Source organism: Comamonas sp. JUb58, from assembly GCF_004364775.1.
Lineage (GTDB): Bacteria > Pseudomonadota > Gammaproteobacteria > Burkholderiales > Burkholderiaceae_C > Comamonas.
The window spans coordinates 114,263-170,099 of record NZ_SOAL01000008.1 but is presented as its reverse complement, the minus strand read 5'-3'; the positions used below and the strand labels follow the sequence as shown (position 1 = coordinate 170,099).

General features: G+C 64.5%; 54 protein-coding genes (2 of these 54 cut by a window edge). 30 read left to right on the top strand and 24 right to left on the bottom strand.

Translation table 11 applies throughout. The annotated features are described in order from the left end of the window. Positions 1-582, top strand: the 3' portion of a protein-coding gene (locus EDF71_RS10705) for a LysR family transcriptional regulator (RefSeq protein WP_133856570.1). It extends 312 nt beyond the left edge of the window; 582 of the gene's 894 nt are visible here — the last part of the coding sequence; its start codon lies off the left edge, out of view; it ends in the stop codon at positions 580-582. Positions 583-756: 174 nt separating this feature from the next. Beyond that, positions 757-912, top strand: coding sequence for a hypothetical protein (locus EDF71_RS25005; protein ID WP_166656511.1), 156 nt, complete (start codon positions 757-759; stop codon positions 910-912). Between the two features lie 89 nt (positions 913-1,001). On the opposite strand, the gene EDF71_RS25000 is transcribed toward EDF71_RS25005, so the two are convergent. The 4 genes from EDF71_RS25000 to EDF71_RS10690 form a co-directional block, all read right to left on the bottom strand. After that, positions 1,002-1,172 carry a hypothetical protein gene (locus EDF71_RS25000; RefSeq protein ID WP_166656510.1) on the bottom strand — a complete coding sequence of 57 codons (171 nt, stop codon included), beginning with the start codon at positions 1,170-1,172 and terminating at the stop codon, positions 1,002-1,004. Between the two features lie 133 nt (positions 1,173-1,305). Next, positions 1,306-1,500, bottom strand: a complete 195-nt coding sequence (locus tag EDF71_RS10700; protein WP_133856569.1) for a hypothetical protein — start codon at positions 1,498-1,500, stop codon at positions 1,306-1,308. A 199-nt stretch (positions 1,501-1,699) separates the two neighbouring features. Continuing rightward, positions 1,700-4,195, bottom strand: coding sequence for a DNA ligase D (gene ligD / locus EDF71_RS10695; protein ID WP_133856568.1), 2,496 nt, complete (start codon positions 4,193-4,195; stop codon positions 1,700-1,702). A gap of 24 nt (positions 4,196-4,219) precedes the next feature. Next, positions 4,220-5,224 carry a Ku protein gene (locus EDF71_RS10690; protein ID WP_133856567.1) on the bottom strand — a complete coding sequence of 335 codons (1,005 nt, stop codon included), beginning with the start codon at positions 5,222-5,224 and terminating at the stop codon, positions 4,220-4,222. Between the two features lie 251 nt (positions 5,225-5,475). Here EDF71_RS10690 and EDF71_RS10685 point away from each other — a divergent pair, with 251 nt between their 5' ends. From EDF71_RS10685 to EDF71_RS10625, 14 genes are all read left to right on the top strand, one after another. Continuing rightward, the gene (locus EDF71_RS10685) at positions 5,476-5,721 is read left to right on the top strand and encodes a hypothetical protein (RefSeq protein ID WP_133856566.1); all 246 of its coding nucleotides are present in this window, start codon (positions 5,476-5,478) and stop codon (positions 5,719-5,721) included. Continuing rightward, positions 5,721-6,500 (top strand): trehalose-phosphatase, encoded by a 780-nt coding sequence (gene otsB / locus EDF71_RS10680; RefSeq protein ID WP_133856565.1) that lies wholly within the window; start codon positions 5,721-5,723, stop codon positions 6,498-6,500. The genes EDF71_RS10685 and otsB overlap by 1 nt, the downstream gene beginning before the upstream one ends. Continuing rightward, a complete protein-coding gene (locus EDF71_RS10675; RefSeq protein WP_133856564.1) occupies positions 6,497-8,041 on the top strand; it encodes a trehalose-6-phosphate synthase in 1,545 nt (514 codons plus the stop codon). The genes otsB and EDF71_RS10675 overlap by 4 nt, the downstream gene beginning before the upstream one ends. Then, a complete protein-coding gene (locus EDF71_RS10670; RefSeq protein ID WP_133856563.1) occupies positions 8,042-9,070 on the top strand; it encodes an acyl-CoA/acyl-ACP dehydrogenase in 1,029 nt (342 codons plus the stop codon). Continuing rightward, entirely contained in the window at positions 9,058-9,816 is a 759-nt protein-coding gene (locus tag EDF71_RS10665; RefSeq protein ID WP_133856562.1) for a PIG-L family deacetylase, read from the top strand. Before EDF71_RS10670 ends, EDF71_RS10665 begins: the two co-directional genes overlap by 13 nt. After that, positions 9,813-10,391 carry a class I SAM-dependent methyltransferase gene (locus EDF71_RS10660; RefSeq protein ID WP_133856561.1) on the top strand — a complete coding sequence of 193 codons (579 nt, stop codon included), beginning with the start codon at positions 9,813-9,815 and terminating at the stop codon, positions 10,389-10,391. The genes EDF71_RS10665 and EDF71_RS10660 overlap by 4 nt, the downstream gene beginning before the upstream one ends. Before the next feature lie 7 nt (positions 10,392-10,398). Continuing rightward, positions 10,399-11,070, top strand: a complete 672-nt coding sequence (locus EDF71_RS10655; protein WP_133856560.1) for a glycosyltransferase family 2 protein — start codon at positions 10,399-10,401, stop codon at positions 11,068-11,070. 713 nt (positions 11,071-11,783) lie between these two features. Next, complete coding sequence (locus EDF71_RS24995; RefSeq protein WP_158400602.1) at positions 11,784-11,957, top strand: hypothetical protein; 174 nt, start codon at positions 11,784-11,786, stop codon at positions 11,955-11,957. Positions 11,958-12,360: 403 nt separating this feature from the next. Further along, positions 12,361-13,197 (top strand): STAS domain-containing protein, encoded by an 837-nt coding sequence (locus EDF71_RS10650; protein WP_133856559.1) that lies wholly within the window; start codon positions 12,361-12,363, stop codon positions 13,195-13,197. Positions 13,198-13,208: 11 nt separating this feature from the next. After that, positions 13,209-13,586: an STAS domain-containing protein gene (locus tag EDF71_RS10645; RefSeq protein ID WP_133856558.1), complete on the top strand. Its 378-nt coding sequence runs from the start codon at positions 13,209-13,211 to the stop codon at positions 13,584-13,586. Beyond that, complete coding sequence (locus EDF71_RS10640) at positions 13,576-13,980, top strand: anti-sigma regulatory factor (protein ID WP_208301029.1); 405 nt, start codon at positions 13,576-13,578, stop codon at positions 13,978-13,980. The genes EDF71_RS10645 and EDF71_RS10640 overlap by 11 nt, the downstream gene beginning before the upstream one ends. Next, positions 13,971-14,984, top strand: coding sequence for an ATP-binding protein (locus tag EDF71_RS10635; RefSeq protein WP_133856556.1), 1,014 nt, complete (start codon positions 13,971-13,973; stop codon positions 14,982-14,984). Before EDF71_RS10640 ends, EDF71_RS10635 begins: the two co-directional genes overlap by 10 nt. Positions 14,985-15,002: 18 nt before the next feature. After that, on the top strand, positions 15,003-15,914 hold the full coding sequence (locus EDF71_RS10630; RefSeq protein WP_133856555.1) for an ATP-binding protein: 912 nt from the start codon (positions 15,003-15,005) through the stop codon (positions 15,912-15,914). A gap of 5 nt (positions 15,915-15,919) precedes the next feature. Next, positions 15,920-17,902, top strand: a complete 1,983-nt coding sequence (locus EDF71_RS10625) for a response regulator (RefSeq protein WP_133856554.1) — start codon at positions 15,920-15,922, stop codon at positions 17,900-17,902. A gap of 3 nt (positions 17,903-17,905) precedes the next feature. Here EDF71_RS10625 and EDF71_RS10620 read toward each other — a convergent pair whose 3' ends face one another. The 6 genes from EDF71_RS10620 to EDF71_RS10595 form a co-directional block, all read right to left on the bottom strand. Continuing rightward, positions 17,906-18,277: a response regulator gene (locus EDF71_RS10620; protein ID WP_133856553.1), complete on the bottom strand. Its 372-nt coding sequence runs from the start codon at positions 18,275-18,277 to the stop codon at positions 17,906-17,908. A 326-nt stretch (positions 18,278-18,603) separates the two neighbouring features. After that, positions 18,604-19,521, bottom strand: coding sequence for an aromatic amino acid DMT transporter YddG (yddG, locus tag EDF71_RS10615; RefSeq protein WP_133856552.1), 918 nt, complete (start codon positions 19,519-19,521; stop codon positions 18,604-18,606). 72 nt (positions 19,522-19,593) lie between these two features. Beyond that, positions 19,594-21,090: an aldehyde dehydrogenase gene (locus EDF71_RS10610; RefSeq protein WP_133856551.1), complete on the bottom strand. Its 1,497-nt coding sequence runs from the start codon at positions 21,088-21,090 to the stop codon at positions 19,594-19,596. Continuing rightward, a complete protein-coding gene (locus EDF71_RS10605; protein ID WP_133856550.1) occupies positions 21,090-21,998 on the bottom strand; it encodes a dihydrodipicolinate synthase family protein in 909 nt (302 codons plus the stop codon). The genes EDF71_RS10610 and EDF71_RS10605 overlap by 1 nt, the downstream gene beginning before the upstream one ends. A 72-nt stretch (positions 21,999-22,070) precedes the next feature. Next, entirely contained in the window at positions 22,071-23,402 is a 1,332-nt protein-coding gene (locus EDF71_RS10600; protein WP_133856549.1) for an MFS transporter, read from the bottom strand. Positions 23,403-23,526: 124 nt separating this feature from the next. Continuing rightward, positions 23,527-24,846: an FAD-binding oxidoreductase gene (locus EDF71_RS10595; RefSeq protein WP_133856548.1), complete on the bottom strand. Its 1,320-nt coding sequence runs from the start codon at positions 24,844-24,846 to the stop codon at positions 23,527-23,529. A 279-nt stretch (positions 24,847-25,125) separates the two neighbouring features. Here EDF71_RS10595 and EDF71_RS10590 point away from each other — a divergent pair, with 279 nt between their 5' ends. Beyond that, entirely contained in the window at positions 25,126-26,100 is a 975-nt protein-coding gene (locus tag EDF71_RS10590) for a LysR substrate-binding domain-containing protein (protein ID WP_133856547.1), read from the top strand. Here the strand turns inward: EDF71_RS10590 and EDF71_RS10585 are convergent. Then, positions 26,054-26,467, bottom strand: coding sequence for a helix-turn-helix domain-containing protein (locus EDF71_RS10585; protein WP_133856546.1), 414 nt, complete (start codon positions 26,465-26,467; stop codon positions 26,054-26,056). The genes EDF71_RS10590 and EDF71_RS10585 overlap by 47 nt on opposite strands. A 243-nt stretch (positions 26,468-26,710) precedes the next feature. Here EDF71_RS10585 and EDF71_RS10580 point away from each other — a divergent pair, with 243 nt between their 5' ends. Beyond that, on the top strand, positions 26,711-27,340 hold the full coding sequence (locus EDF71_RS10580) for a glutathione S-transferase N-terminal domain-containing protein (RefSeq protein ID WP_133856545.1): 630 nt from the start codon (positions 26,711-26,713) through the stop codon (positions 27,338-27,340). Positions 27,341-27,419: 79 nt separating this feature from the next. On the opposite strand, the gene EDF71_RS10575 is transcribed toward EDF71_RS10580, so the two are convergent. Beyond that, complete coding sequence (locus tag EDF71_RS10575; RefSeq protein WP_133856544.1) at positions 27,420-28,367, bottom strand: hypothetical protein; 948 nt, start codon at positions 28,365-28,367, stop codon at positions 27,420-27,422. A gap of 189 nt (positions 28,368-28,556) precedes the next feature. On the opposite strand from EDF71_RS10575, the gene tsaA reads away from it, so the two are divergent. Next, positions 28,557-29,039: a tRNA (N6-threonylcarbamoyladenosine(37)-N6)-methyltransferase TrmO gene (gene tsaA, locus EDF71_RS10570; RefSeq protein ID WP_133856543.1), complete on the top strand. Its 483-nt coding sequence runs from the start codon at positions 28,557-28,559 to the stop codon at positions 29,037-29,039. Positions 29,040-29,062: 23 nt separating this feature from the next. On the opposite strand, the gene EDF71_RS10565 is transcribed toward tsaA, so the two are convergent. From EDF71_RS10565 to EDF71_RS10555, 3 genes are all read right to left on the bottom strand, one after another. Beyond that, positions 29,063-29,809: a sulfite exporter TauE/SafE family protein gene (locus tag EDF71_RS10565; RefSeq protein WP_133856542.1), complete on the bottom strand. Its 747-nt coding sequence runs from the start codon at positions 29,807-29,809 to the stop codon at positions 29,063-29,065. A 123-nt stretch (positions 29,810-29,932) separates the two neighbouring features. After that, complete coding sequence (locus EDF71_RS10560) at positions 29,933-30,319, bottom strand: hypothetical protein (protein ID WP_133856541.1); 387 nt, start codon at positions 30,317-30,319, stop codon at positions 29,933-29,935. Between the two features lie 871 nt (positions 30,320-31,190). Then, on the bottom strand, positions 31,191-31,772 hold the full coding sequence (locus tag EDF71_RS10555) for a TetR/AcrR family transcriptional regulator (RefSeq protein WP_133856540.1): 582 nt from the start codon (positions 31,770-31,772) through the stop codon (positions 31,191-31,193). An 88-nt stretch (positions 31,773-31,860) separates the two neighbouring features. Here EDF71_RS10555 and EDF71_RS10550 point away from each other — a divergent pair, with 88 nt between their 5' ends. Both EDF71_RS10550 and EDF71_RS10545 read left to right on the top strand, forming a co-directional pair. Then, entirely contained in the window at positions 31,861-32,328 is a 468-nt protein-coding gene (locus EDF71_RS10550) for a nuclear transport factor 2 family protein (protein ID WP_133856539.1), read from the top strand. Positions 32,329-32,645: 317 nt separating this feature from the next. Continuing rightward, positions 32,646-33,728 (top strand): FAD-binding oxidoreductase, encoded by a 1,083-nt coding sequence (locus EDF71_RS10545; RefSeq protein WP_133856538.1) that lies wholly within the window; start codon positions 32,646-32,648, stop codon positions 33,726-33,728. 54 nt (positions 33,729-33,782) lie between these two features. On the opposite strand, the gene EDF71_RS10540 is transcribed toward EDF71_RS10545, so the two are convergent. Beyond that, entirely contained in the window at positions 33,783-33,995 is a 213-nt protein-coding gene (locus EDF71_RS10540) for a molybdopterin-binding protein (protein WP_133856537.1), read from the bottom strand. A 468-nt stretch (positions 33,996-34,463) separates the two neighbouring features. Between EDF71_RS10540 and EDF71_RS10535 the strand changes: the two genes are divergently transcribed. The 7 genes from EDF71_RS10535 (at position 34,464) to EDF71_RS10505 (ending at position 43,278) form a co-directional block, all read left to right on the top strand. Continuing rightward, positions 34,464-35,054 (top strand): midcut-by-XrtH protein, encoded by a 591-nt coding sequence (locus EDF71_RS10535; protein ID WP_133856536.1) that lies wholly within the window; start codon positions 34,464-34,466, stop codon positions 35,052-35,054. Between the two features lie 376 nt (positions 35,055-35,430). Beyond that, on the top strand, positions 35,431-35,994 hold the full coding sequence (locus EDF71_RS10530) for a sigma-70 family RNA polymerase sigma factor (RefSeq protein ID WP_133856535.1): 564 nt from the start codon (positions 35,431-35,433) through the stop codon (positions 35,992-35,994). Next, positions 35,994-37,001, top strand: a complete 1,008-nt coding sequence (locus tag EDF71_RS10525; RefSeq protein ID WP_208301028.1) for a FecR domain-containing protein — start codon at positions 35,994-35,996, stop codon at positions 36,999-37,001. The genes EDF71_RS10530 and EDF71_RS10525 overlap by 1 nt, the downstream gene beginning before the upstream one ends. Positions 37,002-37,161: 160 nt before the next feature. Beyond that, positions 37,162-39,612: a TonB-dependent siderophore receptor gene (locus EDF71_RS10520; protein WP_133856534.1), complete on the top strand. Its 2,451-nt coding sequence runs from the start codon at positions 37,162-37,164 to the stop codon at positions 39,610-39,612. 16 nt (positions 39,613-39,628) lie between these two features. Beyond that, the gene (locus EDF71_RS10515; RefSeq protein ID WP_133856533.1) at positions 39,629-41,509 is read left to right on the top strand and encodes a PepSY-associated TM helix domain-containing protein; all 1,881 of its coding nucleotides are present in this window, start codon (positions 39,629-39,631) and stop codon (positions 41,507-41,509) included. A gap of 298 nt (positions 41,510-41,807) precedes the next feature. After that, positions 41,808-41,993, top strand: a complete 186-nt coding sequence (locus EDF71_RS10510) for a hypothetical protein (protein ID WP_133856532.1) — start codon at positions 41,808-41,810, stop codon at positions 41,991-41,993. 61 nt (positions 41,994-42,054) lie between these two features. After that, the gene (locus EDF71_RS10505; protein WP_133856531.1) at positions 42,055-43,278 is read left to right on the top strand and encodes a multidrug effflux MFS transporter; all 1,224 of its coding nucleotides are present in this window, start codon (positions 42,055-42,057) and stop codon (positions 43,276-43,278) included. A 6-nt stretch (positions 43,279-43,284) separates the two neighbouring features. Here the strand turns inward: EDF71_RS10505 and EDF71_RS10500 are convergent, their stop codons facing one another. From EDF71_RS10500 to EDF71_RS10465, 8 genes are all read right to left on the bottom strand, one after another. Continuing rightward, positions 43,285-44,934, bottom strand: coding sequence for an ABC transporter ATP-binding protein (locus tag EDF71_RS10500; protein ID WP_133856530.1), 1,650 nt, complete (start codon positions 44,932-44,934; stop codon positions 43,285-43,287). Then, positions 44,931-46,709, bottom strand: coding sequence for an ABC transporter ATP-binding protein (locus EDF71_RS10495; RefSeq protein WP_133856529.1), 1,779 nt, complete (start codon positions 46,707-46,709; stop codon positions 44,931-44,933). The genes EDF71_RS10500 and EDF71_RS10495 overlap by 4 nt, the downstream gene beginning before the upstream one ends. Beyond that, on the bottom strand, positions 46,709-47,491 hold the full coding sequence (locus EDF71_RS25565) for an ABC transporter ATP-binding protein (RefSeq protein ID WP_133856528.1): 783 nt from the start codon (positions 47,489-47,491) through the stop codon (positions 46,709-46,711). Before EDF71_RS25565 ends, EDF71_RS10495 begins: the two co-directional genes overlap by 1 nt. Then, positions 47,488-48,537, bottom strand: coding sequence for an iron ABC transporter permease (locus EDF71_RS10485; RefSeq protein ID WP_208301032.1), 1,050 nt, complete (start codon positions 48,535-48,537; stop codon positions 47,488-47,490). Before EDF71_RS10485 ends, EDF71_RS25565 begins: the two co-directional genes overlap by 4 nt. Further along, on the bottom strand, positions 48,537-49,610 hold the full coding sequence (locus EDF71_RS10480; RefSeq protein ID WP_208301027.1) for an ABC transporter substrate-binding protein: 1,074 nt from the start codon (positions 49,608-49,610) through the stop codon (positions 48,537-48,539). The genes EDF71_RS10485 and EDF71_RS10480 overlap by 1 nt, the downstream gene beginning before the upstream one ends. A gap of 119 nt (positions 49,611-49,729) precedes the next feature. Next, a complete protein-coding gene (locus tag EDF71_RS10475) occupies positions 49,730-50,608 on the bottom strand; it encodes a PepSY-associated TM helix domain-containing protein (protein WP_208301026.1) in 879 nt (292 codons plus the stop codon). Then, positions 50,595-52,778, bottom strand: coding sequence for a TonB-dependent siderophore receptor (locus EDF71_RS10470; protein ID WP_133856526.1), 2,184 nt, complete (start codon positions 52,776-52,778; stop codon positions 50,595-50,597). Before EDF71_RS10470 ends, EDF71_RS10475 begins: the two co-directional genes overlap by 14 nt. Before the next feature lie 116 nt (positions 52,779-52,894). After that, entirely contained in the window at positions 52,895-53,752 is an 858-nt protein-coding gene (locus EDF71_RS10465; protein ID WP_133856525.1) for an AraC family transcriptional regulator, read from the bottom strand. Between the two features lie 161 nt (positions 53,753-53,913). Here EDF71_RS10465 and EDF71_RS10460 point away from each other — a divergent pair, with 161 nt between their 5' ends. Both EDF71_RS10460 and EDF71_RS10455 read left to right on the top strand, forming a co-directional pair. Further along, positions 53,914-54,606: a response regulator transcription factor gene (locus tag EDF71_RS10460; RefSeq protein ID WP_133856524.1), complete on the top strand. Its 693-nt coding sequence runs from the start codon at positions 53,914-53,916 to the stop codon at positions 54,604-54,606. Further along, on the top strand, positions 54,504-55,837 hold the 5' portion of the coding sequence (locus EDF71_RS10455; RefSeq protein WP_133856523.1) for an ATP-binding protein. It continues 613 nt past the right edge of the window; 1,334 of the gene's 1,947 nt are visible here — the first part of the coding sequence; the start codon lies at positions 54,504-54,506; its stop codon lies off the right edge, out of view. Before EDF71_RS10460 ends, EDF71_RS10455 begins: the two co-directional genes overlap by 103 nt.

Here is a 55,837-nt window from a genome sequence, read left to right as displayed (position 1 = left end):
ATCGCGTTGATCCTGCGCCCGATGCTGGCCCCCTTCCTGCGCGACTACCCCGACATCAGCTTGGAGTTCTATGTCGACTACGGATTCACCAATGTGATCGAGCAGCGCTTTGATGCCGGCATACGCATGGGTGAGTCCATCAGCAAGGACATGATTGCGGTACGCATCGGGCCAGATTGGCGGCTGGCGGTTGTCGGCTCGCCCGCCTACTTTGCCCAGCATGTCCCACCAGCCTCGCCGCATGCGCTGACACAGCACACCTGCATCAATATCCGCCACCGATCCAACGGCCCCATCTACGCCTGGGAGTTTGAGAAGGATAGCCAAGCTTTTACCGTCAAGGCCGAAGGGCAGCTGGTGTTCAACAGCATCATGCATGTGCTCAATGCCGCCGTTGATGGCATCGGCCTGGCCTACGTGCCTGAGCCCTTGCTGGCACCCTATCTGGCGGACGGAAGACTGCAGGAGGTTCTGGCCGACTGGTGCCCCACATTTGAGGGCTACCACCTGTACTACCCCAATCGCCGCCAGGCGTCCCCAGCCTTCACGGCGTTTGTCGACGCGATCAAATACCCGGGATGAGCCATTCGCACCAGCTGCGCCAACACTTCAGCATGCTGCGCCGTTGGGTGACGTGCGGGCACAGCCGCCCACTACGGCCAGGCAAGCGGCAAGACTACAGCCAGCGCCCCACTGCAGCCTTAACCTGACAAGGCAGCAAATCTGATGCTGTCCACCAACCCTCAGGAGACATCCATGAACAACCAACAGCAACCCAACCAGAACCCCAACGGCCAACAGCCTTCCGACAAGCAGCAAGACCAAAGCAGCCAGCAGCGCCCTGGCCAGCAACAACAACAAGGCCGTGAACAAAGCAACCAGCGCCAGCAAGAGCAGTCGCAGCAGCAGTAACAGCAATGCTTGCCGGCGGGTCCCGCCACCCGCCTGGCAAGCACCCGCCCAAGAAAAAACCCGCCTATGCGGGTTTTGTGTTGTATCGCTTAGGGGCGAAAATGCGGTTGGTAATGTATCAGTGCCAATTCCACATCCTGCAGGCGATCATATTGCGGGGAACCCAGCCAGGGCTCCAGATCCCGTAAACCAATCACTTCCAGTTCCAGACGCTCGTATTGCGCTTGCGTCACCACAAGCAGGTCTTCAGCTTGTCGCATGAGACCTCCTTTCCACCTGAGCATAAACCGAAAAGATTGGCTTATAAATCCAGGTTGTTCCACTTTACGACTTTTGGCTGGTTTTGCAAAGTTCTTTTACAAGAACCAACGTTTGGTACAACCCTCGCGCGGCTCAGTATTCGGGCGTCTTCCAGCTGTCCGCCGTGATGGGTCGCGTCAGCTGTTCGATCTTGGCGTCAATCAGCGACAGGCGTGCGTGTTCGATGGTTCCTTCGGCCGGATGGTCGGCCAGCAATTCGGCGCCCTGGGCCTTCAAGGCATCCAAGTAAACATCTTTCTCCTTGTCATTTCCGGTCTGCGTAGACATTCTGGCCTCCAGTGCTTTGGTGGTTAAACTGTAACAAAACTACTCGAAAACGCCAGCAAGCGATCTCAAAATTACGAAATAAGCAGAAAACGTCCTACAGGCACCCTGCTGAGCGCCTCCAGCTTGTTATTTGCTTTCCGTAAGACTAACCCAGCTTATATGCACTGGGTTTATATGGCGGCTTTCAGCCTGACACATATTAATCGGCAGATGCTTGGCCAGCATCGCCCAGCCGCATCATCGCTGCGGTGATCGACACCGCCGCTTTGGCGCAACCCTCCCAGGGCGCATTGCCCTTGCGAAAGCGCGCCTCGATGGACTGGATGCCCCAGTGCGCACCGCTGCTGACCTGGCCCAGCTCCGACCAGCTGATGGGCACCGACACCCCCATGCCCGGCCGCGCCCGAGCCGACCATGCGCTGACCGTGGTGGCGCCCCAGCCGTTGCGCAGGTAGTCGACAAAGATCTTGCCCTTGCGGTTTTGCGGGCCGCTCTTGGCCACAAAGCGCTGGGGCACGGTGGCAGCCAGGTGCTGCACGATGGCCTTGGAAAAGCCTTTGACCGTGTCCCAGTCATGGCGGCGCTGGATCGGTACCACCAGGTGCAGGCCCTTGCCGCCGCTGGTTTTGAGAAAGGGCTCCAAGCCCAGCTCCTGCAGCAGCACCCGCACCAGCTCGGCGGCCTCCTGCACCGCCGGCCAGGCCACGCCCTCACCCGGGTCCAGGTCAAAAGTCATGCGGTCGGGCCGCAGGATCCTGTCGCGCCTGGCGTTCCAGGTGTGGAACTCAACCACATTGAACTGCGCCGCCTGGGCCAGGCCCTCCGCACCGGCAATGGCCAGCAGCGGCGGGTGTTCCGGGTCCAGCGACTGGGGCAGTTGCACAATGCCGGCCATCGCGCGGGCCTGCAGATGCTTCTGGAAGAAATGCTCGCCCGCCACGCCATCGGGGGTGCGTACCAATGAGGTGGGCCGGTCTTGCAGGTGCTCCATCATCAGCGGCGCCACCTGCTGGTAGTAGCGCACCAGGTCCAGCTTGGTCACGCCGGTGCTGGCGTCCATGATGCGGTCAGCGTGGCTGACTTCGATGCCAGCGGCAGCGGTTGGGGTTTTCTTGCGGGTAGGCATGGTGGCGGTTCTCTCCCGGGTGATCTGACTGGCGGGCTTGTCCTCGCGCAGGCCTTGGAAAACCGCGTGCCGCACCCTCCCCTGGCCCGTCCACCCGGCAAAGGCTACTTCGGCGACCAGCTGCGGCTTGACCCACAGCGCCTGGTAGTCGATGCGCTCGGGGTCGGCAAAGGGGCATGCCTTGGTCTGGATTTTTTGCAACTGCGCCGTCAGCGCGCGCAGGCTGGCCTCATTAAAGCCTGTCCCCACATTGCCGGCATAGACCAGCTGGCCATCACTGCCATGCACCCCCAGCAGCAAGGAGCCCAGCCCCGTGCGCGTGCCCTTGGGCCGCGTGTAGCCACCAATGACAAACTCCTGCCGCTGGCCGCATTTGAGCTTGATCCAGTCCGCCGTGCGGCCTGCGTGGTAGGCAGCATCCTTGCGCTTGCCCACCAGGCCTTCCATACCCAGCGCGCAGGCAGAAACCAGCAACTGCGCCGGATCGCCGGCAAAGGCCTCGCTCAGACGCACACTGTCGCCCAAGCCCGGGCTGGCATCCAACGCCGCCTGCAGCGCCTCGCGCCGCGCCTGCCAAGTCTGGGCGCGCAAATCCTGGCCATCGGCAAAAGGCAGGTCAAACAGGTAGTAGACAAGGTCGGTGGTGGCTTCGCCATCAAAGGCGTTCTGCAGCCGCTGAAAATCGGGCAGGCCCTGGTCATTCAGCGCCACCACCTCGCCATCGAGCCAGGCATTGTCCAGCTGCAGATGCTGCAATGCCGCTGCCAACGCCGGCATCTTGGCCGTCCAGTCCTTGCCATTACGGGTCCACAACTGCAGCTGGCGGCCTTTTTTGCGAGCTGCCATGCGGTAGCCATCCAACTTCAGCTCCCAGGCCCAGTCTTCGGCGTTTTGCGGTGGCGCATCAGCCAGCACAGCCAGCTGGGGCGCCATTGTGGTGGGCAAGGCGGTGGTTTTGGCTTTGCGGGTCTTACTGGGTTTGGCAGCCGGTGCGGTGCGCGTCTTGGAGGCGGCCGCACGCTGCTCACTGGCCACGCTGTCAGGCCGGGCGGTCACAATGTCCAGCTCTTCTTGCTTGCGCGCAAAGTCGTCGGCCTCCTTGATCAGCAGCCAGGGCGGTTGGCGCTCACCCTCCTTGCCCTTCATGCGCAGCAAGGTCCAGCGGCCGCCCAATTTGTGGCCTTGCAGCGCAAAGTGCAGCTTGCCCTTGCGGTAGCCCTCTTCCGGGTCGGCGAGGGGCAGCCACAGGCCCTTGTCCCAGACGATGACCTTGCCCGCGCCATAGTGTCCAGCGGGAATCTGGCCTTCAAAGCTGTTGTAAGAGATTGGGTGGTCTTCCACCTGCACGGCCATGCGCTTGTGGCAGGGGTCCAGGCTCGGCCCCTTGGGCACCGCCCAACTCTTCATCACCCCATCCAGCTCCAGCCGCAGGTCATAGTGCAAATGGCTGGCCCAGTGTTTTTGGATGACAAACTGCAGCTGGCCCGCCACCGATTCGCCACCGTCGGCCGGCTCAGGGGTCTTGGCAAAATTGCGCTTGGCTTGGTATTTGTCTAATGCACTGGGCATGCAGGGCCTCCGGGTGCCAGGCCACTAAGCGGCACGCCGCTTGGCGGGCGCCGTCTTGCGGGCGCTGGCGGATTTGGCGGCTGGCTTGGGCTTGGCCTTGGGTTTTGCCGTTGCGGCTGCCGCTTTGGCGGGGGCGCTGGCCTTGGTCTTGGCCGGCGCGGCCTTGGGCTTTCGCGCAGCGGGCTTGGCATCGGCCGCCTTGGCGCCGCCCGCCAGGCTGCGTTTGAGCAAGGCGGTCAAATCCAGGATCTCCGCGCCACCCGACACCGGCGATTCCTTGGGCGCCTGCACCACCTCTTCCACCTCGCCTGATTTGACCTTGGCATCGATCAGCTTGTGGATCTCTTCGGAGAAGGAGTTCCTGAAGTCATCGGCATTCCAGGCCTGGGCCTTGTCTTCGATCAAGGCGACGGCCATGTCCATCTCGGCACTGCTGATGCCAGCGGCCTTGGCCGATTGGGGCGGCAGGTTGAGCTGCTCGAACGAGCGGATATCGCCGCCCCAGCGCAGCAGGTTCAGCACCAGGGCCCGGCCGCAGGGCACCAGCACGGCTAGGTGCTGCTTGGTCTGGATGACGACCTTGGCCACGCCAACCTTGTTGGTCTTGCGCAGCGCCTCACGCAGCAAGGCATAGACTTTTTCTCCGCGCTTGAGCGGCGCCGTGTAGTAGGGCCGCTCCAGGTAGATCAGCGGAATGTCATCGGCGTCGACAAAGGCCTCAATCTCGATGGTCTGCGTGGTTTTGGGGAAGGCGGCGCTGATCTCCTCCTGGCTCAGGATCACATAGCGGCCCTCTTCGTATTCCACGCCTTTGACGATGTCGCTGCTGGCGATCTCCTTGCCGGTGCGCTTGTTGATACGCTTGTAGCCCACTGGCTCCATCGAGCGCTTGTCGAGCCAGTCAAAGTCGATGCCCGAATCGCGCGTGGCCGTGTACAGCCCTATGGGCACATGCACCAGCCCAAAGCTGATCGCGCCTTTCCAGATGGTGCGTGTCGATGTCGGGGCATTGCCTTGCTGCTCTGTCATGCCGGCCTCCTAGGTATGCGGACAGTGTGCGCGTCGGGCAGCCGACCGGCTGAGAGGAAAAGGCAATCCTCGATGGGAAGTTCTTACCACCTGCTTGCCAGAGCGGTCTGACAAGAAGCCTCGCAAACCAGCACGTGCGCAAGCGCTGAATGCCAACTCGCTTGGATGACTCCACACGCGGGCGCAGAAATCCTACAGACCCCGGGCGCCGCTGCGGCCAACCTAGAAGGCATACGACCGAGGAGCACCCCATGACTACCAGCAAGCCAGATACCCAGCCCGAAACTCCCACAGATTCCCGGCCTGCGACCCAGCCCAACTATCCCGAAGACGAAAGCATGGACCCGGTCGGCGAACCCTATCCCGAGCAGGAGCCTTTGACCCCCGAGCCCGGCGATGACCCGCCCCACCCCCCGTTCTCCCCCAGCACCGAGCCCGACATCCCGCAAGACCCGGAGTCTGAGCGCGTGGTCAGCCCCGAACCGCTGGAACCCTGATGTTGACCGCCGCGCCCCTGCCGCCGCATCTGCCCGCCGATGCGGCGCTTTTCCTGGACTTTGATGGCAGCCTAGTGCCGATGGCGCCTACCCCGGACAGCATCGTCGTGCCTGCCCAGTTGGTACCGCTGCTGCGCGAGCTGCAGGCCTTGCTGGGCGGCGCAGTCGCCATCATCTCCGGCCGAGAGATTGCCGTGCTGGACCATTACCTGCAGCCTTTGCAAATCCCGTGCGCCGGCGCCCATGGCGCGCAGCGCCGTGATGCCAGGGGCCAGCAATGCGGCGATGCACCGGGGGATATCTCGGCGGTGGTCGAGGCCTGTGAGCAGCTCGCCCAGGCCCACCCCGCCCTGTATGTGGAGCCCAAGCAAAGCGGCGTCGCGCTGCACTACCGCCGCGATCCATCGCTGGAAGCGCTGTGCCTGCGCAGCCTGCAAGCCATGTTGGCCCACCGCCCGCAGTGGACCTTGCTGCGCGGCAAGCGGGTGCTGGAGATGCTGCCGGTGGGCGCCAGCAAGGGCCGCGCGATCCAGGCCTTTCTGCAGGAGGCACCTTTTGCCGGGCGCACGCCCTTCTTCCTGGGCGATGACATCAGCGACGAAAGCGGCTTTGCCGCCGTGCTGGCCCAGCGCGGCGTCGCCATCAAGGTAGGCCCGGGCGCCAGCGCAGCCAGCCACCGGCTCGCAGGTGTCGATGCCGTCTACCACTGGCTGCAGGCGGCCTGCACGCAGCTGCGCACGCTCCACAACCTGCGCCAGCCGGCGGAGGTGCAGCCATGAGCCGCCTGGTTGTTGTCTCCAACCGGGTGGCCGATCCGCAGGATGCCGCGCCCGGCGGTTTGGCCATTGCGCTGGAAGAGGCGTTGCAGCGCCATGGTGGCCTCTGGTTTGGCTGGGGCGGCAAAATGACAGATCAATCTCCGACGCAGCCCTCCGTGCGCGAATGGGGTGCTGTGACCGTCGCAACGACGGACTTGGAGCGCCGCGACCACGACAGCTACTACAACGGCTTTTGCAATAACCTGCTCTGGCCGGTGTTTCACAACCGCCTGGACCTGGCTGCCTTCGATCCCAGCTTTTACGACGGCTACCAACGCGTGAACCGCCAGTTTGCGCAGCAGTTGCTGCCCTTGCTGCAAGAGGATGACGTCATCTGGGTGCATGACTACCATCTGATGGCGCTGGCGGCCGAGCTGCGGGCGCTGGGCTGCCAGCAGCGCATTGGCTTTTTTCTGCACATCCCCTTTCCCCCTTCGGTCGCCCTCAGCGCCGTGCCGCAGCACAAGGCGCTGATGCAGGCCTTGATGGCTTTTGACCTGGTGGGCCTGCAAAGCCGGCAAGACCTGCAGCATTTTGAAAGCTATGTGCTGGCACAGCCCGATGGCCGCATCAGCCACCGCCACCACTACCGCGCCCATGGCCAGCAAGCGCGCTGCGAGGTTTTTCCGATTGGCATTGACGCGCATGCCTTTGCCGCGGTGACGGACACGCCCCCCGCCCAGCAGGTGCAAGCCACGATGGCGCAGGAGCATGGCCAACGCCGGCTGGTGGTGGGCATTGACCGGCTCGACTACTCCAAGGGCCTGCCCGAGCGCATCCACGCCTTTCGTGATCTGCTGGAGCGCCACCCTGAGCACCGGCGCAGTGCCACCCTGGTACAGATTGGCTCGCCCACCCGCGAGCACCTGCAGGCCTATGCCGATATCCGCAGCGAGTTTGAATCGCTGTGCGGCGCCATCAATGGCGATTTTGGGGAGCTGGACTGGATGCCGGTGCGCTACATCCACCAGGTGCTGACGCGTGCGCATCTGGCGGGCTTGTGCCGTGCAGCTGCTGTGGGCCTGGTCACGCCGCTGCGCGATGGCATGAACCTGGTGGCCAAGGAATTCATTGCCGCCCAGGACCCGGCCGACCCCGGGGTGCTGGTGCTGTCGCGCTTTGCTGGCGCGGCCGAGCAGCTGCAAGAGGCGCTCTTGGTGAACCCGTATGACGCGCACAGCACCGCCGACAGCATTGACCAGGCGCTGCAGATGCCGCTGGCCGAGCGCATCCAGCGCCACCAAAAGCTGCTGGCCCGCATCCAGACCGAGGACGTGCACTGGTGGTGCCAGCGCTTTTTGCATGCGCTGGACCAGTGCCAACCGGCAGTGCAGCGCAAGCCGCGCTTCTCCGTGCCGGCGCTCAGCCGCGTCCCTGCCGCTGGTGCCGACCTGCCGATGACCCGCCCGACGCGGGATGGCAGCTTTCCCTATCTGCATGTGGTGACGGGTGGCGGCGCTGCGCCGCGCCCCGCCGCTACAGCCCAACGCATGGGCCGATGAATGATGAACGCCACTATGGAACTGGAAGCCTTTCTGAGCGACTCCGCGCTGCAGCAGCCCGGCGAGACCTTGCGGGCCCTCGTGGCGCAGGGCCTGGACCAACTGCCCCTGCCTGGCCAGGGCCAGACCCTGGCGCGCTGGCGGGCACTGGCAGCGGTGGCTGCCAGCAACCTGAGCCTCGTCAAGCTGTTTGAGGGCCATACCGATGCGCTGGCGATTTTGGCCGAGCTGGACACCCCGGCGCCGGCAGCCGCCAGAACCTGGGCCGTTTGGGGTGCTGAGCCGCCGGGCAACCGGGTGCAGGCCAGACCCACCAGCGCCAGCGATGGTCTGGCCCCCGGCAGCAAAGTGACGTTGAGCGGCACCAAGGCCTGGTGCTCGGGCGCGCACAGTGTGGACCATGCGCTGGTGACGGCCTGGTTGTCCGATACCGAGCGCTGCCTGGTGGCAGTCAACCTGCTGCAACCGGCGGTGCAGGTCAGCGATGAGGGCTGGCAGGCCGTGGGCATGGCTGACAGTGGCAGTGTGGATGTAGACCTGAACAACGCCAGCGCCACCCTGGTGGGCCGCCCGGGCGCTTACCTGAGCCGGCCCGGTTTTCAGCATGGCGGCGCAGGCATTGCGGCCTGCTGGTATGGCGCCAGTGCCCGCATTGCCGGCCAGCTGCTGCGCGCCTGCCGCCAGCATGCCGAACCCCATGCCTTGGCACACCTGGGCGCGGTGGATGTGGCGCTGTCCGCCACGGCAGCGCTGCTGCGCGCAACGGCCGCCCATATTGATGCCCAGCCCGAGCAGCCCTGGACCCGAGAGGTGAACCGTACCCGCCTGGCCGCCGAGGCGGCGGCCCAGCAAGTGCTGCAGCATGTGCCGCGCGCGCTCGGCCCTGGGCCTTTTTGCAAAGACCGGTCGCTGGCCCTGCTGCTGGCCGACCTGCCTATTTTTATTCGTCAAAGCCACGCAGAACGCGATCTGGCCGCCCTGGGGCAGGCCATCGCCGAACAGGAGAACAACGCACCATGGAAGCTCTGAAATCCCGCCATATCGAAGGCGAGGGCACGCCCGAATTGCAGTGGCAATCCTGGCTGGCCCAAGCGCCCTTGGGCAGCACGCCGGCTGAGGAGCTGCTGCAAGGCTGCGAGCGGGTCGTGATCGTCTCGCCCCATCCCGATGACGAGATCCTGGCCACTGCGGCGATCATGCAGCACTGCGAGGCGAACGCCCTGCCCTGCACAGTGATTGCCGTCACCTCGGGCGAGGCCAGCCACCCCGGCTCGCGCCTGTGGACGCCCGACCAACTGGCCCAGGCCCGCGAGCGCGAAAGCGCCCAGGCGCTGGCCCTGCTCTGCCCCGGTAGCCAGATCATCCACCTGCGCATCCCCGACGGCCAGGTGCAGGATCATCAGCCCCAGCTCGAATCGCGCCTGCAGCAACTGCTGCGCCCGACGGATGCCGTCTTCTGCCCCTGGCGCTATGACGGCCACCCCGACCACGAGGCCACCGGCGAGGCCTGCGCCGCCGCCACGACCGATGTGGGCAGCCGCTTGTTTGAAGTGCCGATCTGGACCTGGCACTGGGCCAGCCCCGGCGACCAGCGCGTGCCATGGCAGCAGGCCGTGCGCATGCCGCTGAGCGCCGACCAGCTGGACCGCAAATGCCTGGCGCTGTCCTGCTTTCGCAGCCAGCTGCTGCCCGACCCCTCGACCGGCAGACCGGCGATCCTGCCCCGCTGGGCCACGGCGCGCCTGCTGCGCAACTTCGAGGTGATATTGCGATGAACCAACGCCAACACTTTGAACAGCTCTACCAAAATTCCCCCGACCCCTGGGCCGTCAAGACCGCCTGGTACGAGCGGCGCAAGCGCCAGGTGCTGCTGGCCTCGTTGCCGCGCGAGCATTACCGCTACGGCTTTGAGCCCGGCTGCGGCAATGGCGAAACCACCTTGGCACTGCTGGAGCGCTGCGACCAGCTGATCGCCGCCGACTTTGCCGAATCGGCCGTGCTGCTGTGCAATGCTCGCATCCAGCGCGAGGACCGACGCCAGTTGCACCTGCAAAAGCTGCAACTGCCGCAGGAATGGCCCGAGGTGCCCGCCGGCGGCTTTGACCTGCTGGTCGTCTCCGAGCTGGCCTATTACCTGGGCGATGCTGACCTGGCGCTGTTCAGCGAGCGCTGCCTGTCCTCCCTCGCTCCCGGCGGCCATTGGCTGATGTGCCACTGGCGCCACCAGGCGCCCGACCTGCAGCAAACCGCCGACACCATCCATGCGCAGATTGGCGCCAGCGCGGCGCTCAAAACCGTGGTGGAGCACCGCGAGACCGATTTCTTGCTGGAAGTTTGGGAAAGACTGTGAGCCCACGATGATTGGCATCTGCATACCCGCACACAACGAAGAAGACCTGATCGACGCCTGCCTGGAAAGCGTTGCCATGGCCACACTGCACCCCGATTTGGCGACCGAAGAAATCAAGGTCGTCGTGGTGCTGGACAGCTGCAGCGATGGCAGCGCCGCCATCGCCCGGCAATGGCCTTTTGTGACCCTGGCCGTCAATGCCCGCAATGTAGGCAGAGCCCGCGCCGCCGGTGCCCGCCATTTGCTGCAGCACCAGGCCCGCTGGCTGGCCTTTACCGATGCGGACACCCGCGTGGCACCCGATTGGCTGGCGGTGCAGCTGTCGCTGGGCGCCGATGTGGTCTGCGGCACGGTCGGTGTCGACAGCTGGGAGGCCCACGGCGCCGATGCCCAAGCAGCGCGCCTGCGTTTTGAATCCAGCTACCAGGACCGCGATGGCCACCGCCATGTGCATGGCGCCAACCTGGGACTCTCAGCCCTCTGCTACCAACAGGCGGGCGGCTTTGATGCCATAGAATGCGGCGAAGACCAGGCACTGGTCGATCGCCTGGCTGCCCTGGGCGCACAGATTGCCTGGAGCGCCTTGCCCCGGGTACTGACCAGTGGCCGGCCCTACTCCCGTGTGGAGCATGGCTTTGCCGGGGCCATTCGGCAGCCGTCCCAGCCAGGTATTTGCTGACAGGCTGTCCGCCGCTCAGCCGTGTGCCGCTGGCTCGCAGCGCAGCATTATCAGGGCCGCAATAGCCTCCTGCTCCACAGTCCCATCGCACCTCCATTGCGCAGCCAGAGCTATTCCCCAGCTCTCCCGCTGCCGTCTGTTTGCGGCCGGCCCAAGCTGCGCTAATATCTCTCCCGCACTAGTCACAGGACACATCACCCTCTAGCCAACGATCCCAATGAGCTTGTACGAAATGATTGAATCCGCATTCCTCCAAGTCCTTCAATCCGGCCAGACACCGTCATGCTTGCACCTGACGGAAGATGGACTGCAAGAATTACGCAATGACCCGACCTTGGGGACCTCCTGGTCGCCCGGCCTGCCCGATTGGCAGCAAAAAGTCCTGGGCTTGCCGCTGCAGCGATCGCTAGCGCACAACGCCATAGAGGTTGAGGGCCGCCTGGTCCTCCTCGGGCGCTAAGCCAATAGCGCTGTCATCTCTCACCCGTTCACTAGTGCCATCCGCCTTGCCTGGGCTGTATTCAGGCAGGGCCCTGCTTGCCTCCTTGCGGGCAACGCATCTTCCAAACACCTTCTTCACTGACTCCGCGGCCTGCTGTGAGCAAAAGCACTACAGCCAGTCAGCTGAAATCTGTTGACATTCCTCAGACGACGCCTACACCAGATCCCCAGGGGCAGCATGATCATGGAGCCATCGAAGAAAGGAGTTCGTCATGCAACACCAGCCGTCATTTCCGATGCTGACCATGCCAACCCGACCCTTAGTCGCGCAGCGTGGTGAAAAGCAAAACCGCTATGTTCCCGCCGTGTCCACGGACATCAGCAAGACCTTCGAAAAGTACCGCCGCCTGGCCGCGCTTCAAAACGCTAAGCAGTTGGCGACCTGATTCAGTTTCTCGCCGAGTTCATGCTTTTCCCCCTCCATCCGGTTCAAGCTTGCATGAACAGCTCCTTGTGAGCATCGGCCTTCTTCTACCTTTTCAAGGCGGCGCCCACTAGCCCTCTTATATCGCCCCGGCACGTTGGACACCTGTCCTGCGTTTCGGGGCGTTTGCATTAGAAGCGGACGCGCCATGAGCCGCATGACTACTCCGAGACCGCGCACGTTTGGGCGCTTTGCAGCGCGCTTAACAACGCCGAACGATCGATTTTTTGAATAAGCACAGCCATTCTTGTAGGCGGACGCGCCGAGATGCATGCTTCTGAAGTGCGACTGCTTGGGCCGCCAGTGCGGTACACCATAATTCTTACAGGTGTAAATATATAAGTCGTAGTCGCAAAGGGGATGCCGTGAGCACAAATCAGCAGTTTTTGGTGGAAGTGTTGGAGCGCGAAAAATCCTCGCTGGTGGATAACTGGGTGCTGGCTGCCAGCGGGCCCCAAGCGACGGCCAAAGTGCGTAGCGAGGCAGCGGAGATCTTCGCTGCGTTCTTGCCCGCCATCCAATCGACGGATGCGCAGAACTCCGGCTCGGCCGCCTGGCAGCCGGTCAAATCGGCGCTGGAGCGTCTGTCTGCATCGCGTGCGGCCCAGGGCAGCACGGCGGGCAGCACCAGTGCCTTTGTTCTGGCGCTCAAGCAACCCATCTTTGAAGCCTTGCAACGCGAACTGGCCAGCGACAGCCAGGCACTGGTCGACTCTATTGCCAGCATCTCGCTCTATATCGATGCGCTGGCCCAATGGACGGTGGACGCCTACCAGCGCACCCGCGAGCAGCTGATCACCCGCCAGCAGGCTGAACTGCTGGAACTGTCGACACCGGTGATCAAGCTCTGGGATGGCGTGCTGGCCGTGCCGATGATCGGCACCCTGGATTCCAGCCGCACCCAGATGGTGATGGAAACCTTGCTGCAGCGCATTGTGGAGACCGAGTCTTCGCTGACCATCATCGACATCACTGGCGTGCCCACGGTCGATACCCTGGTGGCGCAGCACCTGCTCAAGACAGTGACCGCCATCCGCCTGATGGGTGCGGACTGCATCATCTGCGGCATTCGCCCGCAAATTGCGCAGACCATCGTGCACCTGGGCATTGATCTGAACTCGGTCACCACCAAGGCGACCTTGGCCGATGCACTGGCGCTGGCGATGAAGCGCAACGGCTACGTCTTCACCAAGACCAAATAAGCGGGCCTCGTATGTATCGCATTCCAATTTTGCGCATGGGGCGGTCCTTGCTGGTCACCATCCAGGTCGATATGGAAGACCAGACCGCCATGGCGCTGCAGGATGACCTGGCCGAGCAGATCGCCAAGACGGGCGCCAATGGCGTGCTGATCGATATTTCTGCGCTGGAGATCGTTGACTCTTTCGTGGGGCGCATGCTGGCCGCCATCTCGGGCATTGGCCGCATTCTGGATGCCACGACCGTCGTCGTCGGCATGCAGCCTGCGGTGGCCATCACCCTGGTGGAATTGGGCCTGTCGCTGGACGGCGTGAAGACCGCCTTGAACGTGAGCCGTGGCATGGCGCTGCTGGAAGCAGCCGCCGCCGATGGAGACGACCTTGTCGAATGAAACCCAAGGCTCCGTGCCACTGCGCAGCGAGGCCGACATTGTGGCCTGCCGCCAGGTGGTGCGCAAGCTGGCTGTGCAGCTGAAGTTCTCGCTGGTGGACCAGACCAAGATGATCACGGCCGCCAGTGAGCTGTCGCGCAACACGGTGGTGTATGGCGGCGGCGGTGATATGGAATGGGCGCTGCTGGTCGATGGCATCAAGCAAGGGCTGCGCCTGCGGTTTATAGACCAAGGGCCAGGGATACCGGATTTGGGCCTGGCGCTCAAGGATGGCTGGACCTCGGGCAATGGGATGGGCCTGGGCCTGTCAGGCAGCAAACGCCTGGTGCATGAGTTTGAGCTGGAATCGACAGTAGGGGTTGGCACCTGCGTCAGCGTGACCCGATGGAAATAATTCAAGGCACTTGCCACAGCGCGTTTCCAGTAGACGAGCCCAGCCGCGTGGGCGAAGCCCGGCGCCATGTGGCCGCGCTGTGCCGCGACCTGGGCTTTGATGAAGTGCTGGCGGGCCAGGCCGCGATCGTGGTCAACGAGCTGGGCAACAACCTGTGCAAGCATGCGCAGCGGGGCCAGCTCTGGATTGCCAGCCGCAGCGGCGATGTGCCCGAGCTGGAGATCCTGTCGGTGGACGAAGGCCCGGGCATTGGCGACCTGCCTCTAGCCATGCGCGACGGCTATTCGACCGGCGGCACACCGGGCACGGGCCTGGGCGCCGTACAAAGGCTGGCGACGGATTTCGACATCCATTCCGAACCCGGCAAGGGAACGGTGGTGTTGGCGCGCTTCAGGCCGGCATCGACGGCAAGTGAAACGCGCGCCTTTCGCGTCTCGGTGCTGGCCCTGCCGGCGCCGGGCGAATCGGTCTGCGGCGATGCCTGGGCGCTGGCCCTGGATGGGCAGCGCGCATCGCTGTTGGTGGCCGATGGCCTGGGCCATGGCGTGCATGCAGCCGAGGCGTCGCAAGCGGCGGTGGATGTGTTTGTCAAACAACCCTTTGCCGAGTTGCAAACCCAGTTGGAAGACGCCCACGCCGCCCTGCGATCCACGCGGGGCGCGGCCGTGACCTGCGTGCAGCTCGACACTGAGGCCAGCGCGCTGCTGGCGGCAGGCGCCGGCAATGTCGCGATCCGGCTGGTGAGCGGGGTCTACAACCGCTCCATCCTGGTGCAGAACGGCACCGTGGGCGTACAGATGCGCCATGTGCAGCCCACCCGCATGGACTGGCCCGAGCATGCGATGGTGGTCTGCCACAGCGATGGCCTGCAATCGCGCTGGCCACCGGAGGCCGTGACCGCCCTGCTGGGGCGCGACCCAGGCCTGGCGGTGGCCGTGCTGGTGCGCGACTATGGCCGTGGGCGGGATGATGTGACCGTGCTGATCGTGCGCCGGGCCGACTGAAAGACGCCGATGAATGACATGACCGAACAAGACCTTGCTGCCGCTGGCACTGCCCCGCAAACGCAGGAGCTGGCCCAGGCTCTGGCCGCCAGCCAGGCCGAGGTGGAGGCCTTGCGTGCCGAGCTGGATGAGACCAACCGGGGCGTACTGGCACTGTATGCCGAGCTCGATGCCCAGGCCGACAACCTGCGCCAGGCGACCGAGCTGAAAAGCCGCTTTCTGGCCTATATGAGCCACGAGTTCCGCACGCCCATCGGTGCCATCCAGAGCATTGCGCGCATTCTGCAAGACCGCATTGATGGGCCCCTGACCGAAGAGCAGGAAAAGCAGGTGCGCTTTATCCAGACCACCTCGGCTGAGTTTGCCGACATGGTCAACGACCTGCTGGACCTGGCCAAGGTCGAAGCCGGCCGCATCGAGGTATCGCCGGCCTGGTTCGAGATGGTCGATGTGTTCTCTGCGCTGCGCGGCATGTTCAAGCCGGTCATCACCAATCCCGATGTGGTGCTGATCTTTGAAGAGCCGCAGAACGTGCCCAAGCTGGTCTCGGACGACCGCAAGCTAGCGCAGATTCTGCGCAACTTCATCAGCAATGCCCTCAAATTTACCCAGCACGGCGAGATCCGGGTCAGTGCCAAGCGCATCTCGGAGACCTCGGTGCAGTTTGCCGTGGCGGACACCGGCATCGGCATTGCGCCCGAGTTCCACCATGCCATCTTCCGCGATTACTCCCAGATCGATTCGCCCATCCAGAAGCGCTTGCGCGGCACGGGCCTGGGCCTGTCGCTGAGCAAACGCCTGGCAGAGCTGCTGGGCGGTGATGTGGCGCTGGAGAGCGAGGCGCAAAAAGGCTCCACCTTCTACGTCACCATCCCGATCAGCGTGACCGCTGCCACGCCCCCAGTTGCTACCGAGAGCCCATCATCCTAAACACCATGTCCTCTGTCACTGCCAGACTCAATGTCAGCATCGACCGATCCCAGCACACGGTTCTGGTGGTCGATGACAACCCTGCCACCTGCTATGCCACGGCGCGCGCGCTGCGGGCGGCCGGCTTTAAAACGCTGGAGGCGGGCACCGGGCAGGACGCGCTGGACATGTCGCTGGGCGACATCTCGGCCGTGGTGCTGGATGTGCATTTGCCCGATATCGGCGGCTTCGAAGTCTGCCGCATGATCCGCGAGCGCCAGCAGACCACCTCGCTGCCCATCGTGCATCTGTCGGCTGCCTTTGTGGCCGATACCGACAAGGTGGCCGGCCTGGATGCCGGCGCCGACGCCTACCTGACCCACCCGGCCGAGCCGGCCATGCTGGTGGCCACCATCCAGGCGCTGGTACGCGCCCGCCTGGCTGAACTGCGGGTGCACCAGAGCGAAGCCAAGTTCCGCTCGATCTACGAGCAAGCCCAAAGCGGCATCGCGCTGATTGACGATGAAGGCCGCTTTGTGGACGCCAACCCCGCCATGCTGGAAATGCTGGGCCGCCCCGCTGCCGAGGTGCTGGGCCAGACGGTATCGAGTTTTGCCGCTGCCTACCATGCGGAGCGCATTCAGTCGCTGTGCTCACCCCAGAGCAAGGATGCGGTCTGGCGCGAAGAAGTGGCCTTGCTGGACGCCCAGGGCCAGCTGCTGCATGTGGAATGGAGCATGGCGCCCAGCGTCAAGGGCGAGCTGCGCGTGGCGGCCGTTGCCAATGTCTCCAACCGCATCCAGCTGGAGCTGGAGCGCAAGCAGCTGCTGGAGCGCGAGCAGGCCGCGCGTGCCACGGCCGAGCGCTACAGCCGCTCCAAGGACGACTTTGTTGCCGTGCTCTCGCACGAGCTGCGCAACCCGCTGAGCGCCATCATGATGAATGTGCACCAGGTGCTGCGCAAATCGCCACCGCCCGAGTTCGCCAGGAACCTGGACGCGATCAAGCGCAACGCCAGCACCCAGGCCCGCATCATCAGCGACATCCTCGATGTCTCGCGCATCAACTCCGGCAAGCTGACCCTGGAGCGCGAATGGGTGGACCCGGCCGCGCTGATCACCTCGTCGCTCGACTCGCTGAAGACCGCCATCGATGCCAAGAAGCTGGTGCTGGATGTGGCGCTGGACACCCAGGGCCACAAAGCCTGGCTGGACCCGGCACGCTTCCAGCAGATCTTCTGGAACATCCTGAGCAATGCGGTGAAGTTCTCGCAGGAAGCAGGCCTGCTGGAAGTGAAGCTGGCCGTGGACGACGCGCAACTGCTGCTGCAGGTGCGCGACCACGGCAAGGGCATTGAGGCGGGTTTTCTGGAGCGTATTTTCGAAAAATTCACCCAGGCAGCCAGCCCGGGCAGCCGCTCGGCCGGCGGTCTGGGTTTGGGCATGTCGATTGTCAAACACCTGGTGGACCTGCATGCCGGCAGCGTCGATGTGGCCAGCGAGGGCTTGGGCCGGGGTACCTTGGTCAGTATCCGCCTGCCGCTGGGCAGCGGCGCGCCAGACGAGCAGCCCAAGGCCGATGCAGCAGCCGCCAGCCAGGATGGCAGCCATGAGGAATTGCAGGGCAGCCGCATCCTGGTGGTGGAAGACGATGAAGAAGTGGCCAGCCTGCTGGTGCTGATTCTGCAAGAGCGCGGTGCCACCGTAGCCCGGGCGGCAGATGCGGACAGCGCGATGGCCTTGCTGCAAGCGCAGGGCTGCGATCTGCTGGTCAGTGACATTGGCCTGCCCGGCAAGGATGGCTATGCGCTGATGCGCGAGGTGCGCGCGGCGCAGGCCAGCTTCTCGCAAGTGCCCGCCATCGCCCTTACCGCCTTTGGCCGCGAGGCCGACCGCCAGGCCGCCATCGCTGCGGGCTTTGACATCCACCTGGCCAAACCGCTGCAGCCGCAAAAATTGCTGGGCCTGATCAAAACCCTGATCGCCAGCCCGCGTGGCAAAGAGGCCTGAGCCTTACTGGGGGCTCGCTGGCAGCAATGCTTCGATGCGCTCCAGCATGGCCTCCAGCTCCTCGGGCTCCGCGCTTTTGAGCAGCGCCCGGACATTGGGCCCAATGCTGCCCAGGCCCTGCTTGAACTCATAGCCCGATATCAGCAGCACATGTCGCTCGCTGTCCGCCGCCAACCACTGCCGGGCCAGATCGGTGCCGGACATGCCCGGCAGGCTCACATCGGTCACCAGCACATCAAAGCGGCCAGGATCACCCACGGCCAAAGCGGCTTCGGCGCTCTCCACGCCCACAATCTCGCGATGCGGGGCCTCCATCACGGCCATAAAGCCTTCGCGGATGTCCTCGTCATCCTCCACGTACAGATAAGTAATCATTTTTTCGCCAGTGACAACACGGTTCGCCCACTCATCCAAGCAAGCCCATGCTTGGATATTGTTGCGAAGCCTCGCCTGGCAGGGTGCGGGATGCGTCTGTTTGCTATGTGGGACGGGGGCGATAGCGCCAGCTAGCGCATTAGAGTCGCTAACACAACCCTTGATACGTCGTTACCTGGCCGGCCGCACCAAGCCTTGTCGTACGTCTGTACTGCCTGCGGCTTGGCGCCTAGTCGGGGACGCCTAGTCTCAACCGCAAACCTTCGGTTTGCTGGGCCGTGTTAGCGACTCTTAGCGAGTGCGAGCGTACGAAGCGCGCCACCCCATCAGCCCTGCTTGGCCTTGGCCGCGCCCGGTGCCCGCGTGGCCAGCCAGCACAGAATGGCGCCCCCGCACACCATCGCCGCGCCTTGCCAAAACGCCAGCGACAGCGGCGCGCGCAGCAGCACGGTGGACAGCGCCGCCGACAGCACGGGGATGAAGTAGGATGCGCCCGCCAGCACGGTGACATGGCCGTGCAGGATGCCGTAGTTCCAGGCGCCGTAGCCAAAGCCCATGGCGGCAGCGGCCAGCACCAGGTAGATGATGGCCTCACCGCTGAAGTGCATGGCGCCGCCGCCACCCAGCAGGTACTTGGCCCAGAGGGTGATGGACACGAGGATAAAGAACAGGGTCACGCCATTCTTGCCATGGGCAATGCGGGCCGTGACCGTGCAATAGGCCGCCCAGATCAGCGCGCCGGCAAAGGCCAGGCCATAGCTCAGCGGGTTGTCGCGCACGTTGTGCAGCATGCCGCCAATGTCAAAGCCCTGCTCTCCGCCCAGCACCCAGCAGATGCCGACGATGGACAGCAGAAAACCCGGCACGATCAGAAAATTGCTGCGCTGGCGGTTGAACAGAATGGCCGCGACGATGGTGAAGGTCGGCCAGAGGTAGTTGACCATACCCACCTCAATGGCCTGCTGCGCCGTGTTGGCGTAGCCGATGGACAGCGACAGGCAGAGCTCATAGACCACAAACAGCAGGCTGCCCCAGACCAGGTACTGGCGGGGAAAGCTGCGCAGCTGGCGTGGCCGCGCACCGCCGACCGTCAGCAGCAGGAAGACCGACGCCAGGCTGTACATCAGCGCCGCGCCGCCAGTGGCACCAAAATGCTCGCTCACACTGCGGATCAGGCCGACGATGGCGCTCCATAAAAGCACGGCCACGAGGCCGATCAGGGTGGCCTTGTTCTTGTTTTGCATGGTTGTTCAGAAGTTGAAGGCACGGCGCCCAGCCATGCTTGGCCGGGCACCGTGCCTATTGTCGCTGGCGCATCAGTCCTGTGCGTCGATCCAGATGGTTTTCATCTCGGTGTACTGGTCATGCGCCCACTGGGATTTGTCGCGGCCGCCAAAGCCCGATTCCTTGTAGCCGCCAAACGGCGTGGTGATATCGCCCTCGCCAAAGCAGTTGACGGTGACCACGCCGGCATGGATGGCACGCGAGACCTTGATGGCCTGGCGCAGATCATCGGTGTAGACCGAGGCAGCGAGGCCATAGACGGAATCGTTGGCTAGCGCAATCGCCTCGTCCACGGTGCGGAAGCTCGTCACCGCCAGGATGGGACCAAAGATCTCTTCCTGGAACAGGCGGCTGTCCGGGCCCACGCCATCGACCACGGTGGGCTGCACATAGACGCCCTGCTCCGTCTCGCCACCAAAAGCCACGGGCAGCTTTTCGGCCTGGGCCTGCGCAAAGTAAGAGCTGACTTTGTCGAAATGCGCTTTGCTCACCATCGCACCCAGGCGGTTGTCCGGGTCCAGCGGGTCGCCCATCTTCCAGGCGCGCATCTGCTCGCCGATGTGGGCCAGCAGGTCGACCTTGATGTCCTCGTGCACGATCAGGCGCGACGAGGCCGAGCAGTTCTCGCCCATGTTCCAGAAGGCGCCGGCCACAATGTGCTGGGCGGCAGCGGCCAGGTCCTGCACATCGCGCAGCACCACGGCCGGGTTCTTGCCGCCGCACTCCAGCACCACGCGCTTGAGATTGGACTCGGCCGCGTACTGTAGGAACAGGCGGCCAGTGTCGGTCGATCCGGTAAAGCTCACCATGGTCACATCGCGGTGGCGGCCCAGCGGCGCGCCCACATCGCGGCCGCCACCGGGCAGCACATTGAACACGCCTGCAGGCACCCCCGCCTGGTGGGCCAGCTCGGCCACGCGCAAGGCGGTCAAGGTGGTTTCCTTGGCGGGCTTGACGACGATGGAGCAGCCCGCTGCCAGCGAGGGGCCAATCTTCCAAGCCAGCATCAGCAGCGGAAAGTTCCAGGGCAACACCAGGCCGACCACGCCAATCGGCTCGCGCACCACCAGGGCCAGCGCATTGGCACCCACCGGCGCCGTGTGGTCGTAGATCTTGTCGATCAGCTCGGCATGCCAGCGGATGGTGTGGATGGCCTCAGGCACATCGGTGTTCTGGCATTCGCGGATGGGTTTGCCGCTGTCCAGCGTTTCCATCACGGCCAGTTCATGGGCGTGCTGCTCCAGCAGGTCGGCAAAGCGCAGCAAGATGTGCTTGCGCTCGTTGGGCGACAGGCGGCTCCAGCGGCCATCCTCAAAGGCGGCCTTGGCCGCAGCCACTGCCAGGTCCACATCGTCGGCATTGCAGGCGGCGATCTGGGCCAGCAGCTGGCCGGTGGCCGGGTTGGTGGTCTCAAAGGTCTGGCCCGACAAGGCGGGGCGGAATGCGCCATCCACAAAGGCCTGGGTGGGCAGCGTGATGCTGTGGGCCAGTTCGGCGTACTGGTCGGCGGTCAGCAAAGGGGCGGCCATTATTGCTGGCCTCCGGTGATGGCGGCAACATCGCGCTGGAGCTTGCTGAGCACGGCTTGCAGGCCCTGCTTTTCTTCGTCGTTCAAGCCTTGCAGCGGCGCGCGCACGCCACCGGCATGCAGGCCGATCAGCTCGCAGCCATGCTTGATGGCCTGCACAAACTTGCCGCCTTCGAGGAAATCCATCAACGGCATCAGCGCGGTCATGATGCGGCGGCCCTTGTCAAAATCCTTCTCGACCACGCAGGCCTGGTACAGCGCAATGTGCTCGCGCGGGATGAAGTTGGAGCCGGCGCAGACCCAGCTGCGCGCGCCCCAGGCAAAGAACTCCAGCGCCTGGTCGTCCCAGCCGCAGGACAGGCCGATCTGCGGAAACTCGCAGGCCAGCATGTGGAGTTGGCCGGTCTGGCCCGAGCTTTCCTTGATCGCGACAAAGTTCTTCGAGGCCTGGGTCACGATCCGGAAGAACTCGCGGCCCATGGACATGCCCATGCGGCCGGGGTAGTTGTAGAGCATCACCGGCAGGCCAGCGGCGGCATCGATGGCCAGCGCATGGGCGGCGTTCTCTGCCTCGGTCGGCAGCGCATACGGGGGCGTGCCCACCAGGATGGCATCGGCCTTGATCGCCTTGGCCAGCTTGGCGTATTCCACCGATTCCTCGGTGCGCACAGCACCGGTGCCGATGATGAGCTGGGTGCGGCTGCCAATCACCTCTTTGGCGTAGGTGGCCAGGTCCAGGCGCTCCTGCGTGCTGTGGGCGTAGTACTCACCGGTGGAGCCGGCAATGATGATGCCGTGCACGCCAGCGTCGATCAGGTGCTCCAGCACCTGGCTGAATGCGGCTTTGTCGATGGCGCCATCGGCGCACAGGGGCGTGATCGCGGGGGTGTAGATGCCTTCGAAGGTCATGGTGGTCTCGGTTGGGTGAATAAAAGGTGGAAGGGATCCGGGCCGCCGCAGTACCCGCAGCGGCCCAGCAGGTCAGCGTTTGAGGGATGCCGCCTCTTCGAGGCTCATGGCACGGGTTTCCGGCGCCAGCAGCACCGATGCCACCAGGCCGATGAAGGACACAGCAGCCGCCGCATACATGGTGTGGCCGATGCCAAAGCTGGCCAGCGAGGCGGGCACCAGCCAGGTGCCAATGGCCGAACCCACCCGTGTCATCGACGAGCCCACACCCACGGCAAAGGCGCGGATCTCGGTGGGAAACAGCTCATTGGGGTAGACCAGCTCCAGCACCTGGGCGCCGCCGATAAACAGCGCGTAGGCGCCAAACAGCAGCAGCACTACCACCTCCGACCCGCTGGAGAACGCGCCCAGCCCCAGCAGCGCCAGGCTGGACCAGAGAAAGCTGTGGATGATCAGCGGGCGGCGGCCCATGGTGTCGATCAGGCGCGTGGCGATGACGCAGCCCACGACAAACAGCAAGGTGATCAGCACCGAGCCATAGGAGGCCCAGTTGCCCTTGAGGTTGAGTGCCTGCAGCACCACTGGTGCAAAGGAGTAGACGGCAAACATGGGGACCACGGCAGCCGTCCAGAACACGATGACAAACAGCATGCGCTTGCCATAGCCCGAGTGCAGCAGGTTGCCCAGCGACACCTTCTGCTCCGAGGCCTGGGCCGGCATATTGGCCAAAGAGAAGCCCGGGCCGTAGACCTTTTTGATGACCTGGTCGGCCTCGTCAAAGCGGCCCTTGTTCATCAGCCAGCGGGGCGATTCCGGCGTGCCCAGGCGCACCAGCATCAGCAAGGCGCCCAGCACGGCCGAGCTGGCCAGCACCATGCGCCAGCCGTCAGGCCCGCTGTGCGCCAGGATGAAGTTGCCAACGATATAGGACAGCGCAGCGCCCACAAACCAGAGGATGGTCAGGCCCGCCAGGCGTGGGCCCCGGTTCTTTTGTGGCAAGAATTCGGCCAACAGCGAGCCGGCGACCGGGTATTCCAGCCCCACGCCCATGCCCACCAAGAACCGCAGGATGAACAGCGCCGTGCCCGACTCGACCCAGAACGAGCCCACCGAGCCGATGATGAACAGCAGCGGCCCGACAAAGAACAGGCGCTGGCGGCCGATCTTGTCGGTGAGCCAGCCGCCCAGAAAGCCGCTGAAAAAGGTGCCCAGCATGGCCGATGCCGCCACCATGCCCTGCCAGAAGGAATCGAGGTGCAGATAATCGGAAAACTGCACAATGGCCACACCGATAATACTCAGAATATAGCCATCCAAAATCCAGCCTCCGCCACAACGCAAGGTCATTAACTGGTGAAATCCATTCAAGGGCACGTCCTCGATGGACATATTCTCCTTTTGCATGATATATCGTCTCCTTTTTTAGTAATACATCAACCCATGAATATGGCTATCCATGCCGGATATTTTTGAATCCGGTTAAAAAATCATTGGCATCCCTGATTCCAGGCCCCAAGGCGCAGTGGCCTCAGCTCTCCAGCCCCGCCTTGCGCTGGCCCCACCACAAGGTGGCGTTGACGCCGATCGACAAAAAGGGCTCGGGTGGCAGTTGGCTGGGACCTGAGGTGGCCAGCAAGAAGTCAATCAGTTCATGGCGTTTGCCGGCGATCATGTCGGCCAGCAGGCTGCCGGTGACGGTGCCGCGCGTGACGCCCAGCCCATTGCAGAACAGGGCGCCGTAAACGTTGGGCGCCAGTTGCCCAAAAAAGCCGTTGTGGTTGCGGGTCAGCGCCAGTGATCCGCTCCAGGTGTAGTCAAAGCTGACGTCTGGCAGCATCGGAAACCGCCGCGCAAAGGACTGCTGGTGCTGCTGGGCAAAGCGCGCCAGGCAGGCCGGCTTGGACTGCTGCCCCGGATTGAAGCTGAAGCTGTTGCGCATGAGGATGCGGTTGTCATGCGTGCGGCGCACCGTGCTGCCATAGGGGTCGGCAGGGATCACGCCCCAGAAGGCCTCGCCCCCCAGCTGCTGCTGCTCGGCCTCGGTCAGCGGCCGGCTCAGGCTGGCATACAGGTACATCGGCAGCACCGTGCGCTGCAAAAACCCAAAGCGCGCGCCAAAGGCATTGTTGGCCAGCACCAGCTTGTCGGCCTGGATGCAGCCCTGCGCATGGCGCAGCACCACGGGGTTGCCGTAGTCCACCTCGGTGATGGCGGTGTTTTCGTACAGGGTCACATTGGGCGGCAGGCTGTCGGCCAGGCCTTTGACCAGGGCCGAGGGCTGCAGCAGCATGGTGCCGGGGGTGAACAGCGCCTGGCGGTAGAAATGGGTGCCGATGCGCGCTGGCAGGTCCTTGCCGGCAATCACCTCATAAGGCTCGCCCAGTTTGTCCAGGCCGCGCCGGTAGGCCTCCAGCACCGCAATGCCCCGGTCCTCCACCGCTGCCTGGTACTTGCCGCTGGGGCGCATATGGCAGTCAATCTGGTGCTGCTGCACCAGCGCATGGAGCTGGCCCTGGCCCATGCGGTTGAGCTTGAGGGTGTTTTTGGCGATCGCAATGTCGCCGATATAGTCGTCAGCGCCAATGTCATGGGGCAGGTCGATCGCAAAGCCGGCATTGCGGCCCGAGGTGCCAAAGCCCACCTCTTGCGCATCGATCAGCACGACCTCGTCTTGCGGAAAATTCAGCGCCAGCTGGCGTGCAGCGGCCAGGCCGGTAAACCCGGCGCCCACCACCGCCCAGCGGGTGTGGGTGTCGCCGCTGTGGGCAGCTTGCGCCTGGCGTGCAGGGGCCGTGTGGTACCAGCCGCAGGCGGCATCGTCCTGCGGGGTGACAGTTATCTTTGGCATGTTGTCTCCGGCTTCCAAGCCCGAATCACTGCAGATATTCAAGCACTGCAATAAATCAAAGCCTTTTTATCCAAGGAAGCGATTATTTTTATGCCGGCACGCCATCCATAAAAACCAGCAGATTGTTTTAGCAGTACCCTGCCCGACAAAGGTGGATAAGGGCCATCAAACAGATCGGCTGGTTTAAGGAGATAATGCGTTACCGAGCGATTGAAGTTTAGGCATTGGCCACCCCGGGCACAATCGACTTTTCGTCCGGGCAATTGATAACATGGCGTTATGAATCAGCACCCCAGCACCGACCAGACCTTGCTCAAGATGCCTTCGCTGCGAGCGGTGAAGTGCTTTGTGGCCGCCGCCCGCCACGAGAGCTTTACGCGTGCCGCCGAGACCCTGTGCGTGACCCAGGCCGCCATCAGCCGCCAGATCCGCGAGCTCGAAGAGCACCTGGGCACGCCGCTGTTCGAACGGGTCGGGCGCTCGGTCAGGCTGACCACGGCCGGGGCCATTTTTTTTGATGCGGCGCAGTTGTCCTTCATCAACATCGCGCAGGCGGCATCGCGCATCCGCAAGGACTATGGCAACAACGCCCGGCGCAGCCTGACCGTGTGCTGCTCGCCGGCCTTCTCGGCCTTGTGGATGGCGCACCGGCTGCCCAGCTTTTTCAGCGCCCACCCCGATATCGACCTGGACCTGGTGACCAGCCAGAACTTTCTGTCGCTGGAGCCGGGCATCCACCCCGATATCTTCATCACCAAGATGTCGCGGCTGCGCGATGGCTATGTCAGCATGCCGCTGTTCCATGACCGCATCTACCCGGTCTGCACCCCCGGCTACCTGCAGGCGCACCCGGAGATCCAGACCCTGGAAGGCCTGCGCCACGGCGTACTGCTGAACCTGAGCCCCTATGGCCGCTCACAGGTGGCCGAGCATGTGGACTGGAGCGTGTGGCTGGCCATCTACCGCCTGGACCTAGACGACCGCCAGAAAAATGGCGCCCACTTCTTCAATGCCAATGACTACAACCTGCTCATCCAGATGGTGCTGAACGGCCAGGGCGTGGCACTGGGTTTCAACCAGCTGGTCTCGCACCTGGTCGAGCAGAACCTGCTGGTGCGCCCCGTGCCCGAAGAGCTGGTGCTGGAAGAATCACGCCACTACCTGGCCTACCGCGAGGACAAGGCCAGCGACAGCGCGCTGAGCCGTTTCAAGAGTTGGTTTTTTGCGCAGTGCGGGCTGCCCGGCGCGGCTTGACGGCTGCCTTGGACGCTGGCACTACCGCCACTTCCTCACCCGCTTCACCCGCATCCCGTGCCTTCAGCCACAGGCCAAAGGTTTTCATCACCTCCACCACCGGCAGCAATCGCAAACCGTCTTCGCTCAAGCTGTATTCCACTTTGACGGGCGAGGTCGGGTAGACGGTGCGCTTGACCAGGCCGGCCTCTTCAAGCGCACGCAGGTCCAGCGTCAGCATGCGCTGCGAAATCCCGGGTACATCGCGCCGCAGATCGTTGAAACGCTTGGGGCCTTCCATCAGGTAGGACACCAGCAAGAGCCGCCAACGGCCGCCCAGCAAGCGCATGGCCTCCTCCACGGAGCAGCCGCTCATGTTCTCTTTCATGCCATCTCCCGTCTTTGGCCCGCTGATGCAATGCCCCTCAAGCGGCTGCAACGCAGTCCCGGCTGAGGTGCGCCCCCTTGCATTCGCCAGGGGCTGTACTGCGCATTATCAGCCAATAGGTATAAAAAATGTACCTATATGACATTATTCTGCCTTCTATCTTTTTTAGTGCTAGTGATGAAAAATAGCATGTGTCCCCTTTCACAGGGTGAGGCAACCATTCACGCTATTTGAAAACTGCACATGAAGCTCTACTACATTCCGGCCGCCTGCTCGCTGGCACCCCACATCATCGCCAACGAACTGGGGCTGGACATCAGGCTGGTCAAGGTGGACCACAAGACCCATCGGACCGAAGACGGTCGCGATTTTCTGGCGCTCAGCCCCTTTGGCTATGTTCCGCTGTTGGAGCTGGAAGACGGCACCCTGCTGCGCGAAGGCCCAGCCATCCTGCAGTACCTGGCTGATCTGCAACCCCTAGCGGGCCTGGCGCCTGCCGCTGGCAGCATCGACCGTTACCGCCTGCAGGAGTGGCTGAGCTTTCTGACTTCAGAAATCCACAAGGGCTTTATCCCCCTGCTCTACGCCCGTCTGGCCGGCCCCTATGGCCTGGAGACCGCCAAACCCAAGCTGGAAAAGCGCTATGCCTGGATTGATGCACAACTGGCTGGCCGCGACTACCTGATGGGCCACTACGCGGTGGCCGATGCCTACCTGTATGCCTTGACCCAATGGGGACAGGCGGACTGGCTGGCCCCCACCTACCAGGCCAATATCCGCTTCGATGGGCTGGAGAACCTCAAGGCCTGGTACCTGCGCATGCGTGCCCGGCCGGCAGTGCGCAGGGCGCTGGATACCGAAGGGCTGCAATAAACACGGGAGTCATCCTCAGCGGCCCATAAAAAAAGGCCAGGCCTCCCCAGCCTGGCCTTCCCTTCTCCTCCTACATTTCTTAGTCGATAGGCACGATGCGCACGCTCGACTGGCTGGCTGCATCGGCCGCCACCACGCCCACAAACAGGCGACGGTTCTTCTCGTCATAGGCAACGCCACGGATCTTGGGCCAGCCGCTGGCCAGCACGCTGATATCGCCCTTGGGGCTGACGCGGAACAGCTTGCCGCCCGAGCCGCCAAAGAACAGGCTGCCGTCCGTGGCAGCGGTCATCAGGTCAATGCCATCCGCGCTGCTGAACGTGGCGATCAGCTTGCCATCGGCCACGGTCGCAGGCGCAGCACGCAGCTTGGCCAGCGAGAAGGACAGCACCTGACCGCTGTTCTGGTCGCTCACATACACCGCATCGCCCACCACGGCCAGGCCCACGGGCTTGCCAAAGCCGGTGATCAGCTCGGTCTCGGTGGCAGCGGTGCCGCTGATCTTGAGCTCGCTCACGGCACCGGCGCCGCCCTTGATGAACCAGCCGTCCAGCAGCGAGCCATCGGGCGTCGGCGTGATGCCGATACGGCGGCGCAGGCTGTCGGTACCAGTCAGGTTGTAGGCCGTGCCGCTCTTGGGCACGGCGGCCACCGCGCCATCCGTGCCAAAGCCAAAGCGCGTCACATAGACGGTGCCATCCTTGCCGCGTGTGACCTGGCCCAGGGTCGAGCCGCTGGCCGGTGCCGTGGGCAAGGCCGCGTACTGCGCAAACTGGGTGCCACCTTCCCATACCCGGATGGTGTTGGCTTTCTCATCGCTCACAAACAGGCGGCTCTCGCTCTTGTCCCAATACAGGCCATTCAAATCCGCCGATACCGACAAGGTGGTCGGCCCCCGATCGGCATCGCTACCACCGCCTCCGCAGGCCGACAAGGTGACCGCAGCGCCTGCCAGTCCCAGCAGCAGCATGCGGCGCATACCAAAGCTCCAGGATGGGCGGCGCAAGAAGGTGGTGGTCGCTGGCATGGGTCTCTCCTCGTTTTATGTGTATAAACCGCTATTATATTTTGGAATAGCGCTATGCCAATTTAGGGTTAGCGTCGGAGTCGGCAGCCGCAGGACCTATCAATCATTCTGGTTTAGCGACCGGTACTTGGTTCATGCATGGGCAGCGCAGCGATATCCCACCCTCCACTTGCCTACAAGGCCCCCTTGATGCCAAACACCATCTGCCTGCAGCCCATCGGCCGCATCCACAGCCCCTTCACATCCACCACCGGCATGCCCATCCAGACGGTGGCCGCCGCCGACGTGACCGGCCATGTGGAAGTGTTCGAGGCCTTTGCGCCCGGGCTGCGCGATATCGAACATTTCGACTACCTGATCTTGCTGACCCAGCTGCACCAGGCCAGCGAAAAGCTGGAAGTCGTGCCCTTTATGGACACCCAAAGCCATGGCGTCTTCGCCACCCGCTCCCCCGCTCGGCCCAACCGACTGGGGCTGTCGATTGTGCGGCTGCTGCGGGTGGAGGGATGCGCGCTGCACTTCAGCGGCAACGACATGCTCGATGGCACGCCAGTGCTGGACATCAAGCCCTATGTACCTGCGCTGGATGTGCGGCAGACCGAGCGGATTGGCTGGTTCCAGCAAGGCTTGCAGCGGCTGCCGGAGGCGGTGTCGGATGACCGGATGAAATAAGGTCTGGCCCGTGTCACTGCGTTTTACAGGAACGGCCGCGAAGCCAGCTCCACACCCAGCACCACCAGGAAGACCAGGAAGCACTGCCGAAAACGCTTGGGGCTGATACGCGCTCTGATCAAGGAGCCGAGCCACATGCCAAGCAAGGCAGGTAGCACGCTCAGCGACGACAGGCCCAACTGGTTCAAGCGAAACGCATCATTCGCCAGCAAACCCAGGGCAAGCGCGATAGTCGAAACGGTAAAAGACAGCCCCAATGCCTGAACCAGCTCATCCTTCTCCAGCCCCAAGGCGCCAAGATAAGGAACGGCTGGCATCACAAAAACACCGGTCGCCCCGGTCACCACGCCGGTGATGAGGCCGACCACCGGTGACAGCCATTTTTCGAGAGAGCGCGGAATGGACAGCGCGGGCGCAAACAGGGCATAGAGGGCGTAGACGATCAACGCGGAGCCCAGTGCAAAGCCGGACCAGGTCGGGTCAATGCGCACCAAGAGTGCCGACCCTCCCACCGTCCCCAGCACAATGGCGACCAGCATGGGCCAAAGGCGGCGCACCAACCCGCCAATGGCGCCGCCAGAAAAGAGCTGCCAGACATTGGTCACAAACGATGGCACCAGCAAAATCGATGCCGCCATGGACGGCGGCATCACCATGCCCAGCAACCCCATCGCCACCGTAGGCAGCCCCATGCCCGTGACGCCCTTGACCATTCCTGCAAAGAGGAAGGTGGCGGTGAGCATTGCGTAGAAGAAAATCGAATCATTCATAGAACGCCTTTAGAGGGCTCTATTGGAATGATTTCGCTGCAGATGCACAATTCGGAATTTTTAGTAGATCCTCTGGCAAAACCTGAGGATGGCTAATTCAGCCCTGCTACCTTTCCAAGATGCTCAGGGATTCACAATCAAATCCGCCAACAAGGGCCGTATGCGCTCTTCCACGTAATAGCCACCGTACTCCGTGTAGCGCAGAAACGCCCCCGAACACTGCGCGCACCGCCACAAGCTGCTACGCGTGTAGGGGTGCCAACCCAGGGCGATGGGTGCATCCGGGGACCACAGATTGGTGCCATCGGGATGGAACTCGTCCAGGCGCTCCCACGACTCCTCGGTGCCCAAGACGCCAAGCGGCGCAAGATGGTCGACGCTCACTGCGCCAGAAATGGACTCCCAACCCGGTCGCCACAATGGCGCGCAATCCGCGCAACGCGGTTGATGGGCCGCCTCGGCCGCCGATGCCCGCAGTTCGGCTTCAGAAATCAGGTGTTGGGTAGTCACGGGGGATCGCACTTCGCTGGAAAAGGTGCGGATGAGTGTAAGCCAAGCCACCGCCACAGCAGGCCGATGCAGTCACTTTGCATTGCTGCTGCAGCCCTTGCGGGCCAGCCATTCAAGCCCGGCTATGCCGCCTATTGGGCCGGAGGATGCGCTAGGGTCTCATTGATCTTGCAAATTCGTGTCTTTGTAGATCAAGGACATTTACAGAATCAGTGAGAACGGTTGATCCAGCCATTCTCATACTCTTGCAAAGATCCTAGAGGCCAATCCAAGCGTGCTCTGAGAATGGACTGCTCGATGTCAGCTAGGGCAAAGATCCTACGCATCTGGCCAGCTGGCTGAGCTCGTTCCCATGACGGCTTGCGACCCTAAGCGGTCTTTACTTTGAAGCTTCCGCGAGGACTTTGTCTATCGCCTCGTCGAACACATTCATCGCTTCGATACGTCCTTCAAAAATGTTGACTCTGGCGCGTGTGAGAACAATTGCGTCTAGTGGACGCTCTTGCACCACGTAAAGCTCGAAAACTATACAGGTGTCCTCCTATATTGTTCCGAGCGTAATTGGCACCGTTGGCGGGAGTCTTCGTCGAGACTCCAAAGCGATGTAAGTTGCCACTTTGGCACTCTCTTGCAACTCGTCAAGTGAAAGCTTGTTCAACGTCGTATTCAATCTCTGCTTATGGCCGAAGCCGGGCCTGTCCCCTTGTGAATGCAGCACCACACAGCCGACCTTGTGGGCCGCGCCTTGAGCGTCCGGTTCAGACTTGGCAGTCAATGGGGGCGAGCCGTCGTCAGTCGGTCAGTAGGGGTCACTCAATGCTCAGTGGGCGCCTCGGCCTGCAAGGACCCATGACCAGCTTAGCTGTCGGAATCATACGCAGCCTTTCCTAGCGACCAAACTTTCGACGACGACTCTGAGGTTTCCAAGTACTTCCTCAAGTGGCTGGCCCATCTGTACATGCACGATGGCACCATCTACGGCCAGCGAAAGCGACTGGCCCGCAGTCTCAGCGTGGCTGTTGAACAGCTCATCCAAAACGCATGCCATCTCCTTTTTATGCTGACGCACAACTTCCAGAATGCCGGGATCGGTAGACCCCAGCTCTGCAGCCGCATTCAGGAAAGCGCAGCCTCGAAAGTGAGTCTGACTAAACCAGCCCCTGAGAGTACGAATTAGTGCCTCTGTCGCGCTCGCTCCATCACGGGACTCGTGCTCCAAGCTGCCCTTGAACAAAAAAATCCACCCTTGGTGTCGGTAATCGAGGTAAGCCCGAATCAACTCATCTTTGCTGGGGTATTGGCGATAGAACGTGACCTTGCTAACAGAAGCTTGTTCGATGATTTTGTCGACGCCGGTGGCTCGGATGCCCTCTTGGTAGAAAAGTGCATGGGCGGCGACGAGGATGCGCTCTCTTGGAGGCAGGGTGTCTGAAGATAATTTTGCAGATGGCATGCATTCATTGTAGACAGATCGTTCCACATGCGCTAGTATTGCCCATGTAGACAGATCGTTCTACATTCATTTTGAAAGAGCTCAGACCATGGAAACGCGCCCACCCCTTCCCCCCTTTACCCGAGAAACCGCCATCCAAAAGGTGCGATTGGCCGAAGACGGCTGGAACACCCGGGATGCAGCCAAGGTGGCAATGGCTTATACGCTGGACACCCAGTGGCGAAACCGCGCTGAATTCGCGCACAGTAGAGCGGAGGCACAGGCCTTCCTAGAGAGAAAGTGGAAGAAGGAGCTGGACTATCGGCTCATCAAAGAGCTTTGGTTGCATGAGGGCAACCGTATTGCCGTTCGGTATGCGTATGAATGGCATGACGATGCAGGAAATTGGTTCCGCTCGTACGGGAACGAAAATTGGGAATTTGAGGCTGATGGCCTGATGCGCCGTCGCTACGCTTGTATCAACGACATGCCCATCAAAGAATCGGATCGCAAATTCCACTGGCCACTTGGGCGTCGTCCTGACGACCACCCAGGACTCACCGAACTGGGGCTATAACCCGCACAGACAACCTAAAGCTGCTTTCTTCGGCCAGCAACACTCATAACGAGCTTAGCGGCAAGCGGGTAAAGCCGCTTTTGAATCGCCCCGGTTTGGAAGAGGCTCAACACTCTGAGAGGGTTGAGCCATAACGAAGTCAAACAAGTTTTCACCCGAGGTACGCGAGCGTGCCGTACGCATGGTGCAAGAGCACCGAGGCGAGTAGCATGTGCGGTTGAAGACTTTGCAAATATCCAAGCGATGATGCCTGCTCCCTGCATCTTGCGCCAGCGCTGCACGAAGCGAGATCTGGCTTGGCATCCTCCCCACCTTCCATGACTTCCACCCCTACGCCTTTATTGAACTCATATTCCCCATCCATCCCAGGTCGCGCCAAAGTCATTGTGGTGGGCGGTGGCGTCATGGGTGCGTCGGCAGCTTGGAACCTCGCCAAAGCCGGCGCTGCAGTGACCTTGGTCGAGAGCGATCCTGATAGCCGCAGCACGGCGACCGCCTCCTCCTTCGGCTGGGTGGGAGCCAGCGCAAGCAACCCTTCAGACAACCCAGCCGCATTCGCGCTGAGGCTCAAGGCCTTGGAGGCGTTCGCCGCTCTAGAAGGCCAGCTCGGCCCCTTGCCGATCGCAACGCGCGGTGCACTGCTTTGGCTGTCGAATGAAGAGGAAACGGCAGCGATGATTGCGGAGCACCAGTCGGCCGGCACGCGCATGGAGCGGCTGCTTCGCGCCCAGATCAGCGACAAGGAGCCAATGCTCGCCGAGGCACCGCCACTTGCCGCCTGGGCCCCCGACGATTTCGCACTGGAGCCCGCCGCCTTTGCACGTCAGCTGTTGGCAGGCGCGCAAGACTTTGGCGCCAGCATTCTTCAGGGAACGGTCGATGCCGTCGAGGTCACTGGCAGCCGCGTGTCGGGCCTCAGCGTGGGCGGGCAAAGGCTCACAGCCGACACCGTGGTGCTTGCCAATGGCTTGGGTGCACAAGCACTTGCATCGACAGCCGGTGTACATCTTCCGATCCACCCATCGCCTGCCGTGGTGCTGAGGTTTCGCACGGAGGCCCATGGCCTTCGCCACCTTCTCTGTGCAGACGACATGGAGCTTCGGCCATCGCTGGGCGGTGGGCTGGTGTCCACGGCGGACTACCCGGCCAATGCCGAAAGCGGTTTCCCCGGTCTGGCTGCACGCAGCGCTGACGCCATTGCGCATCTGTTGGGGCTTACGGTGGCGCCAGCTCTGATCTCCATCGCCGCCGCGCAGCGCCCGATGACGACGGACGGCGAGCCGCTCTGCGCTTATGTGGGAGAGATCGACGGCTTGTTCGCCTTGGTGGCGCACCCCGGCGTCATCCTGGCGCCGTTTTTAGGCCAGCTTTGTGCCACATCGGTGTTGGGCCGCTGCTGAGCTAGGCCCACAAGAACCTGGTCAACGCGTTCCTGGCCTCGGCCTAATTAGCTATTACTCGTCCACGCCAATCATCACCGACGAGGCTTTGATCACACCATAAGCCTTGGCGCCCTCTTTCAGCTTCAGCGCATCGGCCGAGTTGGTGGTGATGCTGGAGGCAATCTGCACGCCAGGTGCGATTTCCAGCACGACTTCGGTAGAGACGGGGCCGCGTGTGATGGAGATGACGGTGCCGCTCAAGACATTGCGTGCGCTGATTTTCATGGGATGACTCCTGTTGGTGGATGAAAGGAACTGCATCGCTGCAGTGGATAAGAGGATCCTATTCTGCTCAATCAATGCGCTGTCTTCAGAAAGAGTGCCGTGGGGCCGAAACGATGGTTCTACGGCTAAGGACCCTCTGCAAAACTCCCTGCCGTGGTCTGAACGCGGCTCGGGCGATCCGCGTCCATCCCGCTTGGCGAGGGTTTTGCAGCGCATCCCTCGACGTTAGCGACTTCAGCGATAGAGCCTGTCATTGAGATATACACCACCCAAAAATTGATATAAGGAATGACTATCAAAACATCTTGAAAACCACAACAGAGACAGGTCTGTGCGCAGAAACACAAGGGCCTCCAACCGCGACATAGATGCCGTGAGCATGGCATTCTGCCAATAATTATCAAATGTCAACGCCTGCATTTTTCGGCAAAGTTATGTTACCTTTTGCAGCATCTCAAGGGGGCTTCTATGACGTTTTTCTCCAGCACCATGCGCTACAAACCACTCGCCTGTCTTGGCGGTCTGGCAGCGCTTTTGTCCTCCGGCATGGCACAGGCGCAGTTGGCGGCTTGCCAGGTGGATGTGAACTACCTGCCCGTGGTGCTGAACACGCCCTCGGCAGTGCCGGGTTTGACGGGCATGGGGGTCATGGGGCTGAGCCTGGCTTTGGCTGGTGGCCTGGCATGGCGCATGCGCAAGGCGGCGGCGGGCCAGCACCTGTCGGCGCTGCTTGGTGCAGCCCTGGTGGTGGGCGCCTGCTCGGGCGCTTGGTTGACCAGCCAGGCGGTGGCCGCTGCGGCCAGCCTGAGCAATCCAGCAGGCGGCAGCCTGAGCCTGAGCGATACCAGCAACACGCTGACCAACAATACAAGTGGTCCGTTGACCTTGGGCCTCACACTGACCCAAGGCAGCCTCGCCGAGGGCTCCACCTGCACGGCAGGGCAAACCTTGGCGGTCGGCGCCTCCTGCGCGATTGTTCTGAGCGGCTGCAGTGGCGGGGGCAGCGGTGGCAATGGCAATGGCGGCAACAGTGGGGGTGGCAACGGCGGGGGAATTTAAGCCAGCATGGGCCTAGGTACCCTCTGCAAAACTCCCTGCCTTGTCCTGAACGCGGTCTCGGGCGATCCGCTGCGTTGTCTTCCTTGTCAATAGCTCGCTATTGACTGCAAAAGACGCCTTGCGTCTCGTCCCGATCCACGTCCATGCCACTAGGCGAGGGTTCTGCAGAGGGTCCCTATCGCTCACCCCAAAGCAACTCCACACAGACCGCCTTCAGGGCGGTCTTTGCATAGGCAGCTTGCGCGGGCCGCTGGGACTGTCGCTGTATAACAACGCCCAAAACGCAGAGGTACTTTTACACACGTATGGAAACAGTTTTAAAATGAGAATAATTCTCAAATGCATCGGTTTATCCGGCTGTTTCCTAGCGCCCTCCATGTCTGCCACTTCCGACGTCCAGCTTCTCTACACCGGTCACCACCAATGGCTGCAGCAGCGCCTGCAGCACCGGCTGGGCAATGCGGCCGATGCGCAGGACATGGCGGCCGACACCTTTGTTTGCGTGTTGACCAGCACAACACCCGCTGATGCGATCCGTGAGCCGCGTGCGTTTCTGACCACCATTGCCAAGCGGCTGCTGATCAACCACTGGCGCCGCCGCGATCTGGAGCGCAGCTACCTGGAGGCCTTGGGCGCCCAGCCTGAGCCGCTGATGCCCTCGCCCGAGGAGCTGGCCGTGCTGCAGGAAACACTGGCCCATGTCGCCCATGCACTCGATGGCCTGCCGCTGGCTGCACAGCAGGCCTTTTTGCTGAGCCAGCTCGATGGCCTGGGTTATGAAGCCATCGCCGAGCGACTGGGTATCTCGCACAGCACTGTGCGGCGTCATATGGCCGAGGGCTTTCGCCGCATTGCGCTGGCCCTGGCGCGGCAGGATGCGGGCATCACCCCGCCCGCACGTCCGGCAGCGCGTGCACTGACCGATGGCCTGAGCGCCTGATGGGCGCGCCGATCGAACCCCGGCTGGACCCGGTCAGCGAGGCGGCGGTGGACTGGCTGGTCCAGTTCCACTCGGGCGCCATGACAGAGGCCGACCAGGCCCGCCACCGCGCCTGGCTGGCCGCCCATCCCCAGCACCAGGCCACTTGGCAACGCCTTAGCGGCAGTCTGCATGCGCAGTTTGGCGCGGCCCGTGCCCTGGTCAGCCCCCAGGATGCCGCGCCCCCCATGGGCGATGTCATGGGCCAGGCGCTGGCCCATGCCCAGCGCCGGGGCAGCAGCCGGCGGCGAATGCTGAGCGGTGCACTGGCCCTGGGCGGTGTCTCAGCCGGCGCGCTGCTGCTGGCGGACCGCCAAACGCCCTGGCGCCATATCACGGCTGATCTGCGCACGAGCACGGGAGAGCGCCATGCCTTCAGCTTGCCCGATGGCAGCGAGCTGCTGCTGGATGCCCGCTCTGCAGTCGACCTGGACTTTTCTGAGGGCCGCCGCCAGGTCAAGCTGCGCCAGGGTGCGCTGCTGGTGCAGGCCCGGCCCGCCAGCGACGGCCTGGCACCTTTTGAGGTGCTGAGCCGGCATGGCCGCACCCAGGCGCTGGGCACCCGTTTTTCTGTACGGCTGGAAGCGACCTACACCCGCGTCGGCATGCTGGAGCACGCCACGCGCCTGACAACCGAGGCCGGTGCCAGCCAGGTGCTGGAGGAAGGCCATAGCGCGCGCTTTGACAGCATGTCCATCGAGACCGATGACCGCAACCCGCAGGCCGAAGCCGCCTGGCAGCGCGGCATGCTCGAAGTGCACAACCAGCCCCTGGGCGAGGTGGTGCAGGCGCTGCGCGCCTACCGCCGGGGCTTTATCCGCATCAGCCCCCAGGCCGCTGCGCTGCGGGTGTATGGCAACTATGCGCTGGACGACAGCGACCGCGCCTTTGATGCGCTGGCAGCGACCTTGCCGATCACCGTGCGCGTATACCAGCGCGGCTGGCTGGTGGTGATCGAGGCCGCCTGAGGCTTGGCTTACAGGCCCTCTGGCACGAGGCTGCAGCGCATCGGCCCCGCCCTTCAAAAATAAATGAACACTTTTCCGGGCTCGTTCTACATACCTTGGAAGCCTCGATTTTTCTATCTTTCCATCCAAGGAACTTATGCCTATCCGCCGCTTGCCCGCCATGCCCACTGCACACATGGGCGCACTCGCACTGGCCGCTGCCATAGCCTGCGCTCTGCCCGCACAAGCCCAAACAACCCGGGCCGCTGCCGTACAAACCTATGACCTGCCCGCCCAGCCCCTGGGCAGTACCCTGGCGCGCATCGCCTCGCAAAGCGGCCAGCAGATCAGCATGGATGCCAACCTGGTGCAAGGCCGCACTGCCCCTGCGCTGCGCGGCAGCTATGCCCCCGAGGATGCGGCCCGTGCTGCGCTGGCGGGCAGCGGGCTGGAGCTGGTCAAGATCGATGGCAGCACCTGGGCGCTGCGCGCGGCACCTAAGGCCAGCGCCACGACCGTCAGCAGCGATACTGCTGCTGGCGGCCTGACCCTCAACGAAATCCGCGTGACCGCGCCAGCGATACGCAACGCCACCACCGAGCAAACCGGCTCCTACACCCCGCGTGCAGTCACCATCGGCAAAGGGGAGCAGGCCCTCAAGGACATTCCCCAGTCCATCAGCGTGGTCACCCGCCAGCTGATGGATGAGCAAAACGCCACCTCGGTCTATGACGCGCTGGGCAGCACCACCGGCATCACCCTGCTGCAAAGCCCGCAGGGCGGAAAGTACATCTACTCGCGCGGCTTCAGCATGGCCACCATCCAGTACGACGGGGTCAATGTGCAGCGGCTCTACGGCCGCGCCAGCAACTACCAGGGCGGCACGGCCATCTATGACCGCGCCGAGGTGCTGCGCGGCTCGGCCGGCCTGATGCAGGGCGGGGGCGACCCGAGCGGTGCCGTCAACTTCGTGCGCAAGCGCCCGCTCAAAGAAGGCGGGGTCACGGTCACCACCAAAGCCGGATCCTGGGAACGCTATGGCGCCCAGGTGGATGGCAGCGGCGCGCTGAATGCCGACGGCAGCCTGCGAGGCCGTGCCGTGGTCGATGTGGACGACCAGCATTCCTTCATCGACTTCGCCAACCAGCGCAATGCCACGCTGTATGGCACCTTGGAATACGACATCTCGCCCCAGACCCAGGTCAGCGTGGGTGCCAGCTACGAGTCTTTCAAGGGCCGGCCCTTTATCTCGGGCCTGCCGCACTACAGCGATGGCCGCGACATCGGGCTGCCCCGCTCCACCTACCTGGGCGCCAGCTGGAACCGCCAGAACAACAATACCCAGACGCTCTACGCCGACCTCTCCCACGAGTTCAACAGCCACTGGCGCGCCAAGGTCTCGGCCCTGCATGTCAAGGAAAAGCTGGACATGAAATACGCCGCGTCTCTGCGGGCGGTGGCAGCTGCCACCGGCATGGGCGCCACCGTCGCCAACCTGACCCAGGCCGACCAGAGCGCCTCGGGTCTGGACGCCAGCCTGACCGGCGATTTCAGCGCACTGGGGCGCGATCACCAGCTGGTGCTGGGCACCAGCTACAGCCAGGGCCGCGTCACCAGCGACTACAGCTCGATCACCCCGGCAGTCCCCATCAATGTCTTTGACCCGGACCCCTTCCGCAGCGAGCCCAGCAACGAAGCCATTCGCTACGCCAACACTGAACGTACTTTGGGCAAGACACGCCAGATGGGCGCTTATGGCGCGTTGCGCCTGCAACTGACCGATCCGCTCAAGCTGGTGCTGGGCGGGCGCCTGGGCAACTACAAGACCGATTTCGACACGATCACCACCACCACGGGTACCGTGGTCTCGTCCTCCACCCACCAGGCCAATACGCGCTTTCTGCCCTATGCCGGCCTGATCTACGCCCTCAACCCCGAGTGGTCTGCCTACGCCAGCTATGCCGACATCTTCAACCCCCAGTGGTCGCTGAACGCGGCAGGCCAGAACCTCAAGCCTATCCAGGGTGCCACCTATGAAGTGGGTGTCAAAGGCGAAATCCTGGGCGGCCGCGCCAATACCTCGTTTGCGCTGTACCGCGTGAACCAGAAGAACCGCGCCACCGAAGACATCGCCTCGGGACCCGACTGCCGCGACGGCTACTACTGCTACACCGATGACGGCCAGGTGCGCAGCCAGGGCTTTGACGCCGAGATCAGCGGCGAGCTGACCCGGGGCTGGAACCTGTTTGCCGGCTATACCTTCAACCGCAACGTCTACAAGCGCGACGTCTACAACGAAGGGCTGGACTTCAACAGCTACACGCCCAAGCACCTGCTGCGCCTGTGGACCACCTACCGCCTGCCCGGCGCTTGGAGCGCGCTGACCATCGGCGGCGGCGTCAACACCCAGAGCGCCTCCTACCGCAAGATCGGTGCCATCAGCCTCAATGCGCCCGGCCGCGCCGTCTGGAGCAGCTATGTGCGCTACCAGATCGACCCCAAATGGCAGCTGAGCCTGAACTTCAACAACATGTTCGACAAGCACTACTACTCGTCGATCGGCAACCTGGTCAACAGCAGCCACTATGGCGATCCCCGCAACTTCATGCTGACCCTGCGCGCCTCGTTCTGATCCTGCACAGCAGCAGATGGAAGGCGAGTTTCGCAAGCGCATGGCCTGGCTGCACACCTGGTGCGGCCTGGTCAGCGGCTGGCTGCTGTGCGCGATCTTTCTGACCGGCACATTGAGTGTGTTCCGCGCGCCCATCACGCGCTGGATGCAGGCCCAGCCCGCCGTGGCCGCCGCGCCTGCCGCCGGGCAGCCGGCGCTGCAGCAGGCCGCCCGCTATCTGGCAGCCGAGGCCGCTAGCGCCCGCTTCTGGCGCATCGAGCTGCCCCAGCAAGCGGGCGATGCCTTGCTGCTCGCCTGGCAACCGGCAGGCGCCCAGCGCGGCGGCCTGCAAACCGCGGCTATGGACCCGGCAACCGGCTCCCTGCTGCCCCAGCCCTGGGGCCGCAAGACGGAGGGCGGCCGCCACTTCATGAGCTTTCACTACAGCCTGCATGCTGGCAACTTTGGCTTTTGGCTGGTGGGAGGCATGGCCATGTGCATGCTGGTCGCACTGGTCTCTGGCGTGGTCGTGCACCGCCGCATCTTTGCCGACTTTTTTACCCTGCGCCTGGGCAAGGGCCAGCGCTCCTGGCTGGATGCGCACAACGCGACCGGCGTGCTGGCGCTGCCCTTTCTGTTCATGATTGCCTACACCGGCCTGGCCTACTTCTACAGCAGCTACATGCCTTGGCCGCTGCGCGCGGTGTATGGCGACAGCCCCCTGGCCCAGGCGCGTTACCAGGGCGAGCTCTCGTCCGAGGCCGCAGCGCCACGCCGCAGCCTGCAGGGCCAGCCCGCTGCCATGCAGGATCTGGCACTGCTGCTGGACCAGGCGCGGCAGCTGACCGGCCGCAGCCCGCGCATGCTGTTTATCGAGCGGCCTGGTGATGTCTCGATGACGGTGCGCATCTTCAACCAGGCGCCGGAGGACAGCCAGACCCTCCTCAACCAGGCCGGTCAGGTCAGCTTTGACGGCGTGACGGGCGCCGTGCTGCAGCTGCGCAACCCAGCCCCCCAGGCCCCCACCCACAGCGGCCAGATCCACCCGGTGCTTGAAGCACTGCATGTGGCCAGCTTTGGCGGCTGGACCCTGCGCTGGATGTACTTTGTCTTTGGGCTGATGGGCACCGCGATGATGGCCACGGGCACCGTGCTCTTCATGGTCAAGCGCCGCAAAAAGTCAGCGATGGAATTTGGCGTCGCCACGGCCGGTGTCTACCGCCTGGTCGAGAGCCTGAACGTGGCCGCCTTGGCTGGCATCGCGCTGGCCAGTATTGGCTACTTCTGGCTCAACCGCCTGCTGCCGGCCGCCATGCCGGGGCGCGAGTTGTGGGAGATTCGCGGCTTCCTGCTGATCTGGGCGGCCAGCGGTCTGCATGCCGCCTGCCGGCCCCCGGCGCGCGCCTGGGTGGAGCAGCTAGCATTGGCAGGCGCGCTCTGCCTGCTGCTGCCGCTGCTGAACCTGGCCAGCACCGGCCTCAGCGCCTGGCAGTACGCGCAGGTGGGCGACTGGCAAAGCGCCAGTGTGGAGCTGGTCGCCATGGCGTTCGGGCTGGTGCTGGTCGGCATGGCCTGGAAGCTGCAGCGGGCCTGGCAAGCCCAAGCCACCCCCACAAAGCCGACAAAGGCAGCCAAGGCACCCACGGTTGGCCTGCGCTACCGCCTGCAAGTCAGCAGCCGCGTGCTGGCTGCTTGCCTGGGCGGCTATGCTGTGGCCGGATTGCTTGCCGCCGCCCTAGCGGTGCTCTTGCCCCGATTCAGCGGTCTGTCGGCGGCAGAAGCGGTGTTGGCTGCCAGCTTGCTGGGCTTTGTGTTCTACACCGTCGCGGCCCTCTGGGTGTTCAGCCTGCGCAGCGCCCGCTATGCCTGGCTGGGCCTGGCGGGCGTGGCGCTGGCCTCTGCACTGGTGCTGCTGTAGCGGCTTGCATCTCGCAGAACCCTCGCTATAATCCGCCCCCTATGGTCATCATCTCGTACGCCTTCGCAGTGCTGTACCGCCTCGCTTCCTAAGCGCGGCACGATTTCCTATTCCCATTTGAAACGATGCCGCCGCACGGGCGGCATTTGTATTTTCAAGGGCCTTCCTGCGGCATTTTTCCCAGAAAGGACCCTGTCTTGCCTCCTCCCTCCTCCTTGTTTGCCACCCTGGGGCCGCTGCGGCAGCGCATCGGCATGCGCCTGCGTGCCTTGCGCTCACACACGCCCAAGGCCCTGCGATGAAGCAGGCCTCCATCGCCCTGGCGCTCTGGACCGGATCGCTGCTGCTCGCCGCCTGGCAAGGCCGCGCCGGCCGTATTGACCGCCGGGATTACCTGGCGCTACTCACCGTGGCGGGCCTCGCCGGCCTCAGTTCTGCCGCGCTGGCGCTGATCGCGCTCGTCTCTGCAAGTGCCGAGCCCTGATGCCGGCCACTGCACCCCACCACATCCTCCCTATTTCCATGCTGCTACAGCACACCCTTCCATGACTCAAGACTCCAACCCACCCGGCAGCGGCCTGCGCTTTGCCGCTTCCCTCGCGCTGATTGCCGTGCTCGGCCCCTCCGCCACCGACATGTACCTGGCCTCGATGCCTGAGATCGCCAGCGAACTGGCCGTGCCCTATGCCCAGGTGCAGCTGACCCTGACCGTGTTCCTGCTCGCCATGGGCCTGGGCCAGCTGCTGTTTGGCCCCATCGTCGACGCCTTTGGCCGCCGCCGGCCGCTGCTGGCGGGGCTGCTGGCCTTTGCGCTGGCCTCGCTCTGGGCCAGCCAGGCGCCCTCCATCGGCGTCTTGCTGACCAGCCGCTTTGTGCAAGGGCTGGCAGGCGCGCTCACCCTGGTGGTGGTGATGAGCTCGGTGCGCGATGTGGCCAAGGGCGCGCGCGCCGCCCAGCTGTTTGCCTTGCTGATGACCATCGAAGGCCTGGCGCCCGTGCTGGCGCCGGCCGTGGGCGGCTATGTGGATGTGCACTACGGCTGGCGCGGCGTCATGCTTGTGCTGGGGGCCATGGGCCTGCTGGTGTTGCTGAACAGCGCCATCGCGCTGCCCGAGACGCTGCCGCGCGCAGCCCGCTTGCCGCTGCGGCTGCGCTCCGTGGCCAACACCTATGCCCGCATTGCCTGCGACCGCGCGTTCCTGCTGCCCGTACTGGCCCTGTCCAGCGCCTTCTTTGTGCTGTTCATCTACATAGCGGGTGCCTCCCTGATCTACCAGCAGCGCTTTGGACTCAGCCCGGACCGCTTTGGCCTGGTCTTTGGCGCCACCGGCGTTGCGGTGCTGCTGGGCGCGATGAGCAGCGGCAAGCTGGTGCAGCGCGCCGGCGTGGCCCGGCTGGCGCTCATCGGCGCGCTGCTGATGGTGGCCGGCTCCGGCCTTGCCCTGGCCGCCGCTGCCGCGCAGCTGGGCCTGCCCGGCATCGTGCTGGGCATGTTCATCGCCATGTTGGGCCTGGGCATGGCCGAGGCGACCTTGATGTCGATGGCCATGGGCTCGCAGCACAGCGCGCTGGGCTCCACCGCCGCGCTGCTGGGCGCCTTCCAGCTCAGCATTTCCTCGGCCGCCACGCCGCTGGCCGGCAAGGTGGTGGTGCTGGGCACCACACCCTGGCTGGCCTTCATGCTGCTGGCCTCGGTGGTATTGCTGCTGCTCACCCGGCTCAGTGCCAGGCAGGCGCCTGGCACGCTCCATGCGCTGGCGGGGCATTAAAGGGCCTCAAGCGCCAGGCAGCCACACCACGCGATCGGCATGGCGCAAGGTCGAGGCCCGGTGCGCCACCAGCAGCACGGCCCGGCCGCTGCGCTTGAGCCCCGCAATGGTCTGGCCCAGCGCCAGCTCCGTGTCGGCATCCAGGCTGGAGGTGGCCTCGTCCAGCACCAAGATGGGCGTGTGCAGCAGCAAAGCCCGCGCGATGGCTATGCGCTGGCGCTGGCCGCGCGAGAGCTGGCTGCCCCGCTCGCCGCAAGGGCTGTCATAGCCCTGGGGCAAGGCAGTGATAAAGCCATGGGCCTGCGCCAGAGTGGCTGCATCGCGCACCTCGTCCATCGATGCCGAGGGCCGGCCCAGGCGGATGTTGTCCGCCACGCTGATCGCAAACAGGTGCAGGTCCTGCGGCACGGCTGCCACCAGGCTGCGCAAGCCGGCCAGCGGCAAGTCACGCAGATCGCTGCCGCCGATGCGGATCGCGCCGGCATCAGGCTCCAGCAGGCGCAGCAGCAGATGCACGCAGCTGCTCTTGCCCGCCCCCGAGGGCCCGGCCAGCGCCAGGCATTCGCCCGGCTGCAGGACAAAGCTCAGCCCCCGCAGCACCGGCGGTCCGCCTGGGTACTGAAACTCCACCTGGTCAAAGCAGAGCTCGCTGGTCTGCGGGCTTGCGCCCCTGCCTTGGTCCGCCACCAGCGCAGGCTGGCGCAGCAAGGCCAGCACCCGCTGCGCGCTGGCCCGCACATCACCCAGGCGCCGCGCGGTCTGGGCCAGCTCGGCCAGCGGCGCCAAAGCCGCAGCGGCCAGCACCACGGCCAGTGGCAGCAGGGCAGGTGCCAAACGGCCTTGCGCGACCAGGCAGGCCGCCAGGCTGGCCACCGCCATGGCAGCCAGCGCCAGCAGTGCATCAATCAATGCCTGCTCCGCCCCCGCACGCGATGCCATTTGGCGCTGCCGCGCAGCCAGCGCACGGGTGGCCCGGGCCATGCGCTCCAGCCAACGGCCCTGCTGGCCAAATGCGGCCAGCTCGGCTTGGGCTTGCAGGCCTTCTACCACATCAGCATTGAGCCGCCCCATGGCCCGCGCCTGGCGCGCCGCTTGCCGGGCCGCGCGCCGGGCCAGCCACAGCGGCGCGGCCACCAGCGCGGGCGCAAACGGCAGCCATAGCAGTGCCAGCGCCGGATGCAGCCAGGCCAGCAGCACCAGGCCCGCCAAGGGCACCGCCAGCGCCCCCACCAGATCGCCCAGCATATGGGCGTAGAGGCTCTCCATCAATTCAGCATCGGCTGTGGCAGTGGCGGCCTGATCACCGCTGCGCTGTCCAGGCAAGCGCGCGGGGCTGGCCCGCTCCAGACCGTCATAAATGCCCATTTGCAGGGTTTCGATCAACGCAAAGGCCAGCGCATGCGAGGCCAGCGATTGCCACCAACGCCCTAGCGCAGCCGTCAATACGGCCAGTGCCAAGGCCCAGGCGCCAGCTTGCAGCGCTGCCCAGCCTGTCCCCACCAAGGCCTGCCCCACCAACCAGGCCGCAATAGCCAGGGCGGCCAAGCTGGCGCCTGCAGCTACCAAACAAGCCAGCAGGGCCCAGGCCAGTCGCCTGCGCTGCCCTTGCACGGGGGCCATCAGATCCCGCAGCTCTTGCGGCAAAGACCATCTCATCGCGGCCCTCCCTTCAAACGCTGTGTTTCCAGCCGCTGCGCTGCCATCAGGCTGGCATAGGCACTGCCAGGGCGCTGCGCCAGTTCGCTGTGGCTGCCCTCTTCGACCACCCCACCTTGCGCCAGCACCACGATCCGGTCGGCATCGCGCACCGTCTCCAGCCGGTGCGCCACCATCAGGATGCTGCAGTGCCCGCGAAGCTGCGCCAGGGTCTGCATCGCATGCGCTTGCGCAGCAGCATCGAGGTGGGCGCTGGGCTCGTCCAGCACCAGCACCGCTGCATCGCGCAGCAGCGCACGGGCCAGCGCCAGCCGTTGCCGCTGCCCGCCAGAGAGCCGGCTACCACCCTCGCCCACGGGGCTGTCGTAGCCCTGGGGCATGCGCTGGATGTCTTCCGCCACCCCCGCAGCAAGCGTAGCCTGCTGTAGCGCCTGCAGTCCCGCGCCGGGCTGGCCCAGGCGCAGATTGCGGGCAACGCTGCCGGCCAGCAAGCTGCTGTCCTGCGGCACCCAGGCCATGCGCGAGCGCAGTTGCGCCAGGGACAGCTCGCGCAGATCGCAGCCGCCCAGGCGCACACTCCCATGCTCGGGATCAAAGAAGCGCAGCAACAAGGCTGCAACACTCGACTTGCCTGCGCCCGACGCACCGACCAGGGCCACAAATTCGCCTTCGGCGATCTGCAGCGAAAAATCCTTCAAAGCCCATGCCTCTGCACCTGGGTAGCGAAAGCTGACCTTCTCAAAGGCAATGGCATGGCCCGCAGGCATAGGCACGGGGCATCCCGGCGTGGGGCATCCCGGCGCGGGGCATGGCGGGTCGGCCACGGCAGGCGCGGCAGCCATCAACTGCGCAATGGGCTCCCAGGCACCTGCCGCCATCCAGACAGCATGGAAGGCTTTCTCCAGCCGATCCAAGGGGCGGAACACCTCGCGGGCCAGCAACAGGCTCAGCAGCAAGGCCGGTGCCGCCAAGTCCCCGGCGGCCAAGCGCGCGGTATTGAGCGCCAGCACCGTCGCTATCCCACCCAGGCCGACCAAGGTGCTGAGCCCCGTGCGCGCCAAGGTCGCCCGCAGCGCGTCCATCGACGCAGTCCGCAGGTGGGATGCATGCTGGGCCAGGTCATCCCGCCAGCGGGCTGAGGCGCCAAACGCCTTCAAGGTGACCAGGCCCTGTAAGGCATCGAGCAGCGCCGCAGCAAACGCCGCCATCGCCGCAAACACCCCCGATGCCACCGGCATCTGCCGCCGCATCCACAGCAACTCAATCAGCGGCTGGGCCAGCGCAAACAGCGCCAGCACGCCGGCCGTGACCGGGTCGACCCAGGCCAACAGCGCCAGCACAGCGGCCACCCCCAGCAGCGCTACGCCCAGCGCGGGCAGGTAACGGCTGTAGTAGCTCTCCAGCGTCTCCACCCCAGCGACGGCTGCCAGTTGCAGCGCTCCATTGCGCTGACCCGGCATGCCGGCAGGCCCCAGTCGCACCATCTGCGCCAGTATGTCGGCACGCAGCCGCGCCTTGAAGCGCTGACCCAAGGCGTCTGCCGCCAGCTCAGCCGCCCAGACACAAACGGCCCGCACCGCAATCGCGGCCAGGGCCAGCAGCAGACCGGGCAGTGCCTGCGCCAACGGTGCCTGCCGCAGCACCACGGCCATGGCCCAGGCCAGGCCCAGCCCCTGCAGCACATACAAGGCCTGCACCACCAGCCCCCAGACAATGCACTGCGCAATGCGCAGCCGAACGTCGCGCAGCATCTGCACCTGGATGGACCGCAGCATCACAGCGCCCCCGCAACGGCCAGCGCCGGGTGGCCAGCCAGATCGCCTACCACGGCATCCACCCGGTACACCTTGGCCAGCAGCGCCGGGGCAATCACCTGCGCAGGGGGGCCCGCTGCCAGCAGCCGGCCCTGGTCCAGCACCAGTACCTGGTCAGCCCGGGCCAGCGCCAGTGGCAGGTCATGCAGCACCGTCAACACGGCCATGTCCTGGTCGCGGGCCTCTTGCCGCACACGCTCCAGCACCAGGTGCTGGTGGTACAGGTCGAGCGCACTGGTGGGCTCGTCCAGCAGCAACACGCGCGGGCGCCGCACCAAGGCCTGGGCCAGGCCCACCAACTGGCGCTGCCCGCCCGAGAGGCTGAGCAGCGGCCGGCTGGCCAGTTCGATCAGATCCAGCCGCTGCAACACCGATTCCACCTGGGTCAGCGCATCCGCGCTCCGGCCGCGGCGGCCGGCCATGGCCGCACTCAGCACGGCTTCGAACACCGCCAAGCCCGTGCGCGTAGGCAGGCTTTGCGGCAGGTAGACGAGGCGCTGCGCCCGCCTTGCTGGCGCCCAGCCGCTGATGTCTTCGCCATCCAGCCAGACCTGGCCCTGCGCGGCCTGCAAGCCTGCCAAGCCCCGCAGCAGCGTGGATTTGCCCGCCGCATTGGGCCCAATCAAGGCATGGACCTGACCGGGCGATAGCAGCGGCAGCGACAGCCCTTGCAGCACGGTCTGCGCGCCATAGCGCATCTGCAGCCCTTGCACGCGCAGGCCGGCATCCTTCGTTGGGCTCATGCTGCCGCCTTTCGGGTACGGGCCACGATGGCCATGAAAAACGGTATCCCCACCAGCGCCGTGACGATGCCTACCGGCACCAGCACTCCGTCGATCAAGGTCTTGCTAGCCACCGAGGCCATCGACAGGATCAGCGCCCCGGCCAGTGCCGACGCGGGCAGCAGCACGCGGTGGTCCTCTCCCACCAGCATGCGGGCGATATGGGGTGCCACCAGACCCACAAAGCCGATGGTGCCGACAAAGGCCACCGCCACCCCCGACAGCAGGCTGATGCGCAGCAGCGCGCCGGCGCGCATGCGCCCTACCGGCAGGCCGAAGCTGCGTGCCCGGTCCTCGCCCAGGCTCAGCGCCGTCATCGCCCAGGACTGGCGCCAGGCCAGTGGCAGGCACAGCGCCAGCACGGCAGCCAGAATGGCCAGCTTGTCCCAGGAGGCGCGTGCCAACGAGCCCATGGTCCAGAACACCAGCTGCTGCAAGCTGTCCTGGCTGGCCACAAACTGCAGCAAGGCCACCAGCGCATTGAAGCTGAACACCAGCGCAATGCCAAACAGCACCAGGCTTTCCACCCCAAAACCGCGCCATACCGCCAGCAGGTACAACAGGCCCACCGAGGCCAGTGCAAAGACAAAGGCATTGACCGCCACCACATAGGCGGGCGGCACGCCAGGCAAGCGCAGTCCCAGCACAATGGCCAAGGCCGCGCCAAAGGCCGCGGCCGCCGAAACGCCCAAGGTGAAGGGGCTGGCCAGCGGGTTGTCCAGCACGGTCTGCATCTCTACCCCTGCCAAGGCCAGCGCCGCGCCCACCAGCACGGCCATCAGCGCATAAGGCAGGCGCACGTTCCAGACGATCACTGCCTCCACGCGCGGCACGCTGCCAGGATCACGCAAGATCTGCAGCAGCCGGCCCAGACCCATGCCTGAGGGACCAGTCGCTATATCAAGCGCCACACTGGCAAGCAAGGCCAAGGCCAACAGGCCCAGCAACAGCACACGCTGGCGCCGGCGGCGCAGGTACTGCGCCGCCGCAGAAGGGAGCGCCACCATCATGGCGCCGCGGCCTCATCCGTCAGCAGCACGCCACGCATCGGTATCGGCATAAAGCGCTGGTACAGCTCGGCCCGGGTGCGCTGCGGGTCGAGATCGGCAAACAGCTCGGGGTGCAGCCACTTGGCCAGCGCCTCTACCGCAATCGGGTGCTCAGGCGAGTCGTAGAAGATATGCCAGAGCCCATGCACCCGCCCCTGGCGCACGGCGCTCAGCTCGCGCGTCTCAGGCCGGCGTGCCACCTCGCGCAGGCTGCTGCCTGCCTGCTCGGGCGTGGCCTGGTAGCCCAGGGTGACGCCGCCCTGCCCCGCCGCAAACACGCCCGTGGCCACATAGACCTGCGGGTCGCGCGCCAGGATGTATTCGGTGCTCAGATTGCCGGTGGGCCCGGGAATGCGCCCGGCACCAATGTTCTCGCCGCCGGCCAGCTCCACCATCTGGCCCAGGTTGCCCTTGCCAGGCGAGCCGCAGCAGTCGCGCAGACCGGCGAGCATGTCGACCACCACCGTTGGCCTGCGAAAGCCCGGCTGTGCCGCCGCCTTGGCCACGCGCTCTCGCACCTGGCCCACATGCGCCTCATAGAAGGCGATGTACTCCGCCGCTCGCGCCTGGCGGCCCAGCACCTGGCCCATCAGTCGCAGGCTGGGTACGGTATGGGTCAGCGGCTGGCTGCTGAAATCGACAAACACCACCGGCACACCAGCGGCTTCGAGCTGTTGCACCGCCTCGCTGCCAGGGCCCGGGCCATGCCCACCGGTCAGCGCCATAAAGGCAACATCCGGACGCACCGACAGCGCTTTTTCCACGCTAAAGCTCTCGGGCGTGGCGCCACCCACCACCGGTACCTGGGCCGCTTGCGGAAAAGTCTGCGCAAAGGCGGCATAGCCCTGCACATCCAACCCTCGGAAATCACCCTGCCAGCCGGCCACGCGCGCAAAGGCCTGCTTGTCTTCCAGAATGGCCAAGGTATAGATCAAGCGTCCCTCGCCCAGCAGCACGCGCTGCACCTTGTCGGGCACCTGCACGTCGCGCCCTGCCAGATCACGCACCTGCGCGGCCTGGGCAAGCTGCATGCTTCCACCTGCAATGGCGCCTGCGATCAAGCAGCCGATCCCCAGCCTGCGCAGGCTGCGCGCCCATCCGCTGGGCATGGCTGCCCGCTCTGTATTTACCGTTTCCATGTTTCTTCCTTTCATCGCCGGGGTCCACGCCGGCCCCGCATCCACATCAGCAAACCCGTGCCATACAGCAGGGGCAGCGCCACACCCGCCAGCGCGACCAGCACTTGCCCCAGGCTGCCCAGCAGCAACTGCCCGTGCAGGGCAGACAGCCACTGCTTGGCAGCGCCATTGGCGCTGCCACCAAACCAGCCCGGACGGGCCAGCCAGATGCCGCTGGCGCTGGTCAACAACAGCGGCAGCAGCAGCCAGCCCGCACTGGCGTTGTGCAACCCGCGCCACAGGCCGGGGCCGCGCAGGCGTGGCAGCAGCGCCGCCCGCCAGGCCTTGCGCGTTGCCTTGCGCGGCCACCACAGCCAGATGCCGCTGACCAGCGAAGCCAGCAGTACCACGCCACTGGCCGCTACCGCCACGCTGCCAGCCGGGCCGGGCAGCAGCAAGCCCCGGTGCAGCGCCACGGCCTTGGCCAGCCAGAGGTCGTCATAGACAAAAAAGCCGCGCGGCTCGGCGCTGTAGGGATCCACCATGGCAATGCCCATGGCGTGGCGCCCTTGCACAGGGCCAAACACCAGGGCGTTGTCCGAGGTCAGAAAGCCCGCACGCGGCGGCGCCGCACCCAGAACCCGGGCGAACTGCGGATAAGCCTGGCGGGCGGCCTGCTGCCAGGCCTCGGAGCTGGCCTGTGCGCTGCCGGGTGCGGGCGGCGCCTGCAGCTGCAGCGCCTGGGCGCCCACCTCCCACCGCAGCAAGGGGGCGCGCAGCTCCAGCACCGCGCCACTGGCACCCAGCAAGGCGAACACCCAGCCCAGCAGCAGCGCCAGCCACAGGTGCAGCTTGCGCCACAATGCGCGCCGGCCCTGCAGGGGCGCGCTGCGCAGATCAGAACTTGGCACGCAGGGTGACCTGTACGTTGCGCGGCTCGCCGTAGACGTTGCCAAAGTTCGCCGGCCCAAAGCCGCCGCTGCCCAGGCGCGTGTAGTAGCGGCGGTCAAACAGGTTGCTCACATTCAGTGCCAGATTCCAGTGCGGGTTGATGCGGTAGCCGACACGCATGCTGGCGACGGCATAGCCGCCCTGCGTCGCACGGATGGCCGGGCTGCCGCCTTCGCTGTAAATACTGCTCTGCGCATTCAGGCCCGCGCCCACATCCCAGGCATTGAGAGCGCCGGGCAGGCGCACATTGCTCCACAGGCGCAGCAGGTGGCGCGGTGCAATGCTGCGGAAAGGCTGGCCCTGGTTTGTGGGATCCTGCTTGTACTCGCTCGTGTTGTAGGTGTAGCCGGCCATCACCTGCCAGCCTGGCATCAGCTGCCCCGCAGCTTCCAGGTCAAAGCCCTGGCTCTGCACCTTGCCGCTGCTGGCATAGCAGCAGTTGTCGATCACCGTCGGTGAGACCTGCACGCCCCGGTTGCTTTCAACAATGCGGAACACGGCCATGCCCACATTGAGCTTGCCGCCATAGAGCGCGCCCTTGAGCCCCGCTTCGTAGTTGGCACCCACCACCGGTGGCAGGCCGGCACCGCTCTCGTCCTTGAGGTTGCTTTGCACCCGGAAGATCTCGGCATAGCTGCCGTACAGGGACCAGGTCGGGTTGAGTTCATAGACCAGGCCGCCATAGGGCGTGAACTTGCCGCTTTGCTTGTAGCTGGAGGTGATGGCGCCGGTGCGCAGGTTGGTGTTCTCCACATCCCACCAGCTCCAGCGCCCGCCCAGCAGCAGGGTCAAGGGGTCGGCCAGCTTCAGGCGCGTCGCACCATAAATACCGTGCTGTCGGGTATTGGCGCGGCTGTCGCTGGTCCAGCTGACGTCACCCGGGTCCGCGTAGTCCGCTGGGTTGAAGTGCATCACATCCACCGCCGTGCCGCCAAAGCCCGGCAGGCTGCCGCCTTGGGAGTTGGCCTTGCGGTCGTACCAGTTGGCGCCCAGCACCAGCTCATGGCGCCGGCCCCAGGCGTTGAAGCCACCGCTGAGCATGGCATCGAGCGCCAGCTGCTTGTTGTCATAGGCATTGGCGCCGCCCAGAATGCGTGGACCGGTCAGCGTGTTGCGATCGACCGCACCAGAGACATAGGCGTACTTGAGATCGCTGGTTTCGTGGTCCGACACCGCCGCCAGCTTGAGCTGCCAGTCGTTGTCGAAGCGGTGCGTCAGGTCGGCAAACACCTGCGTGGTCTCGAAATCCCAATGCGTCCAAGGGGTGCTCAGGAAGGTGCTGCGCGGCAGCTTCAGGTCGCCCCCGTCGGCATAGCGAGGCACGCCCATCATCGGCGGCACCCAGTCGCGCTTTTGGTAGCCGGCGCCCAGCGATACGGTGGTGGATGCGCCCAGATCTGCCTCGACAATGCCATACAGTGAGCGGCGGTCGCTGTTGGCGTAGTCGATATGCGAGTCGCGCTTGTCCAGGGCTGCTGCCACACGGCCCCGCACCGAGCCATCGCTGTTCAGCGGCGTGCTGTAGTCCAGCTCTGCCCGACGCGCGTTCCAGGAACCCAGGCCGAGGGAGCCGGTAAAGCGCCGGTCGCCCAGCGGGCGCTTGCGCACCAGGTTGATGACACCGCCTGGCTGGCCCGCACCATTGAACAGGCCTGCGGCACCGCGCAGCATCTCCACATGGTCGAACATCACCATGTCGGGCTGGCTCCAGGAGGCACCGCCGGTTTGCACCGGCAGGCCGTCGTACTGGAAATACTCCACCGGGTAGCCACGTGCGTAGAAGGCCGGGATCACGCCCGTGCCCGAGAGGTCAACGCTGACGCCCGGCGTCTGCGCCATGATTTGGTCCAGCGAGGTCAGGTTCTGGTCCTCGATCTGCTGGCGGGTGATGACAGAGACCGAATGCGGCGTCTCCTTGAGCGTGGCGGGCAGCTTGCTGCCCACGGTAATGCCCGCCGGGGTATAGCCTTCGGAGATCTCGGTGGGCATGTCCTTGGCCTGCTGGGCCCGCACCTCCACGGTAGACAAGGTGGTGTCTTCCGCCTGGGCCAGGCCCGAGCCGACCAGGGCAGCCACGGCCAAGGCCACCGGGGCGAGCGCGGCCACACTGGCCGCTGGTTTCTTGCGCATGAGAACAATCTCCACAGAAAATGAGAATCAATCTCAATAAATGTAAGAAATTGCTCCCTCTTTGGCTTTCGCCAGCCGCGCTATGTCTTTCGTTTGTGGGCCGGCGGTAGATGCTGCTAGCGCAACAACTCGCGCGGCGAAATGCCAAAGCGCTGGCGGAACACCGTCGAGAAGTGCGCCACCGCATAGCCCACATGGGCGGCGACCTGGGTGACGGTGTAGCCGCCGCTGGACAGCATGCGGTAGGCCTCCTGCAGCCGGTGCTGCTGCAGGTATTCAAAAACGCTCATGCCAAACATGCGCCGGAAGCCGGTGGTGAGCTTCTTCACATTGGTGCCGGTCTCGCGGGCCAGCTCGGCCAAGGTGGGCGGCTCATGCGCGCGAGCCAGCAGCAGATCACGCGCCAGCCACAGGCGCTGCACCTCGGCAGCGGGCAAGGCATCCTGGCCATCGCTGGCAGCGGTGTTGCCGGCGAGCGGCCGCTGCAGGGCAGCAGCGGCCAGCTCCATGCTCTTGGCGCCAAGGAACATATCGCGCACGGCGCCTTCCTGGTAGGGGCAGTACAGAATCTGCATGGCCGCCGCGCGCAAGGCCGAGGTCAGCGGTTGCTGCAGCACCAGAACCTCCTCATGGTGCAGCCGCCGGCCACCGCTGCGCGCCACCTGCTCCAGACTGAAGCCGCTGCGCTCGGCGGCATCGGCGTCAATCCCGATACGCACATGGCGCTGCAGCACATTGGCCTCAAAACGGTCCAGCCCGTCGTGCTCACCGGTGCACAGCACAAAAAAGGTGCCTGAGTCGTCGATGTCAAAAGGCCGGTAATCATCGACACCGCCCTGCACCCGGCTGTTGAGCGACACAATGATCTGCAGTCCCCGAAAAATGGGCTTGCGAATCTCCACCCGCTCGGGCAACACCGTGCAGCCCGCGGAGACCACCAGATCGCCCCCGAGCTTGCGAGACCATGCAAACATGTGCTTCCTCCAGCCTCTCTACAAATGAAAATGATTATCATTCATTAATAGATTTTTCGATTCAAGACATATTGATTCCCTCCTTTGCCATAGGGCTGCAGCCCGTGCATTTACCGTAAATGCGTGATGGCAGATCTCCATCTTTGCGTCAAAATGTTGCGATGGCTATTGCACCCCTCCCCGTACTGCTGGTTGATGACGACCCCGACATGCTGGCCCGCCTGGGCGAGGTGCTGGGCTCGGTGGGCGTGACGCCTGAGCAGCTGTGGCAAGCCGGTTCGCTGGCCGAGTGCCAGCAATTGGTGACCGCGCCCGAAGGCGGCCTGCAGCCCATGGTGATGGCGCTGATCGATCTGGGCCTGCCCGATGGCAATGGCATCGACCTGATTGACTGGCTGCGCGCGCGCAACCCGGTGCTGCCGATTCTGGTGGTGTCGGCCTGGAGCACCGAGGAGATGATCCTGGGTGCGCTGCGCGCCGGCGCCAATGGCTATGTGCTCAAGGAGCGCGACGACCTGGAGATTGCGCTGTCGGTGCGCAATGTGCTCAAGGGCGGCGCGCCCATCGACCCCTTCATTGCCCGGCGCATTCTGGACCTGGTCGGCCGCCCGGCCGGGCGCCCTGCCTCCCCCTCGCAGCCGCCCGACCCGGCGTTGCGCGAAGCCCTGACCGAGCGCGAGCGGCAGATCCTCGACCATGTGGCCGAGGGCATGAGCAACCGCGAAATCGCCGAATGCCTGCACCTATCCCGATGGACCATAGACACCCATATCCGGCATATCTACGACAAATTGGCCGTGAGCTCGCGCACACAGGCCTTGCGGCGTGCTCGCGAGCATGGCTTGCTGCGCTGATCTGCCTGGCAGCGCTGTGCCTGGCGCTGCCCGCGCAAGCCCAAGGCCAGCCCTGGGCGGGCACGGCCGAGGCCGTACGTTCGGATTGGGATGCCCAGCAGCCGCCCGACACCGGCTGGGTGCCAGTGAAGGTGCCCAACGACTGGAACCAGCAATGGCCCGGCTATAGCGGCGTCGTCTGGTACCGGCTGCGCTGGGACATCAGTGGCGAGCCGCAGACCCAGGGCCTCTACATCCACTACCTGATCCATGCCGGCGTCATCTCGGTCAACGGCGTGGAGCTGCAGCGCGACCCGCATCTGACCGAGCCCATGACGCGCAGCTGGAACACGCCGCGCTACCTGGTGCTGCCCGCGCCGCTGCTGCACAGCGGCAGCAACGAGCTGCTGATCCGCGTGAGCGGCTACTACGCCTACCAGCCCGCGCTGGGGCCGGTGGAGATCGGCCCACCCGAGTTGCTGCGTACCGCGCAACAGGACAGCTACCTGGTGCGGCAAAACCTCAACTGGCTGCACCTGGGCGTGGGGGCGACCTTGGGCTGCTTCTTCCTGGTGCTGTGGCTGATGCGCCGCCAAGAGTCCGCCTACGGCTGGTACGCCGCACGCCAGGCGGCCTGGGTGGGCTTTACCGTCAACTTTGTCAGCGCCACGCCCTGGCCCTTCAGCCACATCCATACTTACTCGGCCGTGGTGTCGATTGCCTATGTGCTCTACCACGGTTGCAATGCGATGTTTGTGCTGCGCTTCATGGGGCGCCGCTGGCCAAGGCGCGAAGCGGCCATGTGGCTGGTCATAGCCCTGCTGTCGGCCGCCACCTTGCTGGCGCCCGATGACCAGCTCAGAACCATGCGCAACGTGATGGCCTGGGCCTCGTCGGCCCTGCTGTTCACCACCGCTGGCGTGTTTGTCGGCCTGGCCTGGCGCAACGGCAACCAGGCCCAGCGCCTGCTGTCGCTCACGGCGCTGGCCAGCGTCCTAGCCATGGCGCATGACCTGCTGGTCTTCACCCGCATCGTGGACGACAACTTCTACCTGGCCACCTACACCGAGCCGCTGGCCACCGTGGGCATTGCGCTGACCCTGGCCTGGACCTTTGTGCAGAACACCCGGCGCGTCGAGAGCTTCAACGACGAGATGCAGCACCATGTGGCCGAAGCCCGCGCCGAGCTGACCGAATCGCTGGCCGGCCGCCATGAGCTGGAGCTGCTGCAGGCCCGCCTGGGCGAGCGCGT

What these genes read in the sequence shown, in the direction of transcription:
- EDF71_RS25005 (WP_166656511.1), top strand. Translation starts at nt 757, where the DNA reads ATGAACAACCAACAGCAACCCAACCAGAACCCCAACGGCCAACAGCCT.
- EDF71_RS25000 (WP_166656510.1), bottom strand. Translation starts at nt 1,172, where the DNA reads ATGCGACAAGCTGAAGACCTGCTTGTGGTGACGCAAGCGCAATACGAG.
- EDF71_RS10700 (WP_133856569.1), bottom strand. Translation starts at nt 1,500, where the DNA reads ATGTCTACGCAGACCGGAAATGACAAGGAGAAAGATGTTTACTTGGAT.
- ligD (WP_133856568.1), bottom strand. Translation starts at nt 4,195, where the DNA reads ATGCCCAGTGCATTAGACAAATACCAAGCCAAGCGCAATTTTGCCAAG.
- EDF71_RS10690 (WP_133856567.1), bottom strand. Translation starts at nt 5,224, where the DNA reads ATGACAGAGCAGCAAGGCAATGCCCCGACATCGACACGCACCATCTGG.
- EDF71_RS10685 (WP_133856566.1), top strand. Translation starts at nt 5,476, where the DNA reads ATGACTACCAGCAAGCCAGATACCCAGCCCGAAACTCCCACAGATTCC.
- otsB (WP_133856565.1), top strand. Translation starts at nt 5,721, where the DNA reads ATGTTGACCGCCGCGCCCCTGCCGCCGCATCTGCCCGCCGATGCGGCG.
- EDF71_RS10675 (WP_133856564.1), top strand. Translation starts at nt 6,497, where the DNA reads ATGAGCCGCCTGGTTGTTGTCTCCAACCGGGTGGCCGATCCGCAGGAT.
- EDF71_RS10670 (WP_133856563.1), top strand. Translation starts at nt 8,042, where the DNA reads ATGATGAACGCCACTATGGAACTGGAAGCCTTTCTGAGCGACTCCGCG.
- EDF71_RS10665 (WP_133856562.1), top strand. Translation starts at nt 9,058, where the DNA reads ATGGAAGCTCTGAAATCCCGCCATATCGAAGGCGAGGGCACGCCCGAA.
- EDF71_RS10660 (WP_133856561.1), top strand. Translation starts at nt 9,813, where the DNA reads ATGAACCAACGCCAACACTTTGAACAGCTCTACCAAAATTCCCCCGAC.
- EDF71_RS10655 (WP_133856560.1), top strand. Translation starts at nt 10,399, where the DNA reads ATGATTGGCATCTGCATACCCGCACACAACGAAGAAGACCTGATCGAC.
- EDF71_RS24995 (WP_158400602.1), top strand. Translation starts at nt 11,784, where the DNA reads ATGCAACACCAGCCGTCATTTCCGATGCTGACCATGCCAACCCGACCC.
- EDF71_RS10645 (WP_133856558.1), top strand. Translation starts at nt 13,209, where the DNA reads ATGTATCGCATTCCAATTTTGCGCATGGGGCGGTCCTTGCTGGTCACC.
- EDF71_RS10635 (WP_133856556.1), top strand. Translation starts at nt 13,971, where the DNA reads ATGGAAATAATTCAAGGCACTTGCCACAGCGCGTTTCCAGTAGACGAG.
- EDF71_RS10630 (WP_133856555.1), top strand. Translation starts at nt 15,003, where the DNA reads ATGACCGAACAAGACCTTGCTGCCGCTGGCACTGCCCCGCAAACGCAG.
- EDF71_RS10625 (WP_133856554.1), top strand. Translation starts at nt 15,920, where the DNA reads ATGTCCTCTGTCACTGCCAGACTCAATGTCAGCATCGACCGATCCCAG.
- EDF71_RS10620 (WP_133856553.1), bottom strand. Translation starts at nt 18,277, where the DNA reads ATGATTACTTATCTGTACGTGGAGGATGACGAGGACATCCGCGAAGGC.
- yddG (WP_133856552.1), bottom strand. Translation starts at nt 19,521, where the DNA reads ATGCAAAACAAGAACAAGGCCACCCTGATCGGCCTCGTGGCCGTGCTT.
- EDF71_RS10610 (WP_133856551.1), bottom strand. Translation starts at nt 21,090, where the DNA reads ATGGCCGCCCCTTTGCTGACCGCCGACCAGTACGCCGAACTGGCCCAC.
- EDF71_RS10605 (WP_133856550.1), bottom strand. Translation starts at nt 21,998, where the DNA reads ATGACCTTCGAAGGCATCTACACCCCCGCGATCACGCCCCTGTGCGCC.
- EDF71_RS10600 (WP_133856549.1), bottom strand. Translation starts at nt 23,402, where the DNA reads ATGCAAAAGGAGAATATGTCCATCGAGGACGTGCCCTTGAATGGATTT.
- EDF71_RS10595 (WP_133856548.1), bottom strand. Translation starts at nt 24,846, where the DNA reads ATGCCAAAGATAACTGTCACCCCGCAGGACGATGCCGCCTGCGGCTGG.
- EDF71_RS10590 (WP_133856547.1), top strand. Translation starts at nt 25,126, where the DNA reads ATGAATCAGCACCCCAGCACCGACCAGACCTTGCTCAAGATGCCTTCG.
- EDF71_RS10585 (WP_133856546.1), bottom strand. Translation starts at nt 26,467, where the DNA reads ATGAAAGAGAACATGAGCGGCTGCTCCGTGGAGGAGGCCATGCGCTTG.
- EDF71_RS10580 (WP_133856545.1), top strand. Translation starts at nt 26,711, where the DNA reads ATGAAGCTCTACTACATTCCGGCCGCCTGCTCGCTGGCACCCCACATC.
- EDF71_RS10575 (WP_133856544.1), bottom strand. Translation starts at nt 28,367, where the DNA reads ATGCCAGCGACCACCACCTTCTTGCGCCGCCCATCCTGGAGCTTTGGT.
- tsaA (WP_133856543.1), top strand. Translation starts at nt 28,557, where the DNA reads ATGCCAAACACCATCTGCCTGCAGCCCATCGGCCGCATCCACAGCCCC.
- EDF71_RS10565 (WP_133856542.1), bottom strand. Translation starts at nt 29,809, where the DNA reads ATGAATGATTCGATTTTCTTCTACGCAATGCTCACCGCCACCTTCCTC.
- EDF71_RS10555 (WP_133856540.1), bottom strand. Translation starts at nt 31,772, where the DNA reads ATGCCATCTGCAAAATTATCTTCAGACACCCTGCCTCCAAGAGAGCGC.
- EDF71_RS10550 (WP_133856539.1), top strand. Translation starts at nt 31,861, where the DNA reads ATGGAAACGCGCCCACCCCTTCCCCCCTTTACCCGAGAAACCGCCATC.
- EDF71_RS10545 (WP_133856538.1), top strand. Translation starts at nt 32,646, where the DNA reads ATGACTTCCACCCCTACGCCTTTATTGAACTCATATTCCCCATCCATC.
- EDF71_RS10540 (WP_133856537.1), bottom strand. Translation starts at nt 33,995, where the DNA reads ATGAAAATCAGCGCACGCAATGTCTTGAGCGGCACCGTCATCTCCATC.
- EDF71_RS10535 (WP_133856536.1), top strand. Translation starts at nt 34,464, where the DNA reads ATGACGTTTTTCTCCAGCACCATGCGCTACAAACCACTCGCCTGTCTT.
- EDF71_RS10530 (WP_133856535.1), top strand. Translation starts at nt 35,431, where the DNA reads ATGTCTGCCACTTCCGACGTCCAGCTTCTCTACACCGGTCACCACCAA.
- EDF71_RS10525 (WP_208301028.1), top strand. Translation starts at nt 35,994, where the DNA reads ATGGGCGCGCCGATCGAACCCCGGCTGGACCCGGTCAGCGAGGCGGCG.
- EDF71_RS10520 (WP_133856534.1), top strand. Translation starts at nt 37,162, where the DNA reads ATGCCCACTGCACACATGGGCGCACTCGCACTGGCCGCTGCCATAGCC.
- EDF71_RS10515 (WP_133856533.1), top strand. Translation starts at nt 39,629, where the DNA reads ATGGAAGGCGAGTTTCGCAAGCGCATGGCCTGGCTGCACACCTGGTGC.
- EDF71_RS10510 (WP_133856532.1), top strand. Translation starts at nt 41,808, where the DNA reads ATGAAGCAGGCCTCCATCGCCCTGGCGCTCTGGACCGGATCGCTGCTG.
- EDF71_RS10505 (WP_133856531.1), top strand. Translation starts at nt 42,055, where the DNA reads ATGACTCAAGACTCCAACCCACCCGGCAGCGGCCTGCGCTTTGCCGCT.
- EDF71_RS10500 (WP_133856530.1), bottom strand. Translation starts at nt 44,934, where the DNA reads ATGAGATGGTCTTTGCCGCAAGAGCTGCGGGATCTGATGGCCCCCGTG.
- EDF71_RS10495 (WP_133856529.1), bottom strand. Translation starts at nt 46,709, where the DNA reads ATGCTGCGGTCCATCCAGGTGCAGATGCTGCGCGACGTTCGGCTGCGC.
- EDF71_RS25565 (WP_133856528.1), bottom strand. Translation starts at nt 47,491, where the DNA reads ATGAGCCCAACGAAGGATGCCGGCCTGCGCGTGCAAGGGCTGCAGATG.
- EDF71_RS10485 (WP_208301032.1), bottom strand. Translation starts at nt 48,537, where the DNA reads ATGGTGGCGCTCCCTTCTGCGGCGGCGCAGTACCTGCGCCGCCGGCGC.
- EDF71_RS10480 (WP_208301027.1), bottom strand. Translation starts at nt 49,610, where the DNA reads ATGCAGCTTGCCCAGGCCGCGCAGGTGCGTGATCTGGCAGGGCGCGAC.
- EDF71_RS10470 (WP_133856526.1), bottom strand. Translation starts at nt 52,778, where the DNA reads ATGCGCAAGAAACCAGCGGCCAGTGTGGCCGCGCTCGCCCCGGTGGCC.
- EDF71_RS10465 (WP_133856525.1), bottom strand. Translation starts at nt 53,752, where the DNA reads ATGTTTGCATGGTCTCGCAAGCTCGGGGGCGATCTGGTGGTCTCCGCG.
- EDF71_RS10460 (WP_133856524.1), top strand. Translation starts at nt 53,914, where the DNA reads ATGGCTATTGCACCCCTCCCCGTACTGCTGGTTGATGACGACCCCGAC.